Genomic DNA, 57,671 nt, shown 5'->3' with positions numbered 1-57,671 from the left:
CGGCCCGGCACGTGCAGCCGCTGTCCGAGGTGGACCCCGACGCCCGCGGCCCGCTGCCGATCGGCACCGCGTTCCCCGGCTACCGGCTCGACCTCGCCCCGGACACCGGCGAGATCGTCGTCCACAGCCGGCACCTCGCCCCCGGCTACCTCAACCAGGACAGCGACCGCTTCGGCGTCGACGCCGACGGGCTGCTGTCGTACCGCAGCGGTGACCTGGGCCGACTGCTGCCCAGCGGGGAACTGGTCTGCCTCGGCCGGCTCGACCGCCAGGTCAAGGTACGCGGGCACCGCGTCGAGCTGACCGAGATCGAAGCGGTGCTGTCCGCCCAGCCCGGGGTGGCAGGCGTCCGCGCCGTCGTCCGCGACGGCGAACTGCTCGCGTACGCCCGCCCGGCCGGCGCCCGCCCCGACCCGGCGGCGCTGCGCGCCGCACTGACCGCGGCGCTGCCCGACTACGCGGTGCCCCGCGCGGTGGTGGTCGTCGACGAGTTCCCGCTCACCGTCACCGGCAAGGTCGACGAGCGGGCGCTGCCCGACCCGGTGACCGACGTGCCCGCCGGGGAGGCGCCGGCCACCGGGACCGAGCGCGCCGTGCACGACATCTGGTGCGCGGTGCTCGGCCGCGACGCGGTCGGCCGCACCGACAGCTTCTTCGACGTGGGCGGGCAGTCGCTGCTGCTGGGCCAGGTGCAGCAGCGCCTCGCCGAACGGTTCGGCGTCCGGCTGCCGATGCTGCGCCTGTTCGACCACCCGACCGTCGCCGCCCAGGCCGCGCTGCTCGACGCCCCGTCCGAGGCGGTCCGCGCGCCGGTGCTGCCCGCGCCCGCCGCGCCGGTGAGCGCCGCCCGCGAGTACACCGGCGACGAGATCGCCGTGGTCGGCCTCGCCGGCCGGTTCCCCGGCGGGCCCGACGTGGCCACGTACTGGTGGAACCTGTGCACCGGCGTCGACTCGGTGCACGACCACACCGACGAGGAGCTGACCGCGCTCGGCGTCGGGCCCGGCCTGCTCGCCGACCCCCGGCACGTACGCGCCACCGGCCGCCTCGACGGGGTGGCCGACTTCGACGCCGAGTTCTTCGGCTTCGGCGCCGACGAGGCCGCCCGTACCGACCCGCAGCACCGGCTGTTCCTGGAGACCGCCTGGGAGGCGCTGGAGGACGCCGGGCACGACCCGGCGCGCTTCCCCGGCCTGGTCGGCGTCTACTCCGCCACCTCGGCCAACCGCTACTTCCTGTTCCACCTCATGGACAACCCGGCGGTGGTCGGCGACGTCGACCCGGACGACTGGGAGGCCCGGCTCGTCGGCCGCCAGTTCACCGACCACCTGCCCGGGCAGGTCGCCTACCGGCTCGGCCTGACCGGCCCGGCGATGGCCGTGCAGTCCGCCTGCTCCAGCTCGCTCGTCGCGGTCTGCCTGGCCGCGCAGAGCCTCGCCGACTACCAGTGCGACCTGGCCCTGGCCGGCGGGTCCACAGTGACGTGGCCCCGGCACCGGGCGGGCGGGCTCACCTCGCCCGACGGCCGGTGCCGCGCCTTCGACGAGGCCGCCGCCGGCTCCGGGTTCGGCTCCGGCGCCGGAGTGGTCGCCCTGCGCCGGCTCGCCGACGCGCAGGCCGACGGCGACCGCATCTACGCGATCCTGCCCGGCTGGGCGGTCACCAACGACGGCCCGGACCGGGCCGGATTCGCCGTGCCCGGCCCGGCCGGGCAGGCCGCCGCCGTCGCGGGCGCGCTCGCCACCGCCGAGGTCGCGCCGGGCGAGGTCCGCTTCGTCGAGGGCCACGGCAGCGGCACGCCGCTCGGCGACGCCATCGAGGTCGCGGCGCTGCACGAGGTGTACGCGGGCGCCGCGCCCGCCGAGTCCACGGCGCTCGGCTCGGTGAAGACCAACATCGGTCACCTCGACGCCGCCGCCGGCATCGCCGGGCTGATCAAGGCGGTGCTCGCCGTCCGGCACGGGGTGATCCCGCCGAACCTGCACTTCACCCGCCCGCACCCGGAGATCGACCTGGCCGCCGGACCGTTCTACGTGCCCACCAAGGCGCGGGACTGGCCGGACGGCGCGCGCCGGGTCGCCGGGGTGAGCGCGTTCGGCCTCGGCGGCACCAACGCCCACGTGGTGGTGGAACAGCCGCCACCGGCCGAGCCGGCCGACCCGCCCGGCGACGGGCCGTGGCTGCTGCCGGTCTCCGCGCGTACCCCGGCGGCGCTGCGGGCCGCGCTGGCCCGCCTGCGGACCCACCTGGCCGGCGCGGCGCCGGCGCTGCCCGACGTGGCCGCCACGCTGGCGCTCGGCCGGCGGGCGTTCGCGCACCGGGCGGCGGTGGTCGCCGCCGACCTGCCGGCCGCGCTGTCCGCCCTGGACGTGCTGCTGGACACCGACGTCCGCATCGCCGGCGACGGCGGGCCGCTGCGCGAGACGGCCGCGGACTGGGTCGCCGGGCGCGACGTCGACTGGCACGAGCTGCACCCCGACGGCACGGTGCGTCGCACCGGACTGCCCACCTACCCGTTCCAGCGCCGCCGGCACTGGATCGACCCCGTGCAGAGAGGTCCGCGGTGAACTGGTTCGTCTCCGCCGGAAGCCGCCCCGAGGCCCCGGTGCGATTGTTCTGCCTGCCCTACGCCGGGGCGGGCGCCAGCGCGTTCCGGCGCTGGGCGGCCGAGTTCGGCCCGGGCGTCGACGTGACGCCCGTGCAACTGCCCGGCCGGGAGAACCGGATCACCGAGGACCCGCGCTTCAACGTCGCCAACGTGGCCGACGCCATCGCCTCCCGGGCCGACCGCCCGTACGCGATCTACGGCCACTCGATGGGCGGGCGGCTCGGCTTCGACGTGGTCCGCGAGCTGCGCCGCACCGGCCGGCCGCTGCCGCTGCGGCTCTACGTCGGCGGCGCCCGCGCCCCGCACGTGCGTACTCCCGGCCCGTTCGACGGGCTGTCCCGGGCCGGCGACGACGAGCTGCTGCGCCGCCTCGGCGAGGGCGGCGGCCTCCCCGCCGAACTGCTCGACCACCCGGAGCTGGTGGAACTGCTGCTGCCGCTGCTGCGGGCCGACTTCGGCCGCGTCGACGACTACCGCCACGTGCCCGGCGAGCCGCTGCCGGTGCCGATCGTCGTGTTCGCCGGGCGTACCGACCGGGCGGTCACCCGGGACCAGAGCGCGGCCTGGGCCGAGCACACAGCGGCCGGGTTCACCCTGCACGAGCTGGACGGCGGGCACTTCTTCCTGCACGACCGGCTGCCCGAACTGGCCGCGCTGATCCGCGCGGACCTGACCGCCGCGTCCACCGACACCCGCGCCGGCACGCCGGACGCGGGTCCGGACCCGGTGCGCGCCGCCGGTCGCGGGACCGCCGGCGCCGCGCACCGGGTCCCCCTCGGCGACACCGGCTGGTCGGTGTGGCGCGACGCGGTGCTGCGGACCACCGGGTTCCCGGCCGACGGGCTGGAGCTGTTCACCGCGCCCCGGGCCGCCACGGCGGCCGACGAGCTGCTCGCCACCGGCGCGGGCGAGGACCGGTTCGACAAGGAGTTCGAGGAGGCGCTGCGCGCCGGCGCGCAGCGGTTCAGCGAGCTGGCCGCCGACCCGCTGCTGCGCGAGGCGGTCACCTGGCAGAACCGGGGCGCGCTCGTCGCGTTCGACGGGCTGGTGCGCGGCGGCGCCGACGCGGCCCGCAACGTCCGCCGCCGCGACCGGGAACGGGCGCTGCTGAAGTACTGGCAGCGCTACTGCGGCAAGAACGAGACGGTCGGCTTCTTCGGGCCCAGCTGCTGGGTCACTGTCGATCCGGCGCAGCCGGAAGTTGCCCGGGTCAACCCCGGCGAGCGCCTGACCCGCCGACGCTGGGTGTGGTTCGAGTCGTGGGCGCTGACCGCGTACGCCGAACGGATCGGCGCGGACCTGCCGGTCCGCCGCTGGTGGCCGCCGATGCTCCGGCCCCACCTGGCGATCCGGGACCGGACCGTGCTGCGGCCCGGACGGCCGCCGCTGACACTGACCCCGGTCGAGGCCGGGCTGCTGCGCGCGGCCGACGGGCGGCGCTCCGCCGCCGACCTGGTCACCGACCCGGCGATCGGGCTGCGCCGCCCCGAGGACGGCTACGCGCTGCTCGACCGCCTGGTGGAGCGGGAGCTGATCACCTGGGACGCGGGCCTGCCGGTGAGCCCGGACGCCGAGCGGGTGCTGGCCGACCGGATCGAGGCGATCGGCGACGAGCCGGCCCGCGCCGTCGCCCGCGCCGGTTTCGACCGGCTGCGCGCCGCCCGCGACGACGTCGCCGCGGCGGCCGGGGACGCGGACCGGCTGCGCGCCGCGCTGGACGCGCTGGACGCCACGTTCACCGAGCTGACCGGCGTCCCGGCGGCACGCCGGGCCGGGCAGATGTACGCCGGGCGCACGGTCTGCTACGAGGACAGCGCCCGGGACCTGGACGTGGTGTTCGGCGCGCCGCTGCTGGCCGAGCTGGCCGCCCCGCTCGACGTGCTGCTGCGCGCCGCCCGCTGGCTGGCCAACGCGCTCGCCCGCGCCTACCTCGACGTGCTGCGCGGCCTCTACGAGGAACTGCGCGCCGAGTCCGGCGCGCCGGTGGCCCTGGCCGACCTGTGGTTCCTCGCCCAGGGCATGTTCTGGGGCGGCGGCGAGCGGCCCGTCGACGCGGTGGCGGCGGAGTTCGCCGCCCGCTGGTCCGGGCTGTTCGGCCTGGACACGCTGCCCGCCGGCGCCACCGACGTACGGCTGCGCGCGGCCGATCTCGCCGACCGGATCGACGAGGTGTTCCCCGGCGCCGGCCCGGAGTGGTCGAACGCCGCCATCCACAGCCCCGACCTGCAGATCTGTGCCACCGACGCGGACGCGCTGCGGCGCGGCGAGTACACGGTGGTGCTCGGCGAGCTGCACGCCGCCTGGTCGTCGTTCGACTGCGCGGTCTTCACCCCGTCGCACCCGGACGTGGAACGGCTGCGCGAGGCGCTGGCCGCGGACCTCGGGCAGCGGCGGGTCCGGCTGCTGTTCCCGGCCGACTGGCCGCGGCGGACCAGCCGTACCGCCGAGTCGCTGACCGGCCCCACCGACCGGCACCTGGCGTTCCTCGACGCGCCGGGCACCGACCCGGCCCGGGTGCTGCCCACCGTGGACCTGGTCGTCGACGACGTCGACGGGGAGCTGGTGGCGACCGCCTCGGACGGGCAGTGCTGGCCGCTCACCGAAATCTTCGCCGAGCCGTTCAGCGCGCACGCCGTGGACGGCTTCAAGCTGGTCGCCGCCGCGCCGTACACGCCGCGGATCACCGTGGACCGGCTGGTGGTGGCCCGGCAGACGTGGCGGACCACCGTCGGCGAGAGCGGCCTGGCCGTCCCGAACGGCGAGCGTGAGCGCTTCCTCGCCGTCCGGGACTGGCGCCGCCGCCTCGGCCTGCCCGAGCAGGTGTACGTCAAGTTCGGCACCGAGACCAAGCCCTGCTTCGTGGACCTGGCCGCGCCGGCGTTCGCCACCACGCTCTGCGCGATGGCGCGCGCCGCCCGGGTCGACGGCGGCGACGACGTCTCGTTCACGGTGAGCGAGATGCTGCCCGCCCCGGATCAGGCGTGGGTGCCCGACGGAGCGGGCCGCCGCTACTTCAGCGAGCTGCGCCTGCACATCACCGACGCCCGGCGGGAGGACCACCGGTGAGCCATCTGGTGCCCCTGGGCGACACCGGCTGGTCGGTGTGGCGCGACGTGGTCCTGCGGACCGCCGGTTTCCCGGCCGCCGGGCTGGACCGGTTCGGCGCGCCGGACTGCGCCGCGACCGCGGACGCGCTGCTGGCCGGCGACATCGGACCCGAGGTGTTCGACAAGACGCTGCACGAGGCGTTCGCCGAGTCCTCCGCGGTGGCCGGCGAGCTGGCCGCCGACCCGCTGCTGCGCGAGGCGGTGACCTGGCAGAACCCGGACATGCTGATCGCGCTGGACGGGCTGCTGCGCACCGACCCGCAGGTCCGCAACGTGCGCCGCCGCAAGCGCGAGCTGAGCCTGCTGCGCTACTGGCAGCGGTACTGCGGCAAGGCCGAGACCATCGGCTTCTTCGGCCCGGTCTGCTGGGGCGTGTTCGACACCGCCCGGCCGGGCGTGCGCGCCGTGCCCGGTGAGGCGCTGGTGCACCGGCGGCGGGTGTACTTCGAGGCGTGGGCGCTCATCGCGTACGCCGACCGGCTCGCCGACGACCTGGCGGTGCGCCGCTGGTGGGCGCCGGCCCTGCAACCGCACCTGACCGTCGCCGGGCGGGAGCTGCGCTGGCCGCTGCACCCGCCGATCGCGCTGACCCCGGTCGAGGCGCTGGTGCTCGGCGCCTGCGACGGGCGGACGCCGGCGGTGGAGCTGGCGCAGCGGCTGCGCGACGCCGGTGAGGTGCACAGCGCCGCCGACGTCTACCTGCTGCTGGACCGGTGGGTCGAGCGCGGCCAGCTCAGCTGGGGCGCGAACCTGCCGATCGCGCCGGACGCCGAGCGGGTGCTCGCCGCGCGGATCGCCGCGATCGGCGACGAGCCGGTCCGCGCCGCGACGGCGGCCGAGTTCGGCCGGCTGTGCACCGCCCGCGATGAGGTGGCCGCCGCGGCCGGCGACCCGGACCGGCTCGGCGCGGCGCTCGCCGCGCTCAACGCCGGATTCACCGCCGTGACCGGACGCCCGGCCACCCGGCACAGCGGACAGATGTACGCCGCCCGCACCGTCTGCTACGAGGAGACCGCCCGCGACCTGGAGTTCCAGATCGGGTCGGCGGTGCTCGACGCGCTCGCCGAGCCGATGGCGGTGGTGCTGCGTACCGCCCGCTGGTTCACCGGCGAGGTGGCCGACCGCTGCGGTGACCTCTTCGTCGAGCTGCACGAGGAGTTGGCCGCCGACGGGAAACCGGTGCGGCTGGCCGACCTGTGGCTGCTGGCCCAGGGCACGCTCGTCTCCCCGGACGGCCCGATCGGCCGGGCCGGCGCGACGCTCACCGCCCGCTGGGCCGAGCTGTTCGGCCTGGCCGAACTGCCCGAGGGCCAGGCGGAGCTGCGGCTGCGCGCGGCGGACCTCACCGACCGGGTCCGGGAGCTGTTCCCGGCGACGCGGCCCGGCTGGCCGTCGGCCCGGCTGCACAACCCGGACGTGCAGCTGTGCGCCGCCTCGCCGGAGGCCGTCGAGCGCGGCGACTTCCTGCTGGTGCTCGGCGAGCTGCACCCGGCGTCGGTCGCCTTCGACAGCGCGGTGCTCAGCCCGTTCCATCCGGACCCGGCGGCGCTGCGCGCCGACCTCGACGCCGACCTGGGCCCGGTCCGGCTGCGGGTGCTGTGGCCGGACAGCTTCCCCCGCCGCACCACCCGCACCACGTACGCGCTGACCGGCCCGGCGGACCTGCAGCTCGGCATCGACACCGCGCACGGCGCGGACGTGGACCGTCTGGTCCCGGCCACCGCCGTGGTGGTCGAGCGGACCGGCGACACGCTCACCGCGGTCTTTCCCGACGGCGCCCGCTGGCCGCTGATGGAGGTCTTCGCCACGCTGCTCGGCGCGCTGCTGCTGGACGCGTTCAAGCTGCTCGGCGCGGCGGCGTACACGCCCCGGATCACCATCGACCGGCTGGTGGTGGCGCGGCGCACCTGGCGTACCACGGCCGGGGCGTGCGGGCTGGGCGGCCACTCCGACGAGTCCGCCCGCTACCTGGCGGTACGCCGCTGGCGGGCCGCCGCCGGCCTGCCCGAGCAGGTCTTCGTCAAGGTCGGCACCGAGATCAAACCCTGCTACGTGGACCTGACCGGGCCGCTGTACGCCCAGTCGCTGTGCGCCATGGTCGACGCCGCGCTGCGGACCGGCCCGGACGTGCCCGTCGTGGTCTCCGAACTGCTGCCCGCGCCCGCCGAGGCGTGGGTGCCCGACGCCCGGGGCCGCGGCTACGTCAGCGAACTGCGCCTCCAGATCACCGACCCGGCCGAGCACCTTGGAGCACTCCGGTGACCGACACCCTGACCGTCAGCGCCGTCCACGGCTCGTACCTGCCGTGGCCGGACGCCACCCTCGCCGACCTGATCACCGCGCAGGCCGCCCGGACCCCGGACGCGGTGGCGGTACGCCAGTGGGACACCCGGCTCACCTACCGGCAGCTGGTCGACCGGGCCGCCGGGGTGGCCGCCGCGCTGCGCGGCAACGGCGTCGGCCGGGGTGACCGGGTCGGCGTGTGCGGGGCGCGTACCCCCGACCTGGTGGTGACTGTGGTCGGCGTGCTGCTCGCAGGCGCCGCGTACGTGCCGCTGGAGCCGGGCGGCCCCCGGGCCCGGCTGCGCGGGATCGCCCGCGACGCGGGCGTGCGCGTGGTGGTCGGTGACGCGGCGGCGGCCGAGTTCGGCGACGAGCCCGGCGTGACGGCGCTCGGCCTGCCCGGCCCGGCGCCGCTCGTGCCCTGCCCGGCCCGGCCCGGCGACCCGGCGTACGTGCTGTTCACCTCCGGCTCCACCGGCCGCCCGAAGGGCGTGCTGACCACCCACCGCAACGCGGTCGAGTTCGTCACCGGGGTGAGCGCGCTGACCGGCGCCGACGCCTCGGTGCGCAGCCTCGGCATCGCCTCGCTCGGCTTCGACGCGGCCACCATGGACCTGTTCGTGCCGCTGACGCTCGGCGGCGCGGTGCAGCTGCTCGGCGCCGACGACCGGGCCGACCCGGTCCGGCTGGCCCGGTTCGTCGCCGAGCACGAGGTCACCTGGGGCTTCATCACGCCGACCGTGCTGTCGCTGCTGGACCCGCCCGTGTTCCCGTCGTGGCGGGTGCTGCTCTGCGGCGGCGAGGCGGTCCCGGCCGAGCTGGTCGCCCGCTGGGCGCCGGGCCGGCGGTTCCTCAACGGCTACGGCCCGACCGAGACCACGGTGCTGGCGGTCACCTGCGACCTCACCCCGGCCGACACCGACCCGATGCCGATCGGCCGGCCGCTGCCCAACCACCGGGCGTACGTGGTCGACGCCGACCTGCGGCCGGTGCCGGCGGGCGAGACCGGCGAGCTGCTGATCGGCGGGCCGGGCCTGGCCGACGGCTACCTGAACCGGCCCGGCCTGACCGCCGAGCGGTTCGTGCCCGACCCGTTCGGCGACGCCCCCGGCGAGCGGCTCTACCGCACCGGCGACCTGGTCCGGCAGGGCCCGGACGGCCGGATCGTCTACCTCGGCCGCGCCGACCGGCAGGTCAAGGTGCGCGGCCAGCGCATCGAGCTGGGCGAGATCGAGACGGTGCTCGCCGCCCACCCCGGCGTCGAGCGCGTCGCGGTGGAGGCGGTGCCCGGCCCGGCCGGCGCCGAGCTGGTCGCGTTCCTCACCCCGGCCGGCGCGCCCGGCGACGACGAGCTGCGCGCGTACGCGGCGACGCGGCTGACCACCGCGATGCTGCCGGCCCGGACGGTGCGGCTGGACGCGCTGCCGGTCAGCCCGGTCACCGGCAAGCTGGACCGGCCGGCGCTGCGCGACCTGGCCGCCACCGCCCCGGCCACCGTGGACGACGCGCCCGCCGGCGACGACCCGGTGACCGCGGCGGTCCGGCGGATCTGGACCCGGCTGCTCGGCGCCGTGCCGGCCCCGGACAGCGACTTCCTCGCCGCCGGCGGCAACTCCATCGCCGCGATGCGGCTGGTCGCGGCGCTGCGCGCGGAGCTGGGCCGGCAGGTGGACACGCGGGTGCTGTTCGCCGACCGCACGTTCGCCGCGCTCGTGGAGCGGGTCCGCGCCGCCGACCCCGCCGACGCCGACGGGCTGAGCACCGGCAACCCGCCCACGCTGTCCCCGCCGCAGCGGCGGCTGTGGTTCATGGACCAGCTCGCCCCGTCCAGCGCGCCCTACAACATCGCCGTCGCGCACCGGCTGCGCGGGCCGCTGGACGTCGCCGCGCTCGGCGCCGCGCTGCGCGCCGTGGCCGAACGGCACGACGTGCTGCGCTGGCGGATCCCGCAGAACGGCGGCGTGCCGTACGCGGTCCGCGAGGAACCGACCGACGTGGCGGTGCCGGTTGTCGACCTGACCGGCGCCGCCGACCCGGACACCGAACTGGCCGGCATGCTCGCGGCCGGCGCCGGGCACGCGTTCGACCTGGCCACCGGCCCGCCCTGGCAGGTGACCGTGTACCGGCTCGCCGCGCAGGAGCACGTGCTCGCGGTCACCGTGCACCACGCGGTCTTCGACGGGTGGTCCGAGGCGCTGCTCTACGACGAGCTGGCGCTCGCGTACGCCCGCGCGCTCGGCCGGTCCGTGCCGGGCCGCCCGCCGCTGCCCGCCACGTACGCCGACTACGCGGTGTGGCGCGCCGACCGGGACCGGCGCCGGGGCGAGACGGATCTGGCCTGGTGGACCGCGCACCTGGCCGGCGCGCCCACGGTGCTGGACCTGCCCCGCGACCGGCCCCGCCCGGCAGTGCAGACGTACGCCGGCGCGGAGGCCGCGGTGCGCCTGGACGCCACCGCCGACTCTGACGTGCGCGACCTGGCCGCCCGGCGCGGCACCACTGTCGCGGCGGTGCTGCTGGCCGCGTTCGGCGAGCTGCTGCGCCGGGTCACCGGCGGCGACGAGCACGTGCTCGGCGCGATCGTCGCCGACCGTCGGCTGGCCGCGTTCGACGAGGTGATCGGCTTCTTCATCGACACCGTGCCGGTGCGGGTCCGCTCCGGCGGCGCGAGCTTCGCCGAGCAGGTCGACCGGGCCGCCGCCGAGCTGCACGAGGTCACCGCGCACCCGGGCGCGCCGCTGGAACGCATCGTGGAGTCGCTCGGCGTGGGCCGGGACACCTCCCGCGCCCCGCTGGTGCAGGTGCTGTTCAACGTGCTCAACTTCGCCCCGCCCCGGCTCACGCTGACCGGCCTGGTGGCCGAGCCGCTGCCGGTGCCCAAGCCCGGCTCACCGTTCGACCTGACCGTCTACGTGGTGGAGCGCGACGGGCGGGCCGGCGTCGAGGTGGTGCACAACCCGGACCTGTTCGAGGCCGAGCGGATCGAAGCGCTCCTGGCCGACCTGGCCGCCCTGGTCGGCGCGCTCGCCGCCGACCCGGACGTGCCGGCCGCCGAGGTGGCGCCCGAGCTGCCCCGCCCGGCGGTGCGCGTCGCCGCGCTCGGCGCGATGACCGTCGCCACCGCCGACGCGGCCCGCGCGCCGCTGCCCACCGGCTCGGACGCGCTCACCGGCACCGAGGAGCTGATCGCCGGGATCTGGCGCGACGTGCTCGGCCGGGACACCGTCGGCGTCACCGACAACTTCTTCGACATCGGCGGCCACTCGATGGCCCTGGCCGCCGTGTACGCCCGCCTCACCGAGGCCACCGGCCGCTCGATCACCATGCTCGACCTGTTCCGCCACCCGACCGTGCGGGCGCTCGCCGCCAGCCTCGACGGAGCCGCCGACCGGCCGGAACTGGCCCGCGCCGCGCTGCGCGCCGCCGCCCGGCGGGGGCGCGCCCGCCGTACCCCGCCACCACGCCGACCTCACCCGTGACGCGATCCCTTGTGAAATGAAGGAACCCCCCATGCAGAACGACATTCCCGCCGACGACGGCGTCGAGCCCATCGCCATCGTCGGGCTCGCCGCCCGCCTGCCCGGCGCGGCCGACGTCGACGAGTTCTGGCGCAACCTGGTCGACGGTGTGGAGTCGACGACCGAGCTGACCCGCGAGGAGCAGCTCGCCCGCGGAGCCCAGCCGCAGGAGGTCGACGACCCGGGCTGGGTCAACCGCGCGCCGCTGGTGGACGGCTACGACGAGTTCGACGCCGGCCTGTTCGGGATGACCGCCCGCGAGGCCGAGATCACCGACCCGCAGCACCGGCTGTTCCTGGAGACCTGCTACACCGCGTTGCAGGACGCCGGCTACGACCCGGGCCGCTACGACGGCGCGGTCGGCGTGTACGCCGGCAGCGGCGGCAACACGTACCTGCACCGCAACGTGTACCGCAACAAGCGGGTCGGCGGGAACCCGCACGGCGCGGTCTCGCTGGCCACCGGCAACTCGCCGAACTACGTGGCCACCAACGTGTCGTACCGGCTGGACCTGCGCGGCCCGAGCATGACCGTGCACACCGCCTGCTCCACCTCGTTGGTCGCGTTCCACCTCGCCTGCGAGGCGCTGCGCAACGGCGAGTGCGACATGGCCCTGGCCGGCGGCGTCAACATCGAACTGCCGCACGTCGGCTACCTCGGCATGGACGGCTTCACCTCGCCCGACGGGCGCTGCCGGCCGTTCGACGCCGGCGCGAACGGCACGGTGTGGGGCAGCGGTGTCGGCGTGACGCTGCTCAAGCGGCTCTCCGACGCGATCGCCGACGGCGACCATATCCGCGCGGTCGTGCTCGGCAACGCCATCAACAACGACGGCGCCGGGAAGGTCGGCTTCACCGCCCCCAGCATCGACGGGCAGACGGAGGCCATCGCCCAGGCCGTCGCGCTCGCCGGCGTCGACCCGCGCACCATCAGCTACGTCGAGGCGCACGGCACCGGCACCGCGCTCGGCGATCCGATCGAGATCGCCGCGCTGTCCGCCGTCTACGGCACGGACACCGACGAGCGCGGCTGGTGCGGCATCGGGTCGGTGAAGTCGAACATCGGCCACCTCAGCCAGCCCTCCGGCATCGTCAGCGTGATCAAGACGGTGCTGGCGATGGAGCACGGGCTGATCCCGCCGACCATCAACTACGAGGCGCCGAACCCGGCCATCGACTTCGCCGACACCCCGTTCTACGTGGCGAACACGCTGACCAAGTGGGACACCGACGGCGGACCGCGCCGCGCCGGGGTCAGCTCCTTCGGCATCGGCGGCACCAACGCGCACGTGGTGCTCCAGGAGGCGCCCGCCGCGGAGCGGGACGAGCCGCCGGCCCGCCCGGCGCACCTGCTCCAAGTGTCGGCGAAGACCCCGGCCGCGCTGGACGTCGCCGTGCGGCGGCTCGCCGAGCACCTGGAGGGCGGCAGCGACGTGGCGCTCGCCGACGTGGCGCACACGCTGCGCGTCGGCCGCCAGACGTACGCCCACCGCGCCGCCGTCGTGGCCGGGGACCCCCAGAGCGCCGCCGCCGCGCTGCGCGAGCGGCGCAAGGGCCACCGGGGCGTCGCCGACGGACCCGCGCCCCGGGTGGCGTTCCTGTTCAGCGGCCAGGGCTCGCAGTACGCCGGGATGGGCGCCGAACTGTACGCCCAGGACCCGGCGTTCGCCGCCGCCGTCGACGAGTGCGCCGACCTGCTCCGCCCCGAGCTGGGCCTGGACATCCGGGACCTGGTCCTCGGCCGCGACCCGGACGCGGCGGACAGGCTCACCGAGACCCGCTGGACCCAGCCCGCGCTGTTCACCGTCGAGTACGCCCTCGCCGTCGCCTGGCGAGCCGCCGGGGTCGTCCCGGCCGCGATGATCGGCCACTCCATCGGCGAGTACGTGGCCGCCACGCTCGCCGGGGTCCTCGACCTCGCGGACGCGCTGCGGGTGGTGGCCGCCCGGGGGCGGCTGATGCACTCCCTGCCCGCCGGTTCGATGCTGGCGGTCACGCTCGACGAGTCGGCGGTGGCCGACCGGCTGCCCGCGGGCCTGTCGGTGGCCACTGTGAACGGCCCCGGCACCTGCGTGGTGGCCGGTGAGACCGCCCTGGTGGAGGAGTTCGCGGCGAGCCTGGGCGGCAAGAACAAGTCGAAGCTGCTGCGCACCTCGCACGCGTTCCACTCGCCGATGATGGACCCGATCCTGGACGAGTTCACCGCGCTGATGGCCACCGTGCCGCTGCGCGCCCCGGCGGTGCCGTTCCTGTCGAACGTGACCGGCACCTGGATCACCGAGGCGCAGGCCACCGACCCGGCGTACTGGGCCGCGCACCTGCGCCGCCCGGTCCGCTTCGGCGCGTGCGTGGCCACCCTGCTCGCCGAGGGCACCTGGGCGCTCGTCGAGTGCGGCCCCGGCCGGCAACTGGCCAACCTGGCCCGGATGCAGGTCGCCAAGGCCGCCGAGGCGCAGCGCGCGCTCACCCCGCTGGGCAGCCTGCCCGGGCCGGGCGAGCAGACCGGGGACCTGGCCGCGCTGCTCGGCACGGCCGGCGCGCTCTGGTGCGCGGGCGTGCCGGTGCGCCTCCCGGCCGACCCGGCCGCGCGGCGGGTGCCGCTGCCCACGTACCCGTTCGAGCGCCGCCGCTACTGGATCGACCCGGACCCGGAGCAGGAGGTCGCCGCGGCGCCCGCCGAGACCGGCCCCCGGCCGCTGCCGGAGTGGTTCGCGGTGCCGGTGTGGCGCCAGGCCGCCCCGGCGCGCACTGTCGAGCCGCTGGGCCGCTGCCTGGTGCTGGCCGACGGCCCGCGCGGCGAGGCGCTCGTGGCCGCGTTGCGCGCCGCCGGCGACGACCCGGTCGAGGTGCGCGCCGGCGAGGCGTTCGCCGCCGGCCCCAACGGTTTCCGGCTGCGCCCGGGCGTACGCGCCGACGCGGAGGCGCTGGTCGCCGCGCTCGGCGCCGACCTGCCCCGGCGGATCGTGCACGCGTTCGCCCTCGACGGCGAGCCGGCCGGCATCGACCCGGCGGCCGCCTGGGCGGCGCAGGAGCGCGGCTTCTTCGGCGCGCTGCACCTGGTGCAGGCCCTCGCCGGCGCCGGTGTGACGGCCGACGAGGCGGGCGTACGCCTGGACCTGGTCCCCGCCGGCATCGGCGACGTACGCGGCGACGACCTGGTCCGCCCCGAGCACGCCACGCTCGCCGGCCTGGCCCGGGTGCTCCCGGCCGAGCTGCCCGGCCTGACCGTGCGGCTGCTCGACACCGATCCGGCCGCGCGCGGCGTGGCCGCCCTGGCGGTGGAGCTGCGCAGCCCGGTCGACGCCGAGCACCCGGAGGTGGCGCTGCGCGGCGACCGCCGCTGGGTGGCCGACTACGAGCAGGTGAGCGTGACTGCCGAGGACGAGCCGGGCGTGCTGCGCGAGGAGGGCCGCTACCTGATCACCGGCGGTCTCGGTGGCATCGGCGTCACCCTGGCCGAGGACTTCGCCCGCCGGGCCCGCGCCAAGCTGGTGCTGCTGGCCCGCTCCGGGCTGCCCGAGCGGGACGACTGGGACGCGCACCTGGCGGTGCACGGCGGCGCCGACCGGGCCGGGCGCGCCATCGCGGCGATCCGCCGGATGGAGGCAGCCGGCGCCGACGTGCTGGTGCTGGCCGCCGACGTCACCGACCCGGGCGACCTGCGCCGGGTCCGCGACGAGGCGGAGCGGCGGTTCGGCGGGCTCGACGGCATCGTGCACGCCGCCGGCCTGCCCGGCGGCGGCATGGCCGAGGTCAAGGAGCGCGACGAGGCGCAGCGGGTGCTGGCCCCGAAGCTGGCCGGCACGCTCGCGCTGGCCCAGGTCTTCGGTGACCTGCCGCTGGACTTCGTCGTCCTCTGCTCCTCGATCACCGCGGTGATCGGCGGTTTCGGCCAGGTCGACTACTGCGCCGCGAACAACTTCCTGGACGCCTTCGCGCGTTCCGGGGCCGGGTTCCGTGCCCCCGTGGTGTCGCAGAACTGGGGCGGCTGGGCCGAGGTCGGCATGGCTGTGGAGACCGCCGCGCCGGCCGCGTTCCGGGCCGCCGGGCGGGACACGGTGACCACCGCGGTCACGCACCCGGTGCTGACCACGATGGTCGCCGGGCCGGACGGCACGGTGCTGCACGGCCTGGTCGCGGCCGACACCCACTGGCTGCTCGACGAGCACCGCATCGGCGGGGTGCCGGTGGTGCCGGGCACCGCCCACCTGGAGTCGGTGCGCGCCGCAGTGGCCGCCGCGCTGCCCGCGCCGGGCCCTGACGCCGCTGTGGAGCTGCGTGACGTGGTGTTCCTGGAGCCGTTCTCGGTGCCGGACGGCACCGTGGCCCAGTACCGGGTCGAGCTGACCCCGGCCGAGGACGGCACCGACTTCACAGTCGCCAGCCTCGCCGCCGGCCAGGCGCGTACCCACGTGCGCGGCACCGCCGGGTGGACCACCGAGGCGGCCCCGCCGGCGGGAGTGCCCGCCGTCGCCGGGCGGCGGGTCGACGACGACGCCTCGTTCGGCCGGGGACGCACCAGCATGCTGACGTTCGGTCCGCGCTGGGCGGCGCTGGCCGAGCACCACCTCGCCGAGGGCGAGGAGCTGGCCCGGGTGCAGGCGCCCGCCGCCGCGCTGGCCGATCTGCCCTCGTGGGGGCTGCACCCGGCGCTGCTGGACGTGGCCACCGCGTTCGGCCGCGGCCAGGGCTCCGGCACCTACCTGCCGCTGTCGTACGGCCGGATCGTGGTGCGCGGCGCGCTGCCGGCCACGTTCCACAGTCACCTGCGGCACCGGCCCGCCGCCACCGACGAGGTGGTCGCCGCCGACCTGTCGCTGCGCGACCCGGACGGGCGGGAGCTGGTCGCGATCAGCGACTTCGTGCTGCGCCGGGTCGACCAGGGCGCGGTCACCGGCAACCTGGCCGAGTCCCCGGCGGCGGCCGCCGACGCCCCGGCGCCGGTGACCGAGGACATCCGCCCGGTCGACGGCGCGGAGGCGTTCCGGCGCAGCCTCGCCGCCGGACTCGGCGCCCAGGTGGTGATCGCCACCCGCACCGTCGCCGACATCCGGCGCCGCGCCGCCCGGGTCACCACCGACAGCATCGCCGAGGAGACCGGCGCGACGGCCGGAGCGCCGGCCGCCACCGGCGGCGGCTCGGCCGCACCGAGCACCGAGCTGGAGAAGACCATCGCCCAGGTGTGGCGCGACGGCCTCGGCGTAACCGACATCGGCGTGGACGACGACTTCTTCGCCCTCGGCGGCAACTCGCTGGTCGCCGTCCAGCTGATCGCCGCCATGCGCAAGGCCACCGGGGTGCGGCTGCCGATGCGCAGCCTCTTCGAGACCCCCACGGTGGCCGGCCTGGCCGCCCGGATCGAGGAGCTGCGCGCCGAGGCGCCCGCCGACCAACCGGCCGCCCCGGCGGCGATCCCGGCCATCCCGCGGCTGCCCCGCGGCTGACACCCCCGACGCATACAAGGAGACACCGCACCATGAGCGAGACAACCGCGACGCTGCCGGTGGTCGTCGAGAGCGACGGCCGGGCGCTGACCGATCTCATCGCCGCCCGGCGCGCCGAGCTGCGGGACACCCTCGTCGCCAGCGGGGGGCTGCTGTTCCGCGGCTTCGACGTGGGCGGCGTGGACGGCTTCGACCAGGCCGTACGGGCCCTGGCCGGCGATCCGCTGACCTACACCGAGCGCTCCTCGCCCCGGCACTCCATCAAGGGCCGGGTCTACACCTCGACCGACTACCCGCCGGACGAGGAGATCTTCCTGCACAACGAGAACTCGTACCAGGCGCGGTGGCCGCTGACGCTGTTCTTCTACTGCGTCACGCCGCCGGACAGCCGGGGCGCCACGCCGCTGGCCGACGTGCGCCGCGTGTACGAGCTGATCGACCCGGCGGTACGTGAGGAGTTCGTCCGCCGCCGGTGGATGCTGGTGCGCAACTTCCACGGCGACTTCGGCACCCGCTGGCAGGAGGTGTTCAACACCGAGAACCGTGCCGAGGTCGAGGCGTACGCGGCGGCGAACGGGATCACCGTGGAGTGGGTCGGCAAGGACGGCCTGCGTACCCGCGCGGTCCGCGACGTGGTGCACCACCGGCCGGGATCGGACACCCCGCGCTGGTTCAACCACGCCACCTTCTTCCACCTCAGCACCCTGCCGAAGGATTACCAGGAAGGGCTGCTGGCCATGTTCGGCGCCGACGGACTGCCGTCGAACACCTACTACGGCGACGGCGGCGAGATCCCGGCCGACGTCATGGACCACCTGCGCGCCGCCTACCGGGCGGCCACTGTCCGCTTCGACTACCAGCGCGACGACGTGCTGGTGGTGGACAACATGACCGCCGCGCACGGCCGGGAGCCGTTCACCGGCCCCCGCAAGATCGCCGTGGCGATGGCCGAGCCGCACACCCCCGACACCGCAGGAGCGAACTGACATGGCCGAATCCCGATTCCTGGTCGTCCGCAACGACGAGGAGCAGTACTCGATCTGGTCGGCCGACCGCGAGCTGCCCGCCGGCTGGCACGACACCGGCTTCGCCGGCAGCCGCGAGGAGTGCCTGGCCCACGTGGACGAGGTCTGGACCGACATGCGGCCCCGCTCGGTGCGCGAGGCCCTCTCATGAGCACGACCCAGGAGTGGACCTTCCCGGCCTCCTACGCCCAGGAGCGGGTGTGGATGGCCAACCAGCTCGACGCCGGGTCGCCGGTGTTCAACGTCTCCGTCCCGTTGATGTTCCCGGCCGGCGTGGACGCCGAGACGGCCGGTGACGTGGTCAACCGGGTGATCGCCCGGCACGAGGCGCTGCGTACCCACCTGCGGGTCGACGACGGCGCGCTGGTGCAGGTCGTGCGCGCCCACGAACCGGCGCCGCTGCCCGTCACCGACGTCACCCATCTGCCCGCCGGTGAGCAGCGCGGCGAGTTCGAGCGGATCCGCGGCGAGATGGCGCGGAGCCCGATCCCGCTGGACGCGGCGCCGCTGTGGCGGGCCCGGCTGATCCGCATGACCGAAGGGCTGGCGCTGGCGTTCGTGGCGCACCACGCCGTCTTCGACAGCCACTCGGCGGTGCTGTTCCACGCCGAGCTGGTCGCCTTCTGCGAGGCCGCGCGCACCGGCGCGGAGCCCGCCGTGCCTGAGCTGCCCATCCAGTACGCCGACTTCGCGGTCTGGCAGCGCCAGCAGCTCACCGGCGACGAACTGGACCGACAGGTCGCCTTCTGGACCGGTCACCTGGCCGGGGCGCCGCCGGTCACCGGCCTGCCGCTGGACCGGCCCCGCCCGGCCCAGCTCGGATTCGCCGGTGACGAGGTGCGCTTCACGCTGCCCGACGGGCTGCTGGACCGCGTCGGCGCGCTGGCCGGCGGCGCGCAGGCCACCCCGTACATGGTGCTGCTGGCCGGTTTCGCGGCGCTGCTGTCGCGGATCTCCGGCGACGCGGACGTGGTCGTCGGCATCTCCACGGCGGGCCGCGACAACCCGGAGCTGACGCCGCTGATCGGCATGTTCGTCAACCCGGTGGCGCTGCGCTGCGACGTCTCCGGCGACCCGACGTTCGCGGCGCTGCTCGGCCGGGTCCGCAACGGCCTGATCGACGCCATGGAACACGGGCAGGCGCCGTTCCAGAAGATCGTCGAGGCGGTCGACCCGCAGCGGGACCCGTCGGTGCAGCCGATCTTCCAGACCGCCCTGAACTGGATCCCGGACTCCGGCCTCGACCCGGTGGAGCTGGGCACCACGAAGGACGACCTGGCCTTCGACATCACCACCGGGGAGTGCCGCCTGGTCTACCGGACCGAGCTGTTCGACCGGGGGACCGCCGAGGCGGTGGTACGCCGCTACGTGCGGCTGCTCGACGCCGCCGTGGCCGAGCCGCAGCGGACCGTGGCCGCGCTGCCGCTGCTCACCGACGACGAGCGTGACCTGGTGCTCGGCGCCTGGAACGACACCGCCCGCGACGTGCCGGCGACCACAGTGGTCGACGAGGTGCAGCGGCAGGCCGCCGCCACCCCGGACGCGCCGGCGCTGGTCTGCGACGGCGTGACGCTCGGCTACGCCGAGCTGAACACCGCCGCGAACCGGCTCGCCCGGCTGCTGGTGGCGCGCGGGGCCGGCCCGGAGACCCGGGTCGCGCTTGCCCTGCCCCGCTCCTGCGACCTTGTCGTGGCGATGCTCGCGGTGCTGAAGGCCGGCGCCGCGTACGTGCCGGTGGACACCACGTACCCGGCCGGGCGGATCGCGTACCTGCTCAAGGACGCCGCGCCCGCGCTGGTGGTGGCCGACCCGGACACCGCGGCCCTGGTGTCCGGCGACGCGCTGGTGCTCGACGGCGAGGTCGGCTCCGACCAGCCCGGCGACGACCTCACCGACGCCGACCGGGTCGCCCCGCTGCGCCCCGAGCACCCCGCGTACGTGCTCTACACCTCCGGCTCCACCGGCCGCCCGAAGGGTGTGGTGGTCGAGCACCGGGCGGTGACCGCGTACCTGGCCTGGGCCCGGGCCACCTACCCGGGGCTGGCCAGGGTGGCGCTGCTGCACTCGCCGGTCTCGTTCGACCTCACCGTCACCGGCCTGCTCGGCACGCTCACCGCCGGCGGCACGGTGCGGTTCGCCGCGATCGACGAGCCCGCCGCCCGCGTCGGCGGCCGGCCGGCCTTCCTCAAGGTCACGCCGAGCCACCTGCCGCTGCTCGACGCCGAGCTGTCACCGACGGCCGACCTGGTGATCGGCGGCGAGGCGCTGACCGGGGAGCAGCTCGCCGCCTGGCGGGCCGCGCACCCCGACGTGGCGGTCATCAACGAGTACGGCCCGACCGAGGCCACCGTGGGCTGCGTCGCGGCCCGCATCGCCCCCGGCGAGCCGGTCCCGGCCGGCCCGGTGCCGATCGGCACGCCCACCTGGAACACCCGGGCGCTGCTGCTCGACGCCGCCCTGCAGCCGGTGCCCCCGGGCGTGGTGGGGGAGCTGTACGTCACCGGCACGCAGCTCGCCCGCGGCTACCACGACCGGCCCGGGCTGACCGCCGAGCGGTTCCTGCCCTGCCCGTACGGTCCGCCCGGCGCCCGGATGTACGCCACCGGCGACCTGGCCCGCTGGCGCGCCGACGGCACGCTGGACTACCTGGGCCGCCGCGACGACCAGGTCAAGGTGCGCGGCATGCGCATCGAGCTGGGCGAGGTCGAGGCGGCGCTGCTGGCCCACCCGGACGTGCGCGCCGCCGCCGCGGCGGTACGCGCCGACGGCGGCGAGCCGATGCTCGTCGGCTACCTGGTGGGCCCGGCCCACGAGGACTCGGTCCGCGCCGAACTGGCCCGCGAGCTGCCCGCGCACCTGGTGCCGGCCGCCCTGGTCCGGCTGGACACGCTGCCGCTGACCCCGAACGGCAAGCTGGACCGCGCCGCGCTGCCCGCCCCGGCGGCGGCCGAGCCGGCCCAGGACAGCTACGTCGCGCCCCGCACCGAGGCCGAGGCCCTGGTCGCCGAGGTGTACGCCGAGATCCTCCAGGTGGAGAAGGTCGGCGCGCACGACGACTTCTTCGCCCTCGGCGGCAACTCGCTGCGCGGCATGCGGGCGATGGCCCGTATCCGCGCCGAGGTGGACGTCGAGCTGCCCATGCGGGCGCTGTTCAGCAGCCCCGTGGTGGCGGACCTGGCCGCCCAGATCGAACAGCGGATCGCCGCGGAGCTCGACGGGCTCTCCGACACCGAGGTCGCCGCGCTGCTCGCGGCGGAAGAGGGAACCAACTGATGACCGACCTGAAGGATCCGGCCCGCGAGGCGGCCCGGCAGGCGCTGATCGCCCGACGGCTACGCGCCCGCCAGACCGCCCCCGCGGCCCGGATCACCCCCCGCCCGGCCGGCGCCGAGGTGCCGCTGTCCTACGCCCAGGAGCGGGTCTGGTTCATGGACCAGCTCGCCCCGGGCGAGGCGGCGTACCACATCGCGGTGCCGTTGCGGGTGCGCGGGCCGCTCGACGTGGACGCGCTGCGCGCCGCCCTGACCGGGCTCGCCGAGCGGCACGAGTCGCAGCGCACCCGCTTCCCGGCCGACGCCGACGGCCGTCCCACTGTGGTGATCGCGGACACCGCGGACGTGCCGCTGACTGTGGTGGACGCTCCCGACGAGGCGGCCGCGCAGGCGCTGGTCGACGCGGCGGCGGCCGAGCCATTCGACCTCGCCGGCGGGCCGCTGCTGCGGGCGCTGCTGATCCGGCTCACCGCCGAGGAGCACGTGCTGTTCCTCGCCCAGCACCACATCGTCGGCGACGGCTGGTCGGTGGACGTGCTGCTGCGCGACCTGATCACGCTGTACCGGGGCGGCGAGCCGCCCGCCCTGCCGATCCAGTACGGCGACTTCGCCGTCTGGGAGACGCGGGAGCTGGACGGACCGCAGGCGCGGGCGCACGTCGACTACTGGAAGCAGCGGCTGGCCGGCATCACCCCGCTGGAGCTGCCGCTGGACCGGCCGCGCCCGGCCACCCAGACCTACCGGGGTGACTTCGTCGAGTTCCAGCTCGACCCGGCCGCCACCGAGGCGCTCAACGCGCTCACCCGCGACAGCGGCGGCACGCTGTTCATGACGCTGCTCGCCGCGTACCAGGTGCTGCTGGCCCGGCACTCCGGCCAGGACGACTTCGCGATCGGCGCCTCGGTGGCCGGCCGGTCCGCGCCGGAGCTGGAGAACGTCGTCGGCATGTTCATCAACATGCTGCCGCTGCGCGCCGACCTGGACGGCGACCCGACGTTCACCGAGCTGCTGGAGCGCACCCGCCGCACCGTGCTGGACGGGCTCGAGCACGCCGAGGTGCCGTTCGCCAAGGTCGTGCACGAGCTGGGCCTGCCGCGCGACGTCAGCCGCTCCCCGGTCTTCCAGGCCATGTTCGTGCTGCAGAACTACGAGATGGGCCGGTTCACCGGCGTGTCCCGCACCGACGACGTCACGTTCACCTGGACCCCGATGGAGTTGCGGGCCACCCGCTTCGACTTCGAGCTGCACGCGGTCGAAACAGTCGACGGGCTCTGGGGCAAGCTGGTCTTCAACACCGACCTGTTCGACAGGGCCACCGTCGAGCGGATGGCCCGGCGGTGGACCGCGCTGCTGGACGCGCTCGTCGCCGCGCCGGACACCCCGGTGTCCCGGCTGCCGCTGCTGCCCGCCGCCGAGCGGGAGCTGCTGGCCTCCTGGAACGACACCACTGCCGACTTCCCGCGCGAGCAGACGCTGCACGGCCCGATCGAGGAGCGCGCCGCGTCCACGCCGGACGCGGTGGCGGTCACCATCGACGGGCACAGCCGCACGTACGCGCAGTTGAACGCGCAGGCCAACCGCGTCGCGCACCGGCTGCGCGCGGCCGGTGTCGGCCCGGAGACCCTCGTCGGGGTCTGCGCGGAACGCTCGGTGGAACTGGTCGCCGGCCTGCTCGGCGTGCTCAAGGCCGGCGGCGCGTACCTGCCGCTGGACCCGGAGTACCCGGCCGACCGGCTCGCGTTCATGGTCGGCGACGCGGACGCGCCGGTGGTGCTGGTCCAGTCGCACCTGCGCGACGTGCTGCCGGACACCGGCGCCACGGTCCTCGAACTGGACGACGCCGCGGTCTGGGCCGGCCAGCCCGACAACGACCCGGCGCCCGCCGCCGGGCCGGAGCACCTGGCGTACGTCATCTACACCTCCGGCTCCACCGGCCGCCCGAAGGGCGTGCCGAACACGCACCGGGGCATCGTCAACCGGCTCGACTGGATGCAGAAGACGTACCGGCTCGGCGCCGACGACGCGGTGCTCCAGAAGACCCCGGCGAGCTTCGACGTGTCGGTGTGGGAGTTCTTCTGGCCGCTGCGCACCGGCGCCCGCCTGGTGCTGGCCAAGCCGGGCGGCCACAAGGACGCCGGCTACCTGCGCGACCTGCTGGTGTCCGAGCGGATCACCACCGCCCACTTCGTACCCTCGATGCTCACCGTCTTCCTCGCCGAGGACGGCGTCGAGGCGGCCACCGCGCTGCGCCGGGTGATCTGCTCCGGCGAGGAGCTGCCGCTTGCCTCGGCGGCCGACTTCACCGCCCGGCTGCCCTGGTGCGGCCTGCACAACCTGTACGGCCCGACCGAGGCGGCCATCGACGTGACCGCCTGGGCGTGTGAGCCGGACCGGCTCGCGGAGGTGACGAGCGTGCCGATCGGCGCGCCGATCGCCAACCTGCGGCTGCACGTGCTCGACCCGTCCGGCGCGCAGTGCCCGGTCGGGGTGGCCGGTGAGCTGCACATCGGCGGCGTCGGGCTGGCCCGCGGCTACCACCGCCGGCCGGCGCTGACCGCGGAGAAGTTCGTTCCCGACCCGTTTTCCGGCGAGCCGGGCGCCCGCCTCTACCGCACCGGCGACCTGGCCCGCTGGGTGACCGGCCCGGACGGCGCCGGGGTGATCGAGTTCCTGGGCCGCATCGACCACCAGGTCAAGCTGCGCGGCCTGCGCATCGAGTTGGGCGAGATCGAGAGCGCGCTGCGCGAGCAGCCGGGCGTCACCGAGGCCACGGTGATCGTCCGCGAGGACAGCCCGGGCGACAAGCGGCTCACCGCGTACCTGGTCGGGGCGGCCGAGCACACCGCGCTGAAGGCGGCGCTGAAGGACACGCTGCCGGAGTACATGGTGCCGGCCGCGTTCGTCACGCTCGACGCACTGCCGCTGACCCCGAACGGCAAGCTGGACCGCAAGGCGCTGCCGGCGCCGGTGGTCACCCGCGAGGCGTCGGTGGAGCTGGTCGAGCCGCGCGACGACACCGAGCGGGCGCTCGCCGCGATCTGGTCCGAGGTGCTGGGCGTGGACACGCTCGGCATCGACGACGACTTCTTCGACCTGGGCGGGCACTCGATGCTCGCCACCCAGGTGGTCGCGAAGATCCGCAAGGCTGAGCTGGGCGGCCGGGCGGTCGGCGTGATGGACCTGTTCCAGCAGCGCACCATCCGCGACCTGGCCGCGTTCATCTCCGACGCCGCCCAGGAGGGGCCGCGCCGGCTGCTCTACGAGCTGACCAAGCCGATCCCGGCCGCCAAGCGGGTGCTGACGTACGTCTGCGTCCCGTACGGCGGCGGCAGCGCCATCGTCTACCAGCCGCTGGCCGACGCGCTGCCGGCCGGGTACGGCCTGTGGTCGCTGGCGATCCCCGGCCACGACGTGGGTCTCACCGAGGACGCGCTGCCGTTCGACGAGCTGACCAGCCGGGTCGCCGACGAGATTCTGGAACGGGTCGAGGGGCCGATCGCGCTGTACGGCCACTGCGGCGTGGGCAGCGCCATCCTCGCCGACGTGGCCCGCAAGGTCGAGGCGGCCGGCCGGGACCTGGAGGCCGTCTACATCGGCGCGATGTTCCCGTTCGCCCGGCCGAAGGGCGTGATCGCGGCGCTGCGCGACCGCCTGGAGCGGCTCAGCAGCAACCGGCATTCGGCGAGCTGGCTCAAGTCGATGGGTGTGGACACCGACGAGCTGGAGCCGGAGCAGGCCGACCGGATCATCAGCAACATGCGGGCCGACTCCCGCGCCTCGGAGGAGTACTTCACCCGGCTGCTGGACCAGCAGGCGACGAAGCTGCGTACGCCGATCATCTCGGTGGTCGGCTCCGAGGACCCGGTCACCGACTACTACCGCGAGCGGTACGCCGAGTGGCAGTTCCTCAGTGACACACTCGGCCTCGTCGTGCTCGACCAGGCCGGGCACTTCTTCCTCAAGTACCGGGCCGAGGAACTGGCCGAGATCGTCACACAGACGCACCCGGCGGTGGTCGCCGGTGACGTCGGCGAACTGACCGCGGAGGCCCGCGGTGAGGACGCCGGCTGGGTGGTGGCCGACACGCTGCGGGTGGGGGAGACCCGCAAGCCCACCGATACGGTCAAGCCGAGCATGGGCCGGTTCATGGCCATCACGACCGGTCAGCTCATCTCCAGCACCGGTTCCGCGCTGACCGCGTTCGCGCTGCCGATCTGGCTGTTCAACCGCACCGGCTCGGTGGCGAACCTCGGCCTGCTCTGGGCGCTCGCGCTGATCTGCGGCGTGCTCATGCTGCCGGTGGCCGGCGCCTTGGTCGACCGGGTCAGCCGACGCCGGATCATGATGACGGCCAGTTGCTTCGCCGGCTCCGTTCAGCTCGTGCTGGCCAGCCTGCTGTGGACCGACAACCTGGTGCTCTGGCACATCTACATGCTGGTGGCGCTGAGTTCGGTGGCCGGTTCGTTCCAGCGGATCGCGTTCCAGTCGGCCGTGCCGCAACTGGTGCCCAAGCGCTACCTCGGGCACGCCATGGGCATCACCCAGCTCTCCACCGGTGTGGCCACGCTGCTCATGCCGGCGTTCGCGGCCGGCCTGCTCGCCACCATCGACCTGAAGGGCATCCTGCTCGTCGACGTGGCCAGCTACGTGTTCGCGGTGCTCACCCTCGCGGTGGTCCGCTTCCCGGACATGCTCGGCTGGCGGCCCCGGGAGCGGCTGCTGGTGGCCATCGCCAACGGCATGCGCTACTCCTGGCGGCACCGCGGGTTCCGGCTGATGCTCGGCTACTTCGCGCTGGGCAACGTCTTCCTGGCGCCCGCGCTGGTGCTCATCACCCCGCTCGTGCTGTCGTTCGGCAGCCCGACGCAGGTCGCCCAGGTCGCGCTGGCCGAGGCGGTCGGCGCGGTTCTCGGCGGCGTGCTGATGTCGCTGTGGGGCGGCCCGCGCAAGCGCCGGATGATCGGCGTGCTGATCGGCAACCTGGGCACCGCGATCGGCTGCATACTGATCGGCCTGGACGCGTCGGTGGCGATGATCTGCGTCGGCTTCTGCTGGCTGGCCATGTCGATGACCACCGCGCAGTCGATCTACGCGACGATCGTCCAGGTCAAGGTGCCGCAGCGCTTCCACGGCCGGGTGTTCAGCCTCAACCAGACCATCTCCTGGTCGACGCTGCCGATCGGGTTCGCGCTGCTCGCACCGGGCGCCACCGCGCTGTTCGAGCCGATGCTCGCACCGGGCGGGTCGCTGGCCGGCACGGTGGGCGCGGTGATCGGCACCGGCCCGGGGCGGGGCATCGGCTTCGCGTACATCTGTTTCGGCGCGGCGCTGGTCCTGGTCACGCTCGGCGGGTTCGCGATCCGGCTGCTGCGCCGCTTCGACATCGAGGTGGAGGACTCCCTGCCGGACGACCTGATCGGCGCCCAGGAGCGCGAGAAGCGCCTGGCCGCCAAGGCCGAGGAGAAGGAACTCGTCTCGGTCTGACCGTGTGAGTCAAGGAGTTCGCGTCGGTTCCGGGCCTCCCGGCCGACGCGAACTCCTTACCAGCGTTGGCCTTCCGGGGCCGGATCCGGCTCCGCCCAACCGTCCGAACGCCGGGGCTGCACGATCAGCAGCGCCACCAACAGGTGGGGGATGGCCACCGGCACCGCCGCCCTCGCACCGGCCGCGGCGAACACGAACAGCGGGAGCGGCACGCCGAAGAGCAGGATCGCGGCCAGCCTGAACCAGTACCACCGGACGCGGGACAGCAGGCGCAGCACTCCCAGGCAGCCGGCGGCCAGAGCGCTCACCATCACCCCGCCAGGGCTGAGGAGCACTGACGGCAACTCGGTGAGGGCCTGGTTGAAGGCCTCGACGAGGCCGCCGGCCGGGGCCGGCTCCCACAGCAGGGGGACCACGACGGCGACGCCGATGTAGAGCAGCAGGTGGATGCCGACCCAGGGAAGGGCAGGTAGGGCGGCGAGAGCGTTGATCGGTCGCCGGCGCGGCGCATCGACGTTCACGGCGCGAGCGTAGCCGCAATCCGGCGGTGTGCGGCTAGCCTCGATGCCATGATCGACGAGTTCACCGACGGGTTGCTGGGGGAGGTGACCCGCCTCGATCCGTGTGTGGCGGTGGTCGAGGCCGGTGAGCAGGACGTCGACGGGCTCACCGACTACAGCCCGGAGGGTCACCAGGCCCGCGCCGACCTCGCCGCCCGCGCCCTGCGCCGGGTCGAGGCGCTGTCCGCCACGAGTCCGCTGCACGCCCACCTCGCCGAACGGCTGCGCACCCGGATCGCGTTCCACGAGGCCGGAGAGGACCTGCGCGAACTGCACGCCGCCGCCACCGGCCCGCTCCAGCTCATCCGCCAGTGCGTCGAGGCGGCGGTGCCCGGCCGCGACGCCGGGGACGCGGCCCACGAGGACGGCTGGGCCCGCGTCGGCGCGCGCCAGGCCGCCATCCCGGCAGCCCTCGACGGGTACGCCCGCAGCCTCCTGGTCGCCGCCGAGCGCGGTCACCTCCCGGCGCGACGCCAGGTGGACCTGGTGACCCAGCGCTGCCGCAACTGGACCGACGACGACACGACGCTCGTGGAGCGCTACGGCGACGGCCCGCAGCGCCGGTCGTTGCAGGCGGCGGCGCGGGACGCGCGGGAGGCGTACCGGCGGTTCGCCGCGACGCTCACCGCGGACCTCGCGCCGCGGGCGCACGACGACGAGGCGTTCGGCCCGGCGCGGTACGCCCTCTGGGTGCGGACCTTCCTCGGCGCGGAGCCGGACCTGCGCGAGCTGTACGAGTGGGGCTGGGACGAGTTCACCGCGATCGAGGCGGACCTGGTCGCGGAGGCGAAGACGCTGGGCGGAACCGTGCCCGAGGTGCGGGACCGGCTCGACCGGCCCGACGCGCCCGGCGTCCTGCACGGCCGGGCCGAGTTCGCCGCCTGGTCGCAGGACCTGCTGGAGGCCACCACCGAGCGGCTGCACGGCACCCACTTCGACATTCCCGCGCCGCTGCGGCGCATCGAGTCCCGGGTCACCACGTCCGGCGGCACCGCGTACATCGGACCGTCGCGGGACCTGACCCGCCCGGGCCGGGTCTCGTGGTTGCTGCCCGAGAGCCGGACCAGCTTCCCCACCTGGTGGGCGTACAGCACCGCGTACCACGAGGGCGTCCCCGGCCACCACCTGCAACTCGGCTCCGAGGCGTGCCGGGGCGGTCCCGGGCAGCGGCTGAACCTGCTCGGCGGGCTCTCCGGTGCCCAGGAGGGCTGGGCCCTGTACGCCGAGGGGTTCATGGACGAGATCGGGCTCTACGAGCAGCCGGGCGCCCGGCTGGGGCACCTTTTCATGCAGTTGCTGCGGGCGGCGCGGGTCGTGCTCGACATCGGCCTGCACCTGCGGCTACCGATGCCGTCCGACCCGGGTGCGCGGTGGACGCCGGAGGCCGCGCTGGACCTGCTGCGCGACCGCTGCCACCAGGGCCCGTACGCGCCCCTGGAACTGGCCCGGTACCTGGGCCGGCCCGGGCAGGCGCTCACGTACAAGGTGGGGGAGCGGGTGTGGCGCGACGGCCGCGCGGCGTTCCCCGGCGACCGGCGCGCGTTCCACAACCGGGCGCTGGAACTCGGCTCGCTGGGGCTCGACCAGCTCACGAGCGCGCTCGCCGCGTCCGCCGCCTATCCGGCGTCGTCGGCGGGCAGCTCCTCCGGGTCGGCCACCCAGGCGGAGTAGACAGGCAGCGCGTGCCATGGGCCGCCGGCCGGGTCGGTGGTCACCGCCACCACCGCGTACGGATGGCCGAAGCGCAGCTCGGCGACCCGGGCGACGCCTTCCGGCGGCAGGCCGGCCACCATGCCGAACGCGGTCACCGCGGCGGCCTCGAAGCCGTAGCGGCCGAAGCGGGCCACGGCGGACTGCGCGGCGTCGAACTCCGGCGCGGCCAGGCCCAGCAGCTCGCCGAGCGCCCGCGCCGCCGCGTCGAAGCCGAACCCAGGCGCGGTCAGGTCGTGCCGGCTCTGCGCCGACCAGCAGGGCAGCACCGCTGTGACGCGTTCCTCCCGGCCGTCCGCCGCGAACGTGCGGATCGGCTTCTCCCGCACCGTCCACAGCGGCGTCTCGCCCAGCGGCAGGTCGTACAGCGACCGGCGGCCCGGCATCGAGTCCGGCAGGAGCGCGGCGGTGCCCGCCAGCTCCTGCGCGGCGGCCAGTACGTCGGCGGCCGGCACCTCGGGCGCGGCGGCCACCGACACCACGAGCATCCCCGCGCCGTCGTCCCCGGTGCGGGCCGGCACCGCGTGCACGGCCACGCCACCGGCCCGGTCGGTGGCCGCCACCCAGCTGCGGTGCCCGAACGGCGGCGTACGCAGCACCCGGCTCAGCCGGCCCGACCAGGCGCTGCCCGTGCCCAGTTCGGTGCCCGGGGCGGTGTCGAACGGGTCGGCCCACGACACGCGGGTCGCGAGCGCGTTGGCCAGCACCAGCAGCGTGTCCGGGGCGACGTCGACGGGGAAGCGGTCGATCAGGCCGCCGGTACGCTCCCGGGCCCAGGCGTCCAGCGTCGCCTGGTCGGGCAGCGCACCGCGTTCGGTGGCCTCCGGCAGGGCGGCCCGCCAGGCGGCCAGCTCCGCAGCCGGGTTGCGCTCCCACAGCGCGGTGGCCGCGGCGACCATCGGGTGCGGCGCGGCGAGCAGCGCCCGGGCCTCGGCGGCGGCGTCGTCCGGGTCGGCGCCCAGTGCCTCGGCCAGCGCCGCGCGGGCGTCGCCGGTGGCGGCCGGGCCGGTCAGCGCCAGCAGCAGCCAGGCGCCCAGCGGCGAGGCGACGTGGTGGGTGTCACCGGCGGCGCGGTGCAGACGCTCGGCGTAACGGGCCAAGGGTGCGTGCAGGGGAGTCACGGCTCCACTCTGCCCGCTCGCGCGCCGCGCGGCACGCCCGCGCTCAGGACCACAGTTCGAACGGCTCGTCGATCTCCTCGCCGGCCAGGAACGCGGGCAGCAGCTCCGGCAGCCGTCCGGGATAGCAGCGCGGCCGCTCGGCTAGCACCTCGGTCAGTGGCCACCAGCGGAACCCGAAGTAGTCCTCCACCTCGTAGTCCAGCCGCAGCGCCTCGTCCACGTCCGGCCCGGGGCCGGGCAGCCGTACCGTCACGACCACCTCGTCCTGGAGGTGGCGGCGCTGCCGGTGCCGGAAGCTGGCCCGCCGCCGCCACGTCGGCGCGCCCACCTCGTCCGGGCCGATCGCGATGCCGGTTTCCTCGCGCAGCTCGCGGACCGCCGCCTCCCGGTACGTCTCGCCGGGGTCCAGCCCGCCGCCGGGCAGCTCCCACCACACGCCGAGGTCGGGGTGGTCCGGGTCGCGGGTGTGGAACAGCAACAGGCGGTCGGTGGCGTCGAGCACCACCAGCCGCACCGCGCTGCGCTCGAACACCGGCAGATCGTCAGGCAGCTGCACGCCCCCAGCGTAAGGAAGGGCCCCCTATTAACGCCTCCGGTAGTAGAAGGGCCCTCTATTAACAGGGGGCATTCCGCACGGACACCGCAGCGCCCGGCACGCCAGGTCGCGCCACACCGCGTTCGCCGAGCGCGACCAGGCCGGGTGGCCGGGAACGAAGACGCCTACCTCGTTGACTCCCTACCTCGGCCATGTCTTGTATCGGCAGCTTTCTGCCGCCAGGTGGTGGAGCGAAGCACGAGCGCGGCAGCGTTGATCTTGCGGCGCTCGGCTTCGCACGAGCCTCGGGGAAGCCGAGCCACCAGGGCTCTCGCTTCCCGAAGCAGCTCCCACGCGGTCGACTCTCTACCGGCACGCATCGCGGCGACGAGGTTCGCGAGGTCGACGTTCAAGCGGTTGCGAACCTGGTTCTCCTTGGTGGGCAGAGGTCTGCGAGAGGAGGGGCTACCGAGAGGATCTCGGACAGGGCGTAGATCCGCTGTGAGACCGCCGGATGTCAGGTGCACCCGTCGTGATTTCATGTCACCTTTTTCTGCCGCCGGTCGCATGCATCCTTCCGGCCGTCGTCACGATTTAGCGCGTGGAAGCGGCTCGGGCTCGGGTACCGCGAGTGCCTTGCGGGCATTGCGGGCGTTGCGCGAACGGCTGTGACGCATCCAGATTGCGACGTCGAGCAGACGCAAGAGGCTGATTGAGTCGCCGCTTGCTGGGCGGAGGTCCTCTATCTGCTGACGGAGAGTGGATTCGGTCAGCGCGGCCCCAAGTGTCATCCAGAACTTGTTCTTTGGCGGAGTCAGCACCCGAAACACGAGGCTGTCATGGATGGGCACGAGCCGGGGCCGCTTGCGGGCAAGAAGTTTGCTCGCAATCACTGGGCCTACCCCAGGCAGTCGGTCCAACCAATGATGCAAGGCTGTTGCTGACTGCAGGACGTCCGGACCGGCAGTCCACAGATCCAGATCAGTGGGGATCGCAGCGAGTGCTGCCGTGACGTGGTCGCCGTCAGCGAGAAGCGCACGGACGGCGAAGGGCTGCCAGGAGATGTCCAACAGCGTGGTTGCGAGCAGGTCGTCAAGGGTGAGCACACGAGGCGGGTTCTCGCCGAGCAGGTCGAACAACGTGCCGGCGAACGGTCCATCGGGGTCGAAGTAGGCAGCGACGAGGCCGTTGACGCCGGGGACGGCGAGCACATCGCGGATCCGGTTGCGGACTTGCTCCTCAGCGTGCATCGCGAGAGGGTGACACAGCGTCGGCGTCGCACACATCGATCATTCAGGTCGGACGAGACGGCCGGATCGTCGGCTGCCTTGCGCTTCGGCCGCAAGGGCGCTTCAGGAACACCTGCCGGTCGGCGGCGTCGGTCGGCACAAAGATCGCTGCACACCTGTGAACCGTCCAGAGCAACGGGCACCGTCCACCTGGCCGGGCGACCCGATTCCCGGGCGGTCGTACCCCGGCCGATAGGCTGCCCGCCGTGGCAGGTCTGTTGAAGAACGTGGCGTCGCGGCTCGGCCGGATCACCCGGGTCGTGCCCGCCCCGGCCCGCACGGGCGGGCCGATCCCGGCTCAGGTCGCGCGCCGCCGCCAGGTCAGCGCGTTGCAGCGCCGCGAGTTGTCGTATGCGCCGGAGCCGGACGGCCACGCCGACCCGGGTGAGATCGTCTGGACGTGGGTGCCCTACGAGGACGACCCCCGCCAGGGCAAGGACCGCCCGGTGCTGGTGGTGGGACGGCACAGCCGCACGCTGTTCGGGCTGATGCTGTCCAGCCAGAGCGACCGGGACGGCCAGCGGCACTGGCTGGCGCTCGGCCCGGGGGAGTGGGACCGGGACAACCGGCCCTCCTGGGTGCGCCTGGACCGGGTGCTCACCATGCGCGAGGACAGCATCCGCCGTGAGGGCGCGGTGCTGGACCGGCCCCGGTTCGACCGGGTCGGACAGGCGCTGCGCGCCGGCTACGGCTGGCGCTGACCGCGCCGGATCGGGCCGGTCAGTACTCCGCGACGAGTTGGCGTGGCGACCGGGCCGCGCCGAGCGTCTTCGCCTCGTACATGGCGGCGTCGGCGCGGCACAGCGCGTCGGTGAGCTGCGTCGGGCAGTGCACCGGCGCGAGCCCGACCGAGGCGGTGACCTGGATGCTGCGTGCGCCCAGCGGGATCGGCGCGGCGAGCGCCTCGCAGAGCCGCCGGGTGGCGTGTTCGATCCACCGGCGGTCGGCCGTGGGGCTGACCAGCAGGCCGGCGAACTCGTCGCCGCCGAGGCGGGCCACCAGGTTGTTGCCGGCGAACGCGGCGAGCCGCTGCGCGACGCTGATCAGCACCTGGTCGCCGGCGGCGTGCCCGTAGCGGTCGTTCACCTGCTTGAAGTTGTCCAGGTCGAGCACGACAGCGACCAGTGGCTGCCCGGCCGGGTCGGTGAGCAGGGTGGCGGCGAGCCGGAAGAACGCGCGGCGGTTGGGCAGCCCGGTGAGCGGGTCGTGGCTGGCGGCGTGCCGTTCGGCGGCCAGTTCGGCCTGGAGCAGCTCGATCTCGGCCTCGGCGCGTACGGCGCGGCGGCGCAACTGCCAGGCCGAGATCAGGGCCCCCGCGGCGGATATACCGGAGGCGACGGTCATCGGATCCGGCACGCGCGTCCTCCTCACCGCAGTCCCCTAGCCGCGCGCGGCGGCATCCGGAGCCCGGGTTCGGGTCACCGAATGTGAGCGACCCGGCACACCGTACGTTTCGGCTATCATGCTCTCCGTCCATTGCAGATGCAATAGCAGATGCACGTGCATCTCACTCCTCAGTCGACAGACGTCGCCACCCACCGCTCCTCCCCGCGGCCTCGGCTGGCTCATCCCGAAGGACGCCCATGCAACAACCCCCGAACGGTGTGCCCGTACCGGAGCTGCCCCCGATGCGCTGGTCGAAGAGTCGCCGCAGCAACCCCAGCGGCAACTGCGTCGAGTTGGCCGAGCTGCCCGGCGGCACCGGAATCGCGGTCCGGAACTCCCGGCACCCGGAGGGCCCGGCGTTGATCTACACAGTGGACGAGATCGCGGCTTTCGTGCTCGGCGCGCGCGACGGCGACTTCGACCACCTGATCCCGCCGTCCCGCACACGGGACTGATTCACCGCTCCGGAGGAGTTCACCTCACTGTCGGTTCATGGCATGCTTACTCGTCGGCCGGGACGGCACCCGGCCGGGGCAGTCGGGATGCGAGGGCGGTCAGGTGGCGACGGTGCCCGTCGAGGGTGGTCCGACAAGCGGGCCCACCGTGCTGCGCATGTTGCTCGGTGGGCAGCTGCGGCGGCTGCGTGAGGGGGCCGGGGTCAGCCGGGAGACGGCCGGCTGGGAGATCCGCTCCTCCGAGTCGAAGATCAGCCGGATGGAGCTGGGCCGGGTCGGCTTCAAGGAGCGCGATGTGGCCGACCTGCTCACGCTCTACGGCGTCACCGACGCCGACGAGCGCGAGGCGCTGCTCAAGCTCGCCCGGGACGCGAACAGCCCGGGCTGGTGGCACCGCTACGGCGACGTGCTCCCCGCGTGGTTCCAGGCGTACCTGGGCCTGGAGGCCGCCGCCGCGCTGATCCGCACGTACGAGGTGCAGTTCGTGCCCGGCCTGCTGCAGACCGCCGCGTACGCCCGGGAGGTGATCCTGCTCGGGCACCGCAGCGCGTCGGCGGCGGAGCTGGACCGGCGGGTGGAGCTGCGGATGCAGCGCAAGGAGCTGCTGCGCCGCAGCAACCCGCCGCAGTTGTGGGCGGTGCTCGACGAGGCGGCGCTGCGCCGCCCGATCGGCGGAACCGCTGTGATGCGCGAGCAGATGGACGCGCTGATCGAGGCGACCGCCGCGCCGCACGTACGGCTGCAGATCGTCCCGTTCTCCGCCGGCGGGCACGCCGCGGCCAGCGGCGCCTTCAGCATCCTGCGCTTCGGCGACGCCGACCTGCCGGACATCGTCTACATCGAGCAGCTGACCAGCGCCATCTACCTGGACAAGCGCGACGACCTCGACTTCTACGCCGAGGCGATGGAACGGCTGTGCGTGGAGGCCGCGCCGCCGGAGCGCACCCGTGAGCTGCTGGCCCGCCTCCGCGACGAGCTGTACCCCGCCTGACCGGCCCGGCGCCGGGCAGTAGCATGATCCGCACCGGAGACAGTGGACGGTGGCACCCGAGTCGTGGAGGCGGCCTTGACCAGCGACGCAGCAGGGACGACGCCCGGTTCCGGGCCGCTCGGCGGCCGGATCGACACGACAGTGGCGCACCCCGCCCGCCGGTACAACTACTGGCTCGGCGGCAAGGACAACTTCCAGGCCGACCGGGACTCCGGCGACGCCATGGCCGCCCGCTTCCCGACCATCCGGATCAGCGCGCTGGAGAACCGGCGCTTTCTGCGCCGCGCGGTGCGTCACCTGGCCGGTGAGGCGGGCATCCGGCAGTTCCTGGACATCGGCACCGGCATTCCCACCGCCGACAACACCCACGAGGTGGCGCAGGCGATCGACCCGCGCGCCCGGGTGGTGTACGTCGACAACGACCCGATCGTGCTGGCCCACGCCCGCGCGCTGCTCACCAGCTCGGCCGACGGCGTCACCGCCTACCTCGACGCGGACCTGCGTGACCCGGAGCGGATCCTGGCCCACCCCGACCTGCGCCGCACGCTCGACCTGTCGCAGCCGGTGGCGTTGATGCTGCTGGCGGTGCTGCACTTCGTGCCCGACGGCGAGGACCCGTACGCGATCGTCGACACGCTTCTCGACGCGCTGCCCGCCGGCAGTTACCTGGCCGCCTCGCACGCCACCCACGACTACCTTCCGGCGGAGGTGGCCGCCGAGGCGAAGGCGGCGGCCCGGGGCGGCGGCCCGCACGGCGTGATCAACCTGCGCAGCCGGGAGGAGGTCGTGCGCTTCTTCGACGGCCTCGAACTGGCCGAGCCGGGCGTCTGCTCGGTGGCCGAGTGGCGCGCCGACGGCGAGCCGGAGCCACGGCCGTCGGTGGTCGACGTCAGCATGTACGGCGGGGTCGCCCGCAAGCCCTGAGGCGGGCGGAAGAACGCCGGAACACCGACGAAACGGGGGCGGGGGTTGGTGCGGCCGGTGCCGCACGTGGCAGCCTGGTGAATTATGTCGCCGTTCACGCCCGCCCTGCGCCTGCACGACCGCTACGTCCTGCGTGAGCGCATCGGCCTCGGCGGGATGTCCGAGGTGTGGCGCGCCGACGACGAGGTGCTGCACCGGCCCGTCGCGGTCAAGGCCCTCGCCGGGCAGCTCGCCGCCGACCCGCAACTTCGGGCGGTGATCCAGCGCGAGGCCCGCGCGGCGGCACGGCTCACCCACCCGCACGTGACCCAGGTGTACGACTACGGCGAGGCGACGCTGGACAGCGGCGTCGTGGTCCCGTACCTGGTGATGGAGCTGGTGGAGGGTCAGACGCTCGCCGACCGGCTGGCCGGCGGGCCGCTGGCCTGGCCGGACGCGGTCCGCACGGCCGGGCAGGTCGCCGGGGCGCTGGCCGCGGCGCACCGCATCGGCGTGGTGCACCGCGACGTCAAGCCGGCGAACGTGATGCTCACCGAGACCGGCGCGAAGGTACTCGACTTCGGCATCGCCGCGCCCGCCGGCCCGCACCCGGTCACCGGGCACACCGGCGTGCTGCTGATGGGCACTCCCGCCTACTTCGCCCCGGAACGCCTCGACCCGGGCCCGGCGAACCCGGCCGGCGACGTGTACGCGCTCGGCGTGCTGCTGTACCGCAGCCTCACCGGCCGGGCCCCGCTGCCGGTGCGCAGCTGGGACGACGTGCTGGAGGTGCGGCGCAACCGGCCGCCGGTGCCGCCGCCGCGGGTGTCCGGCCTGCCGCCGGAGATCGCCGATCTGGTTCTGGCGTGCCTCGCGGCGGACCCGGAGCGGCGGCCCACCGCGGCCCGGCTCGCCGAGCGCCTCGGCGCGGGCCGGCCGGCGGATCCGCCGACCGCGATCCTGCCCACCGTGGCGCCGGTGGCGCACCCGCCCACCCTGGTCGAGCGGGTTCCCACGGCCCGCCCGGTCGCGCCGGAGCGTCCCGTGCCGCCGCCGCGCCCGGCCGTCTCCTCGAACCGGCTGTTCGGGCTGCTCGTCGCCGGCGCCGTGGTGCTGCTGCTCGCGGTGGTCGGCTCGCTGCTGTGGAGCGACGGCTCCGGCGCCCCGCCGGCCGCCGCGCCCACGGCCGGCCCGTCGACGCGTGCCGCCGACCCGCCCGCGCCGCGGCCCAGCAGCGCCGCGCCGCCGTCGACGGCGCCCGAGCCGGTGACGCTGCGTCAGCTCGGCGACCGGTTCGGTGAGCTGCTCGACCGGGCCGAGTCGATCGGGCTGATCGACGGCAAGACCGCCGACGACCTGCGCAAGAAGGCCGCCGAGCTGGACCGGGGCAAGCCGAAGGACCGGGACAAGCGGGTCGAGGACCTGCGCGAGAAGATCGAGGACGCCGCCGAGGACGACAAGATCGACGGCGTCACCGCCGCCGGGCTGCGCAAGCTGCTCGACGGCTACGAGCGGCTGCGCGGCGGCGACGAGGGCTGAGACGCCCGGCGCTCTCTCGCCGGCGCGACCGCCCGGATCGTCTCCGCCAGCAGCGCGGCCGCCTCGGGCAGTCGCTGCGGATCGGGCGCGTGACCGGCGGCACGGTGCCGTACCGCCTCCGCCGGCCGGTCGAGCGGCCCGGACACGGCGGCGTACGCGGACAGCAGCTCACCGGCCGCCGCCGCGAGCGGGTGGCCCGGAGCGACGGCGACCTCCGCGAGGATCAACGCGGTCGTCGTCCGGTCCAGCGCGGGCGGCCCCTCGGCGCTGTCGGTCCAGTCGATGACCACCGGACCGGTCGCGGTCAGCAGCACGTTGTCCGGATGCAGGTCGAGGTGCAGGATGCGGACCGCCGGATCGGCAGACCGGAGGGCCGGGAGCGCGTGCAGGCGGTCGTGCAGGTCGGCCAGCATGCGGGCCGCGGCGGGCGCGGCGACGGCGCCCGCGTGGAACGCCTCCACCAGCGTCGGGCCGCTGACCCGGTCGAGCACCAGGTCGGCGCCGTCGGCGTGGTGCACCCGGGGCACGGGATATCCGGCCCGGTGCAGGTGCCGCATCACCTCGGCCTCGGCCCGCACGTCGCCGCCGTCGCGGTAGCGGCGCAGCACCCGCCCGCCGGGCAGCAGCCAGACGTCGGCGGTGCGACCGGTGGCGAGCGGGGTTGCCGGTTCCGGGCCGGCGCTCTCCGACGGTGCCATGGCGCCGAGCGTAGGTGATCCGTCCTCAGTGCAGGGTGCCGGTGACCACCTCACCGGCGTCCGTGCCGGCGCGGACCACGGGCTCACCCGCCGGTGACCAGATCCCCGAACCACCGGCGGCGCGCGCGTACCCGCCTCCGGTCGAGCCGGCGAAGCTGGCCGTCACCACCCACACGCCGTGCGCGGCGGCGACCCGGCGGGCGCGTTCGTCGGGCACCGCCGCGTCGTCGGCGGACTCCAGCACCCCGGCCAGGTAGGCGTCCGCGCCCAGGGCCACCGTTGCCGCCGCGTGCTCCGGCGTGCCGGTGTCCTTGCAGACCGCCAGGCCCAGCCGCCAGCCGTCCACATCGAGCACCGCCGGCTCCCGGCCCGGCCGCATGTGCTGCGGCTCCGCGCCGCCCAGGCACATCTTCCGGTACGCCACCCGCACGCCCTCGCCGTCGACCGCGAGCACCCCGATGTGCGGCCCCGGCACCGGCGCGCCGGCCAGCGCCAGCGTCCCGGTCTCGGCGCAGGCCGCGCGCAGCGGCCCGAGCCGGGGATCGTCCGGGTGCAGCGGCGCGGCGGTCAGCTCGTACCCGGTCAGTGACATCTCCGGGAAGACCACCACCCGGGCCGACGCGGCGCGTACGGCCTCGGCGTGCCGTACCGCGTTGCCCTCGACGTCGTCGGAGAGGGCGAGCGGCTGGGCGGCCGCGATCCGCAACGGCGTACGCATGCCGCACACGATAATGGTTTCCATCACGCGTGGCCGTCCCGGGCTTCGCCCCGTAACGTTGGTCGGATGATCGGAAACGCACAGCTGCTCGCCGGCCCCCGGGTGAGCGCCGCGCGGGCGGCAGAGCCGTCCGGTGACGGAGTGACCGGCTGGGTCACCGGCCTGATGGAACGGCTCGGCGGCCCCGGCGCCGGGCTCGCGGTGGCGCTGGAGAACCTGTTCCCGCCCATCCCCAGCGAGGTGATCCTGCCGCTGGCCGGATTCACCGCGAGCCAGGGCCGGATGAGCCTGGTCGGCGCGATCGTCTGGACCACACTCGGGTCGATCGTGGGCGCGCTGGCGCTCTACTACATCGGCGCGGCGCTCGGCCGGGACCGGATGCGCGCCTTGGCCGCGCGGCTGCCGCTGATCAAGCTGGAGGACGTGGACCGCACCGAGGCGTGGTTCCTGCGCCACGGCGTCAAGGCGGTGTTCTTCGGCCGGATGATTCCGATCTTCCGCAGTCTCATCTCCATCCCGGCCGGGGTGGAACGGATGCCGGTGCCGGTGTTCCTGCTCTACACCGCGCTGGGCAGCCTGATCTGGAACACCACGTTCGTGTTGGCCGGGTACCTGCTCGGTGAGCAGTGGCACGTGGTCGAGGCGTACGCGGGCACGTTCCAGAAGATCGTGATCGTGGCGGTGATCGCCGGGTTCTGCTGGTTCGTGGTCAGCCGGGTCCGGCGCTCACGCCGGACCGCCCTCGCGGCGGACCCGACTCCGGCGCCGGCACCGGAGTCGGCGCCGGGGCCGGAGTCGGCCCGGCAGGGCACTGTCTACCGGGGCGGCTGGTACGGCCGCGAGGAGGGCTGAGCCGGGCAGGCCGGGTAGAGCGGGCGGGTGCCGGCGCCGGCGGCCCGGGCGGCGTGGTCGCTGAACCGGCAGCCGAAGTCCGGCGCCGCCACCGCCCGCGCGTCGGTGACCGGGTCGCCGGCCGGGCGCTTGCCGGTGCGTACCCAGCGGGTCAGGTCGTCCCAGGCGGCGCCGGCCTCGGCCGGGCTGAACTCGCAGTGCTGCGCGGTACGGACGGCCCGCTGCACCAGCAGCCGGGAGCGGCCGTGCCGGGCCACGTCCCGGGCGTACGCCTGTTCCATGCGCAACGGCACGAACAGGTCGCCGAGGCCGTGCAGGCTGAGCACCGGCGCGGTGGGCCGTCCGGCGATCCGGGGCACCTCGGTCAGCGTCGGCGAGAGCCGCTGGCGCAGGTTCTCCGGCGAGACCCGCTGCACTGTGGCGTTGAGGTTCACCGGCTGGTTCGGGGCGTACCTGGTGAACAGGTTCGTGGCGAGCTGACCGGGACGCCGGGCGGGGGAGCCGTCCGCCTCGCTGACCGCGATGCCGAACAGGAAGTCCTTCCACACCGCGAACGCGGCGTCGGCGCCCGGCCGCGGACCGCCGGAGCGTTCCACGGTGACCGCGCGTAGTTGCTTGCCGAGCGCGTTCGTGGTGTCCGGGCCGACGGGCGTGAGCCCGGCCAGGCCGAGCGTGACCTGGATGCGGGGCACCGCCGAGGTCAGGTAGTCGGGCGGCGTCGGGTACGCGCGCACCCCGGCCAGCGCCTGTGCCACCAGGTTGTAGTCCAGGAAGAAGTCGAACAGCTCCTGGTCGCCGAGCACCCCGCACATCGGCAGCGCCCCGGCGTAGAAGCCCGGGTACTGCTCCAGCGAGCGGCCGATGACGTGACCGCCCATCGACACCCCGGCGATCAGCACCCGGTGCGGGCGCCGGACGGTACGGCTGAACAGGTCGGCGAGGGCGCGGGTGCTGCGCACGCCGGAGCGCACGTCGTAGCCGTTGCGGTCGTACGACGACGACGCCCACGCGTATCCCTGCGCCACCAGGCGCTGCCGCAGGTCGAAGCCGGGCGGCTCGGGCGACAGCTCGGTGCCCTGGCCGCGGTAGCCGTGCGCCCACATCACCAGCTCGCCGTTCCAGCGCGCGGGGACCTCGATGACGTACCCGGCGTTGGCGTGCACGCCCTGCCGTACGGTGGTGGCGGCCCCGCCGACGACGAGCGGCGGCAGCGGCGGGTTGACGATGGTGTAGCCGGGCAGCGGGCCGCTGCCGTCGTCGCGGCCGGTGGCGGCGGCGGCGGGGGCCGCGCCGGTGAGGCCGAGCGTCAAGGCCAGGGCCGCGCCGACGGCGAGCAGCCGGCGGCGGACGGGTGAGGGCTGCATCGCTGCTCCCCGGGGGGACGGGTGCCACCCCGGGACGGGGGTGACGACGCGGGACGGATGCCTACCGGCCGGTAGCGCCCTGAACCTAGGCCGGGCGTCGAGAGCTGTCAATCACTGACTGACCGCCCGATCAGCGCCCGTCCCGCCGCCCGCTCACACCAGGCCGTGCGCCAGCATCGCCTCGGCCACCCGCCGGAACCCCTGGATGTTCGCGCCGGCCACGTAGTCGCCGGGCAGGCCGAACTCCTCCGCCGTCGCCCAGCACCGGTCGTGCACGTCCCGCATGATCTCGCGCAGCCGCTGCTCCGACTCGCCGAACGTCCACGTGTCGCGGCTGGCGTTCTGCTGCATCTCCAGCCCGCTGACCGCCACGCCGCCGGCGTTGGCCGCCTTGCCCGGCGCGAACCGCACCCCGGCCCGGCCGAGGATCCGCACCGCCTCCGGCGTGGTGGGCATGTTCGCCCCCTCCACCACGGCGACGCAGCCGCCCGCGACCAGCGCGGCGGCCTCCGCGCCACCGATCTCGTTCTGCGTGGCGCAGGGCAGCGCCAGGTCGCAGGGCACTTCCCAGACGTTGCGGTCCGGGACCGCCACTGCGTTGCGCGCGTGCTCGGCGTACTCGGCCAGCCGTCCCCGGCGCTGCTCCTTCAGCTCCCGCAGCAGCGCCAGGTCGATGCCCTTCTCGTCGACCACGTAGCCGCCGGAGTCGGAGCACGCCACGACCGTGCCGCCGAGCTGGTGCACCTTCTCGATGGCGTAGATGGCGACGTTGCCGGAGCCGGACACCACCACCCGCTTGCCCTCCAGGCTGTCGCCGGCCTGCCGGAGCATCTCGTCGGCGAAGAACACCGCGCCGTACCCGGTCGCCTCCCGGCGCGCCTGCGCGCCCCCGTACGCCAGGCCCTTGCCGGTGAGCACGCCCGCGTCGTACCGGTTGGTGATCCGCTTGTACTGCCCGAACAGGTAGCCGATCTCCCGGCCGCCGACCCCGATGTCACCGGCCGGCACGTCGGTCTGCGGGCCGATGTGCCGGTACAGCTCGGTCATGAAGCTCTGGCAGAACCGCATCACCTCGCGGTCGGAGCGACCCTTCGGGTCGAAGTCCGCGCCGCCCTTGCCGCCGCCGATCGCCAGGCCGGTCAGCGCGTTCTTGAAGATCTGCTCGAAGCCGAGGAACTTCACGATGCCCAGGTAGACCGACGGGTGGAAGCGCAGGCCGCCCTTGAACGGGCCGAGCGCGCTGTTGAACTCCACCCGGAAGCCGCGGTTCACCCGTACCCGGCCCTGGTCGTCCTCCCACGGCACCCGGAAGATGACCTGCCGCTCGGGCTCGCAGACCCGCTCGACCACCTCGGCGTACTCGGGATGCCGGGCCAGGGCCGGACCGATGCTCTCCAGCACCTCACGGACCGCCTGGTGGAACTCGGGCTCTCCCGGGTTCCGGGCGACCACGCCGGCGAACACCGACTCGACGGTCTCCGGCATCACGGGCACCTCCTCTCGCCTCGCACACCGGCCCTGCGGCCGGCGTCGCCCCAGGATACGAACGGTTTGAGCGGTCAGGTTCACTGGTCGCCGTGGACGCCACCATCTGGACAACGGCGCGGGACGCGCGCGCCTGGCTGGACGCCGCGAACGGCCGCGGCGACACCGAACTGACCTGTCGCATCCTCAAGATCGGCGAGGAGGCCGGTGAGGTCGCCGCCGCCTGGATCGGCCTGCTCGGCCAGAACCCGCGCAAGGGCGTGACGCACACCCACGAGGAGGTCGCCGCCGAGTTGGCCGACGTGGCGTTCACCGCGCTCGTCGCCATCGAGAGCCTCGGCCTGGACGCCCACGCCGTGCTGACCGCGTGCGCCGCCAAGGTGCGTTCCCGTACCGGAACCGCCGAAGGGGAATGAACCGAGTGGGAAACGGACACGTATGACCCGGTGGGGACCGGCGAGAGGGGATGACCATGACCGCATCAGAGGATGACCCCGGCCGTGCCCGACCCCGCTGGTCCGGCGCGGCCCGCCTGCTGGCCGCCGCCGCCGCGCTGGTGGTGGTGCTCGGCGGGGTGGCCGTCGCGGTGACCCTGTCCAACCCGGGCCGGCTCGGCGTGGTCTTCTCCGGCGGCGCGCCCGCGTCGCCGGCCACCGACGCCGGAGGTGTGGGCGCGGCCGAGGCCGCCGGGGCGCAGACGCTCGCCGCGCCCCGGGCCGGCCGACAGCGCGCCGAGTTCGAGCTGACCGACGGTCTGACCCGGTTCGCCCTGCGGACCGCCGACCTCGGCGACGACCTGTACCGCATCGACGTGCCCGAGGACGCCGGCGTCACGCCGCGCCCGCTGATGGTCGGGGACCGGGTCCGCCTGCGGATCGAGGAGAACGGCCGCCGCGGGCCGGCCGCCGTCGACGTGGTGCTCAACTCCCGGGTCACCTGGCGGTTGCGGCTGGTCGGCGGCGTCAGCGAGCAGCGGCTCGACCTGGGCGAGGCCCGCCTCGCCGGGATCGACATGGTCGGCGGCGCGTCGCGTACCCGGCTGCTGTTGCCCCGGCTGAACGGCTCGCTCACCGTCCGGATGACCGGCGGGGTCAGCGAGCTGACCGTCACCGTGCCCGGTGGGCCGCCGGTGCGGGTGCGGGTCGCCGCCGGGGCCGGCTCCCTGACCGTCTACGAGAAGCGGCACGGCGGGATCGCCGCCGGGGACCTGGTCAGCTCACCGGGCTGGGACCGGGCCGCTGACCGGCTCTACCTTGACCTGGCGGCGGGCGCGAACGCGGTGAGCGTCACCGAAGACTGAGCGTACAGTCGGGCGGTGGACCGCACCGAATCCCTGCCCGCCCAGACGCTCCCGCCCGGCGTCGGCCCGACCGACCCGGGCAGCGTGCTGCTGCCCGGGCACGACGTCCCCCTCGGCCGCTACACCACGGTGCGCCGGCTGCTGCCCCAGCGGCCGCGCCGGATGGTCGGCGCCTGGTGCTTCGTCGACCACTTCGGGCCCGACGACGTCGCCGACCGGCCCGGCATGGAGGTGCCGCCGCACCCGCACACCGGGCTGCAGACCGTCACCTGGCTGCTCGACGGGGAGATCCTGCACCGCGACAGCCTCGGCAACGTCCAGCCCATCCGCCCCGGTCAGCTCAACGTGATGACCTCCGGGCGGGGCATCGCGCACTCCGAGCGCTCCCCGCTGGTGCACCCCCCGCTGATGCACGGCGTACAGCTCTGGGTGGCGCTGCCCGACCCGGCGCGCGCCGGCGACCCGGACTTCGCCCACCACGCCGACCTGCCCCGCTTCCGCGACGGCGACCTGGACGTCACGGTGCTCGTCGGCGAGTTCGGCGGGCAACGCTCGCCCGCCGTCGTGCACACCCCGCTCGTCGGCGCGCAGCTCGAGGCTCGCGGCGCGGCGCCGGCCACGCTGCCGCTGCGGCCGGACTTCGAGTACGCGCTGCTGGCCATGTCCGGCGCAGCCGACTGCGACGGCACGGCGCTGGCCCCCGGCGCGCTGCTCTACCTGGGCCTCGGGCGGAGCGCGCTGACGTTGAGCGCCGAGCCGGGCACCCGGCTGCTGCTGCTCGGCGGCACCCCGTTCGACGAGCCGCTGGTGATGTGGTGGAACTTCGTGGGCCGCTCGCACGAGGAGGTGGTGGCCGCCCGGGAGGACTGGATGGCCGGCCGCCGCTTCGGCGTGGTCGCCGACGACGCGGCGCCACCACTGCCCGCGCCCGCGCTGCCCACCACCCGGCTCAAGGCCCGCGACCGCAGTGGCGGCGTACGCGGCTGACCCCGCGCGCTGCCGAATGCCGGGCCGTCGCCCGGGTAGTCGGCGGCATGCCGACACACACCGCCACGCGCAGCGTCGAGGAGAAGAAGCGGCTGGCCCGCCGGCTCGCCCGAGACGGCCGTGGGTTCGCCGAGTGTTTCGGGTTCCGGGTGACGAACAACCCGGGCCAGTTGTTCCAGGTCCTCTACCTGTCCGTCCTGCTGGCCCGCCGGGGCGACTTCCACCGCGCGGTCGACGCGGCCACGGCGCTGCGGGACGCCGGCTGGGACACCGCGGCGCGGATGGCCCGCTCCCGCCACGAGGACCGGGTACGCGTGCTGCGCGCCGCCGGGCTGCGCGGCGACCTGGCCGGGCTCGCCGACACGCTCGGGGACCTGGCCCGCACGCTCGTCGACACGTACCGGGGCGATCTGCGCCGGCTGCGTACCGCCGCGCGCCAGGACCCGGCGGGGGAGCGGCGGTTGCTTGTCGCTCTGCCCGGAGTGGACGACGAGGTGTGCGACCTGTTCCTGCGCGAGGCGCAGGCGCTGTGGCGCGAGGCGGCGCCGGTGGCCGACCGGCGAGCGCTCGCGGCGGCCCGCCGGCTCGGCCTGGGCCGTACCGCCGGAGACCTCGCGGGGCTGGCCGGCAGTGGTGAGTCGGAACGACTGTCGTGGCTGGTCGGAGCACTGGCGCGAGTGGACCTGGAACGGCGCTACGCCGAGGTGACCGCCTGAGCGCGGGCGTGCGCCCGGCCACAGTTTCGCGATTCTCACCCGTTCGGCTGATGTTGCGTCGTATGATGATCGTGGCAGCGATGCCCGCCCGGTTCGGGCGAACATCTCACCGCTCTGCGGTCGCGACCCGGTTCGGGCGTGAACCGCTTGGGAAAGGTGCTGCGTGGCGCCCCAGGTCGCGGTTCGTGACCCGGGGCGCTCGCCTGTCCCGGGGCGAACCGGACGCGCGACCGCCCACCTGCGACGTCACGCGCCACCGTCCGCGCGCGACGGTCGCGATGGGCACGCCGAGGCCGGCGGCCGTGTCGCCCGCCGGCTCTCCCCGCGGTGATCAGATGCCGCGCAAATGCTGCGAGACGCGCGGGTGGTTGTCCCGGGCCTGCGCCGCGCGCTGCGAGCGGCTCACCTCGGGCGCCGCGTCGATGCCGGCCGAGCGGGCCACCTCGGTGCCGTTGGCGTAGTCCACCGGAGGCAGCGCGCGCAACGCCCGCAACACGTCCGGCGGCGCGCCCTCCCGTTCCGCCTCGCGGATGACGTCGTCCTTCCCGGCCGGGTAGTCCAGCGCGGACAGGTACTCCAGGACATCCGAGTAACTCGCCATGGGTCCGGGCTCCTCGCGGCAGTAGTTGGGTCACGACCGGGCGGCGGTTACCCGTCGCGCCGCCGCTCACGCCCGCCGCCGCGGAAAACGTGCCGCCCTCGGCGGAGCCGTTTCCGCAGAGCCGGGACGGGTAGCCGCGGTGGGCGCACCGAAGGGGGTACCACCGATGCACTACCTGACCTTCGTGGGCCGGGTCGCCCGGCTCACCGGCACCAGCGAGGACCGGGCCGCCACGCTCACCGCGGCCACGCTGGAGACGTTCGCGCAGCGGCTGACCGGCGGCGAGGTGCTGGACCTGGCCGCGCAACTGCCGAAACCGCTGCAGGGGCTGCTCAGCCCGTACCCGCGTGACGAGGCGGCCGACCGGTTCGGCGCGGCCGAGTTCGTCGCCCGGGTCGCCCGCCGCGCCGACTGCGACGAGAACACCGCCCGGGACGCGGTCCGCGCGGTGTTCACCACGCTGCGCGAGGCGATCGGCGGCGGGGAGTTCCAGGACGTCGTGGTCCAGTTCCCCCGCGACTACCGCGACATGGTGGAACCGGCCCTCGCCCCGGCGGCCACGCACCGGCGCTGACCCGGCCGGCAGCGATCAGGCGATCACACCGGCGGCGCGCAGCTCGGCGATCCGGGTGGCTTCCGCCCCGGCGGCCTCGGCGAGCACCTCGTCGGTGTGCTCGCCCGGCGTCGGCGGCGGCCGCCGCACACTGGTCGGGGTGGCCGAGAAGCGCGGCGCGGGCGCGGGCTGGGTGACGCCGTCCGGCGCGACGAACGCGTCCCGGGCGCGCAGGTGCGGGTGCTCCGGCGCCTCGGCCCAGTCGAGCACCGGCGCCACGCAGGCGTCCGTGCCGGTCAGCAGCTCCGTCCACTCGTCCCGGGTGCGGGTGCGGAACAGCCGCGCCCAGGCGGCCCGCAACGCCGGCCAGTTCGCCGGGTCGTCCCGGTCCAGGGCGTCACCGTCCGGCGCGTCGTCGCCGTCCAGCGGGAAACCGGTGAGCCGGACCAGTTCGGCGTAGAACTGCGGCTCCAGCGCGCCCACCGCCACGTACCGCCCGTCGGCGCACTCGTACGTGTCGTAGAAGGGCGCGCCGCCGTCGAGCAGGTTCACCCCGCGCGGGTCCTGCCACAGCCCGATGCCACGCAGCGCGTGGATCTGGGTCGCCAGCACCGACACGCCGTCCACGATGGCGGCGTCGACCACCTGGCCGGGCGCGCCGCAGCGCACCGCGTGCAGCGCCGCGACCACGCCGAGGGCCAGCATCATGCCGCCGCCGCCGAAGTCGCCGAGCAGGTTCATCGGCGGCACCGGACGCTCACCGGCCCGGCCCACCCCGTGCAGCGCGCCGGTCAGCGCCAGGTAGTCGATGTCGTGCCCGGCGCTGTGGGCGAGCGGGCCGTCCTGCCCCCAGCCGGTCATCCGCCCGTACACCAGCTTGGGGCTGACGGCGAAACAGTCGTCCGGGCCGAGGCCGAGCCGCTCGGTCACCCCCGGCCGGAAGCCCTCCACCAGGGCGTCCGCCCCGGCGACGAGCGCCAGCACCAGGTCGCGGCCCGCGGGCTGCTTCAGGTCCACCGCGACCGAGCGGCGGTTGCGGTTCAGCAGGTCGCCGGGAAAGGCGCCGAAGCCGCCGCCGCCGAGCCGGTCGACCCGCACCACGTCCGCGCCGAGATCGGCCAGCATCATCGCCGCGAACGGCGCGGGGCCGATCCCGGCCAGCTCGATCACCCGTACGCCGGTCAGCGGTCCCTGATTGGTCACCCGCGTCACCCTAGGGGCCGCGGGTGACCTGGCGCCATGCCCGTCCTCCCCGGCACAGCTGTTGACCAGGGCAAGCATCTGTGTCCCGACTTGGCGTCCGGTCCGGCGGTGACCTAGCCTTGTGCAGGCGAGGGGAGTACTTCCCACGAATCATTCCGGTCAGTACGGCAAGCCGCCGAGGCGAGCCCCGGGTGGTTGCCCACGAAAACGTGGGTGAAGGAGACCTCGAACATGACACGGTGTTCGAGGAGGTTCCATGCCCGAATTGTCCCCCCTGGCTGCGTCCGAGCTGTCGTCGGTCGGCACGCCCACGCTCTGGGCGGTGACGATCGCCGGCGTGCTCGTGCTGCTGGTGCTGGATTTCCTGGTCACCCGTAAGCCGCACGAGGTCTCCATGCGCGAGGCCCTCGGCTGGTCGGCCTTCTACATCGCGCTGCCGCTGGCCTTCGGCGCCTGGATCTGGTCCCGCTGGGGCAGCCAGCAGGGCATCGAGTACCTCACCGGTTACCTGGTCGAGAAGTCGCTGTCGGTCGACAACCTGTTCGTCTTCATGCTGCTGCTCGCCGCGTTCGCGGTCCCGGCCGTGCTGGCCCAGCGGGTGCTGCTCTACGGCATCGCGGGCGCCCTGGTGCTGCGCGGCATATTCATCGCGCTCGGCGCCGCCGCGCTCAAGACGCTCGACTTCGCCTTCCTGCTCTTCGCGCTCATCCTCATCGCCACCGCGGTGAAGCTGCTGCGCGACGCCCTCAGCGGGCACGAGCAGGAAGTCGACATCAACAAGATGCGGTCGGTACGGCTGCTGCGCAAGGTCATGCCGGTGGTCGACGACTACCACGGCACCCGGATGACGATCATGCAGAACGGCCGCCGGGCGCTCACCCCGTTCGCGCTCGTCGTCGTCGCGGTGCTGGCCACCGACATCGTCTTCGCCGTCGACTCGGTGCCCGCCGTCTACGGCATCACCGAGGACCCGTACCTGGTCTTCGCCACGAACGCCTTCGCGCTGCTGGGCCTGCGGGCGCTCTACTTCGTGCTGCACGCCGCGCTGAGCCGGCTCGTGCACCTCAGCTACGGACTGGCCGTCATCCTGGCGTTCATCGGCCTCAAGCTCGGCCTGCACTGGGCGCACGGCATCTGGGACGGCGTGCCGGAGATCCCGACGCTCGCCTCGCTCGGCGTGATCATCGGCGTCCTGGTGATCGTCACCATCACCAGCCTCCGGGCCACCCGCGACAGCGGTGACGGCAAGCGCACAGTCGTGCACGAGGTTCAGGGCGGAGGCGGCGCCTGACTCGGTGGGAACCGCTGCCCCGGCACGGCCGGCGGTGGTACGACTGACGGGTGGGAATCGTCTCGCCAGGCTTCCAGGGCCGGCCCCGTTCGTCCGCGACCGACCTGCCGCCGGGGCAGTACCTCACCGAGGACTTCCCCGTGCTCTCCGCCGGCCCGACGCCGCGGGTGCCGCTGGACACCTGGGAGTTCGTGCTCACCAGTGAGACGGGCGCCGAGTACCGCTGGTCCTGGGACGAGATGACCGGCCTGCCGCAGGACACGCCCACGGTGGACCTGCACTGCGTCACCCGCTGGTCCAAGCTCGGCACCACCTGGCAGGGCGTCTCCCTGGACACGCTGCTCGACGGCGTCGACACCGACGCCCGGTACGCCCTCGCGCACTCCTACGGCGGCTACACCACGAACCTGCCGCTGGACGACCTGCGCGGCGGGCGCGCCTGGGTGGTGCACACGTACGACGGCGGGCCGCTGCCGGCCGAGCACGGCGGCCCGGCGCGGCTGCTCGTGCCGCACCTGTACCTGTGGAAGTCGGCGAAGTGGGTGCACGGCATCCGGCTGCTCGCCGACGACCGGCCCGGCTTCTGGGAGACCGCCGGCTACCACGACTACGGCGACCCGTGGCGCGAGCAGCGCTACCAGGGCGACTGAGGTGACGGCGCAGGCGCAGGGCCGCCGCGTCGCGCCGCTGATGTGGCGGGTGGCCCGGCTCGCCGAGCGGCGGATCGAGACACCCACCGCGCAGACGCTGGTGCTGGACGTGCCCGGCTGGCCCGGTCACCTGCCCGGGCAGCACGTCGACCTGCGCCTGACCGCCGAGGACGGCTACCAGGCCGCGCGGTCGTACTCGCTGGCCGGCCCCGCCGACGGCGAGCGCATCGAGGTGACAGTGCAGCGGGTGCCCGACGGCGAGGTGTCGCCGTACCTGGTCGACACCTACGCCGAGGGCGACCCGCTGGAGGTGCGCGGGCCGGTCGGCGGCTGGTTCGTCTGGCGCACCGACGAGACCGCGCCGGTGCTGCTGGTGGCTGGCGGCTCCGGGGTGGTGCCGCTGATGGCGATGATCCGCGCGCGCCGCGCCGCCGGCAGCCGGACGCCGTTCCGGCTCATCTACTCGGTGCGCACCCCGGACGACGTGATCTACGCCGACGAGCTGCGCCGCCGCGCCCGCGACGACCAGGGCCTGGACGTCGCGTACGTCTACACCCGCGCGGCGCCCGACGGCTGGCGCGGCGAGCCGCACCGGATCGGCCTGGCCGACGTGAACAGCCACGGCTGGCCGCCGGACCTGGAGCCGCTCTGCTACGTCTGCGGCCCCACCGGATTCGTGGAGACCGTGGCCGACCTGCTGGTGGGGCTGGGTCACCCGACCCGGCGTGTGCGGACCGAACGGTTCGGCCCGACCGGCTGACGACCCGAGGAGAGCGGATGACCGACCTGTCCTACCTGGATGGCAACATGCTCGACGGGCCGCTGCGCGAGTTGTTCGCCGTCGACCTGAGCGCCACCACCGGCCGCTGCGACAACTGCGGCATGACCGGCCCGATGGCCGGGCTACACGTCTACTCGCACGCCCCGGGCCTGGTCGGGCGCTGCCCCACCTGCTCCGGAGTGATGGTGCGGCTGGTCCGCGCGCCGCAGCGGGCCTGGCTGGACCTGCGCGGCACCACGTACCTCCAGGTGCCCATGCCGGTCGAGCCGGGACTCCGGTCCACGCGTTGAGCCGGTAGCTCCGGCCGGACGGGTCCGCCGCCGGTGCCGCAGCCGCCCGACCAGCTGACCCACGGTCACCGGCACCACGGACAGCACGAGCTGACCGTTGCGCGCGTCGACGGTGGCCGCCACCGCGTACAGCCGGGCGCCGTGCCGCAGCAGCCGCGGCCGGCCCGCGGCCAGCCGCGGCGCGCGCACCGCGGCCCCGCCGCGCCCGTGGTCGCCGTCCACCTCGGCGCGTACCGGATGACGCCGGCCCCCGGCGCAGCTCGCGGCCAGGAGGCGATCGAGAGGGAACTCCGTGCGGACCGTGCGGCCGGTCGGGTCGCCGGCGTCGACCCGGGTGGCGCCCACGACCGGACCGGCCAGCAGCCGCACCGGCCCGGCCTCCGTGGCGAACCGGGGGTACGGGCTGCGCGTGGTCACCGCGAGGGTGTGCCCGTCGGCCCAGCTCACGTCGACGGCGTCCAGCCGCGCCAGCCAGTCGGCGCGCACGTCGGTGACGTCGGTCCAGCCGGCCGGCGCGCCCGGGTAGCCCGCGTGCCACCGGTCCCCGGCGAGCACCGTCGCCGGCACCCCCCGGCCGGTGTCCTGCGCGATGACGGCGAGCAGCTCGTCGACGCCGCCCGCGGTCACCGCGCCCAGGCGCAGCCGGGCCTCGATGCCGAGCCGGTCCCGCAGGCCGTCCGTGACGTACCGGCGCACCAGCCGGGCGACAGTGGCGTGCACCCGCTCCTGCGCGGCCCGGTCCAGGTGCCGGAAGTCGTCGCCGACCAGGTTCGCCAGCTCCAGCCCGACGTGGCGGCACAGCACCGCGTCCCGGCGAGCGCCGGCGGGGATCAGGTCGGCGACGAACGCGAACAGCCGCTCCACGCTGACCAGGCGCTGCTCCACCCGGCTGTAATAGGTGATGTTGCGGGCGTCCAGGCGGCGTACCGCGTGGTAGTAGTCGTAGTCGCCCAGCACCGAGATCCGCCGGGCGTGGTAGCAGGCGGCCAGCGTGAACGGCTGGTCGCTGAGCACCGGCATGTCCTCCGGGAAACGCAGCCCGAGCCGGTCCACCAGCTCTCGCCGGAACAGCTTCGTGTTCGCCAGCGACCAGGGCAGTGCCGAGTCGAACAGGCTCACGTCGACCGCGTTGCCGTCGGCGAACACGTCCGAGAAGACATGCCGGCCGTTGACGCCCACCACCTTGCCGAGCACCACGTCCGAGCCGTACCGGTCGGCGGCGGCGACCAGACGTTCCAGAGCCTCCGGGCCGAGCCGGTCGTCGGAGCCGAGGAAGAAGACGTACCGGCCGGTGGCCAGGTCCAGTCCCCGGTTGCACGGCGCGGCCGGACCACCGGAGTTGGGCTGGTGCGCCACCCGTACGGTGCCCGGGTACCGCGCGGCGTACCGGTCCAGCAGGCGGCCGCTGCCGTCGGTGGAGCCGTCGTCCACCGCCACGATCTCCATCCGGTCCGGCCCGATCGTCTGCCGCAGCAGCGAGTCGAGGCACTGCCGCAGGTAGCGCAGCGTGTTGTAGACCGGCACGACGACGCTCACGTCGGGGCGGCTCGTCGCGGGTGGGCGGTGCGTGGTCGGTGGGCGGTGCGTCGCCTCCTCGGCTGCCACTGCTGCTCCTTCGCGCTCGCCCGGACGATCCGGCGCGACCCAGCGTGGTGGAGCGACCCGTCCGGGTGACGACCCCCGCGTGACGGCGAGGTGACCGGAAGGCAGCCGTTGGATACGCGCGAAAGGGCCCGACCCCCGTGGTGGGGGTCGGGCCCTTCCGCTGTCTGACCTCGCTGGTGGCTGCGGTGCTCTTGCTCTGCAGCCGTGGGCGCGGCGGTGTTGCTCAGCTGGTGCTGTAGCCGCGGGTGGCGATCCAGTCGGCGAGGTTGTCGATGCTCATCCGGTAGGTGGCGGTGTTCGGGTTGGCGCTGTCGGCGATGGTGACGGTCTTGCCGTCGTCGCGGTAGCCGATGACGCTGATGTAGTGGCCGCCCTCGAAGGAGTGGGCGTTGCCGTCGGTGTCGGTGGCGGTGCCCGCGATGTTGGCGACCACGGCCCGGCCGGCGTCGACGGTCTTCACCACGTCGGCACGGAGCTTGTCGGTCTGCTTGTCGTCGGCCTTGGGGGTGCTGATCTCGACCGACTTGTAGGCGTCCTTCGCGCCGGTCTCCTTGTTCAGCACGGGGGTGATGTCGTTGATGGAGTTGGTGCCGGCCTCGGTGGTGCCCATCTCCTGGGCCATGGCGTGCACGTCGATGTTCTTGCCCTGCACGCTCAGGGCGTTACGGGCGGCGGCGGGGCCGCAGAAGTAGAAGTTGGGCTGGGCTTCGTAGCGCACGTCCAGTTCCCGCTCGCCGTGGCCCTTGCGGTCGGTGGTGACCTGGGCGGCGGCGCGCTCGGCCGGGGTGGCCTGGGCGGCGATGGCGGGGCCGGCGATGCCACCGGCGGTGGCGGCGATGCCGGCAGCGGTCAGAACGGTCTTGCGCAGCAGAGTGGTAGCCATGATCAGTTGCCTCTCTGTCGGGGGTACGCGGCGATGGGGGATGCCGCGAAAGGGGGGAAAGTCTTGAGGGGTGCCCGTGAAAGGGCTGGCACGCGGGCGGCCGTGGGGCCTGCTCCTGCGCGGCTCGGGGGATGTAACGACCTGCGGGCCGGGGTCATTCCCGCCGACCGTGGCTTCCGGCCGGGGTGACGACCGTGGTGGCCTGCCGGGGATGTAACGACGTCCGGGGCGGGGTCATTCCCGGGGGACGGCGGGGGTGCCCGTCGCTCGGGGGGTGTAACGACGTCCGGGCCGGGCCGATTCCCTGACCTGCCGCGGGGTGCCGGGCGGGCCGGGTGTTCCGCGGCTTCGTGCCGGTGTTCGGGCGGTCAGCTATGTACAACGCCCCGCGCCCGCCGCCGATTCCACCCTCGCGGTGGCACCGATCACAGCCCTGCGAGACCCCGCCGCAGCGAACCGGACACCGCTCACCAAACCACCCGCCCTCCGGTGCGATGACCTGCCCGGAGCGGGGATGAATCCGCGAGATGCCGGCCTCGAACGCCAGCCGTCACAGCTCTACCTGACCCACACGCGCGATCTTGCACTTTGGTGCCTGGCAAACCTCGCAAAGCCGACATCCCTGGGGCGCTAAGTGCAAGATCGCGTGGGCCTTGGACTCGCGTCCAGGACTGGGCTGCGGTTCCGCGCCCGTCGGGGCCGGATCGCGCGGCCGGGCGAGATCTTGGTAGGAAATGGCCCCTGTGGGGGCGCTTTTCCTTCCAAGATCTCTTGTGGTCCTGGCCAGTGGAACGGTGCTCTCGTCCGGTGGGACGGTCCGAGAGGGCGTGACCCCGGGTGGGGCGGGATGGGGGCGGTGGCCGAGAGTGGGGCGGTGCGATATCTGCGCAGCGACGGCCGCGTCGCCATCCGCCGTCCCCGCCCCGCCGACGAGGCGGAGTTCGTCGCCGCCGCCCGGCGCAGCCGCGACCTGCACCATCCGTGGCTGTCCGCGCCGGACGACGCGCAGACGTACGCGGCGTACCTGCGCAAGATCCGGCGGCGGGACAGCTCCGGGTTCCTGTTCTGCGACCAAGCGAGCGGCGAGATCGCCGGGTACGCGAACATCAGCGGCATCGTGCTGGGCGCGCTGCGCGGCGGCTACCTCGGGTACGCGGCATTCCGCCCGTACGCCGGGACCGGGCACGCCTCGGCCGGGGTGCGGCTGGTGATCGGGTACGCGTTCGGGCCGCTGGGGCTGCACCGGCTGGAGGCGAACATCCAGCCCGGCAACGAGCCGTCGAAGCGGCTGGCGCGCCGGCTCGGCTTCCGCCTGGAGGGCTTCTCCCCGGACTACCTGTTCATCGACGGCGCCTGGCGCGACCACGAGCGCTGGGCGATCACCGCCTGAGGATCGGGCCGGCCGGCTCCGAACAGAACAGAGCCGTGCCCGCCGGACGCCGGACCCGCGCAGGCCCGGCGCCCGGAAGGAATCACCGAGCAGCCTCAGCTACCGGGCTTCGGGAAGGCGACCGGGCTGCGGTGCCCGGCCCGGTCCACCGCCCGTACGCCGAAGAACACGTTGTCCTTGGACAGGTCGATGGTCACCTCGGTGACGTCGCCGACCGCCAGCACCTTCTGCCACTGGTCGGCGGTGGTCTCGCGCCACACCACCTCGTACCCGGCCAGGTCCGGCTCGGGGCCGCGCTGCCACCGCAGCGTGGTGTCGTTCGTCAGGTTGGTGGTCACCACAGTCACGTTCTTCGGCGTGCCGGGCGCCTGGGCCAGTGACCACAGCGTCGCGGCGTTCACCCGCGCCACCCGGGTGATGTAGTCGAAGTCGCAGAACTCCGGCAGGTCGCCGTACTGCACGCCGTCGACCACGCGTACGTCCTGGTGCTGGTGGGCGAAGTCCTCGTTGGGCTCGGTGAAGCGGCCGGCCGGCCATCCCTCGCGCAGGAACGAGATGTGGTCGCTGCCGCGCAGGTAGCGGTCCCGCCGGTAGATGACGCGTACGTCCATGCCGGTGGCGGAGTTCTCGGCGACGTCGGTGACGAACCGGGCGAGCTGCCGGGACGGGGAGTCGTTCTCGCCGCCGACGGACTGCCGCACGCTCGCCTCGGCCGGGGTCTCGGCGGTCGGCACGCCCTCGGCGAACAACCGCACGGTACGCGGGTCGCGGGTGCCGTCGTCGGCGGTGCTGCTGCCGACGATGTCGTTGCTGAACATGGCCTGCACGTCGGCGCCGGCCGCCTTCAACTGCGCGGCCAGGTACGCCGAGCCGTACAGGCCCTGCTCCTCGGCGGCCACGGCGGCGAGCACGATGGTGGCCTCGGTGCGCCGGGTGGACAGCACCCGGGCCAGTTCCATCACCACCGCCACGCCGGAGGCGTCATCGTCGGCGCCGGGCGCGTCGCTGACCGCGTCCATCACGTCGGTGGCCCGGGAGTCGTAGTGGCCGGTGATCACGTACACCCGCTCGGGCGTGACGTCGCCGCGCAGGGTGGCCACCACGTTGGTGATGGTGGTCGCGGTGGGGATGCGGGAGGCGGGCTGCTGCACGTACGACTGCAGTTCGACGCTCATCCGGCCGCCGGACGCGGCCGCGTACCCGGAGAGCTGGGCGTGGATCCAGTCGCGGGCGGCGCCGATGCCGCGTACCGGATCGGTCTGGCTGGACAGGGTGTGGCGGGTGCCGAACGCGGCGAGCCGGCGCACGGTGGCCTCGATCCGGCGTCTGTCGATCTCGCGCAGCAGCGCGGTCAGCTCGCGGCCGGGCCGCTGCGGCCGGGCCGGGCGGCCCGGGCCCGGGGGAGCGCCGGTCGCGGCGGCGGCCGGGGCGGCGGTGAGCGGGGTGGCGACGGCGGCGGCGGTGAGCGGGGTGGCGACGGCGGCGGCGGTGGCCGCGGCGGAGGCGGTGAGGAAGGTACGCCGGCTGGACCTCGTGGGCCTGTCCTCGGCGTTCTCGTGGTTACCCATCCCGGCATCCTCGCGCCGATCACGAGGAATGTCCATATAGCCGCCGATGGATGGATCATGGGTACGTTTGTCGCAGGTCTGCCCGGGAACGGCAGCAGGCATGACGAAACCACGTGTGGTGATCGTGGGGGCCGGGTTCGCCGGGTACCACGCGGCCAAGACGTTGCGCCGACTGGCCCGCGACCGGGCCGAGATCGTCCTGCTGAACACGACCGACTACTTCCTCTACCTGCCGCTGCTGCCCGAGGTGGCGGCCGGCGTGGTGGAGCCGACCCGGATCGCCGTGCCGCTGACCGGCACGCTCGACGGCGTGCGCGTGGTGATCGGCGAGGCGGACCGGGTCGACCTGCAGAACCGGTGGGTCGGTTACCGCTCCGTCGAGGGCGACCACGGGCAGATCGCCTACGACCGGCTGGTGCTCAGCGTCGGCAGCGTCAACAAGCTGCTGCCGATCCCCGGCGTGACCGAGTACGCCCACGGGTTCCGCGGCCTGCCGGAGGCGCTGTTCCTGCACGACCACGTGGTCCGGCAGATCGAGCTGGCCGAGCTGACCGACGACCCGGCCGAGCAGCGGGCCCGCTCCACGTTCGTCGTGGTCGGCGCCGGCTACACCGGTACGGAGGTGGCCGCGCACGGGCAGCTGTTCACCGACCGGCTGATGGCGCAGCGCCCGCACCTGAAGGTCCGGCCGCGCTGGATGCTGCTCGACGTCGCGCCCCGGGTGCTGCCCGAACTGGACCGGCGGATGTCGGTCACCGCCGATCGGGTGCTGCGCAAGCGCGGCGTGGACGTGCGGATGGGCACCTCGGTCGCCGAGGCCACCCCGGACGGGGTGATGCTCACCGACGGCGAGTACGTCCCGACGTGCAGCCTCGTCTGGTGCGTCGGCGTACGCCCCGACCCGTTCGTGGCCGACCTGGGGCTGCGCACCGAGAAGGGCCGGCTGGTGGTCGACGAGTACCTCAACGTCCCCGGCTTCCCGGAGGTGTTCGCCTGCGGCGACGCCGCCGCCGTGCCCGACCCGACCCGCCCGGGGCAGGTGTGCGCGATGACCGCGCAGCACGCCCAGCGGCAGGGCAAGCTGGCCGCGCACAACATCGCCGCCTCCTACGGGCAGGGCGTGCGCAAGTCGTACAAGCACCACGACCTGGGCTGGGTCGTCGACCTGGGCGGCAAGGACGCGGCGGCGAACCCGCTGAAGGTGCCGCTGGCCGGGCTGCCCGCCAAGGCCGTCACCCGCGGCTACCACCTGCTGGCGATGCCGGGTAACCGTCCCCGGGTCGCCGCCGACTGGGCGCTCGACGCGGCGCTGCCCCGCCCCGCCGTGCAACTGGGCCTGGTCCCGGCGAACGCGGTGCCGCTGGAGAGCGAGTCGCCGGAGCTGGCCCGCCGCCGCTGAGCGGCGCCCGGGTCACCCGCCGGCCGGCGGCGGCGTCACCGGACCGCCCACCTCGGGCGGATCGGCGCCGGCCGGCTCGCCGTCGGCCGGCTCCGGCAGGGCCTGCCG

The 57,671-nt window shown here is 74.6% G+C and carries 41 protein-coding genes and 1 pseudogene (2 of these 42 only partly in view); 27 read left to right on the top strand and 15 right to left on the bottom strand.

Annotated features, from left to right (window positions below; genetic code table 11):
- The 9 genes in view from ACSDG8_RS03455 to ACSDG8_RS03415 are tightly spaced (at most 32 nt apart) and all read left to right on the top strand, a layout consistent with a single transcriptional unit that may run on beyond the window.
- Positions 1-2,567: the 3' portion of an AMP-binding protein gene (locus tag ACSDG8_RS03455; protein WP_247688122.1), read on the top strand. The gene continues 883 nt to the left of window position 1, outside the view; the window shows 2,567 of its 3,450 coding nt (coding positions 884-3,450); its start codon lies off the left edge, out of view; the stop codon is at positions 2,565-2,567.
- Positions 2,564-5,674, top strand: coding sequence for a thioesterase domain-containing protein (locus tag ACSDG8_RS03450; protein ID WP_210942656.1), 3,111 nt, complete (start codon positions 2,564-2,566; stop codon positions 5,672-5,674). Before ACSDG8_RS03455 ends, ACSDG8_RS03450 begins: the two co-directional genes overlap by 4 nt.
- The gene (locus ACSDG8_RS03445; protein ID WP_210942655.1) at positions 5,671-7,977 is read left to right on the top strand and encodes a lantibiotic dehydratase; all 2,307 of its coding nucleotides are present in this window, start codon (positions 5,671-5,673) and stop codon (positions 7,975-7,977) included. Before ACSDG8_RS03450 ends, ACSDG8_RS03445 begins: the two co-directional genes overlap by 4 nt.
- On the top strand, positions 7,974-11,477 hold the full coding sequence (locus tag ACSDG8_RS03440) for a non-ribosomal peptide synthetase (RefSeq protein ID WP_210942654.1): 3,504 nt from the start codon (positions 7,974-7,976) through the stop codon (positions 11,475-11,477). Before ACSDG8_RS03445 ends, ACSDG8_RS03440 begins: the two co-directional genes overlap by 4 nt.
- 31 nt (positions 11,478-11,508) lie before the next feature.
- Entirely contained in the window at positions 11,509-16,959 is a 5,451-nt protein-coding gene (locus tag ACSDG8_RS03435; RefSeq protein ID WP_210942653.1) for a type I polyketide synthase, read from the top strand.
- A 32-nt stretch (positions 16,960-16,991) separates the two neighbouring features.
- On the top strand, positions 16,992-17,945 hold the full coding sequence (locus tag ACSDG8_RS03430) for a TauD/TfdA family dioxygenase (RefSeq protein ID WP_210891276.1): 954 nt from the start codon (positions 16,992-16,994) through the stop codon (positions 17,943-17,945).
- A gap of 1 nt (position 17,946) precedes the next feature.
- Positions 17,947-18,135, top strand: coding sequence for an MbtH family protein (locus tag ACSDG8_RS03425; RefSeq protein WP_043324625.1), 189 nt, complete (start codon positions 17,947-17,949; stop codon positions 18,133-18,135).
- A complete protein-coding gene (locus ACSDG8_RS03420; RefSeq protein WP_210891278.1) occupies positions 18,132-21,257 on the top strand; it encodes a non-ribosomal peptide synthetase in 3,126 nt (1,041 codons plus the stop codon). The genes ACSDG8_RS03425 and ACSDG8_RS03420 overlap by 4 nt, the downstream gene beginning before the upstream one ends.
- A complete protein-coding gene (locus ACSDG8_RS03415; RefSeq protein ID WP_210891280.1) occupies positions 21,257-26,740 on the top strand; it encodes a non-ribosomal peptide synthetase/MFS transporter in 5,484 nt (1,827 codons plus the stop codon). Before ACSDG8_RS03420 ends, ACSDG8_RS03415 begins: the two co-directional genes overlap by 1 nt.
- Before the next feature lie 56 nt (positions 26,741-26,796).
- On the opposite strand, the gene ACSDG8_RS03410 is transcribed toward ACSDG8_RS03415, so the two are convergent.
- The gene (locus ACSDG8_RS03410; RefSeq protein ID WP_210891282.1) at positions 26,797-27,261 is read right to left on the bottom strand and encodes a hypothetical protein; all 465 of its coding nucleotides are present in this window, start codon (positions 27,259-27,261) and stop codon (positions 26,797-26,799) included.
- A gap of 48 nt (positions 27,262-27,309) precedes the next feature.
- Here ACSDG8_RS03410 and ACSDG8_RS03405 point away from each other — a divergent pair, with 48 nt between their 5' ends.
- Positions 27,310-28,971, top strand: coding sequence for a DUF885 domain-containing protein (locus tag ACSDG8_RS03405; RefSeq protein ID WP_210891284.1), 1,662 nt, complete (start codon positions 27,310-27,312; stop codon positions 28,969-28,971).
- Here the strand turns inward: ACSDG8_RS03405 and ACSDG8_RS03400 are convergent.
- The 3 genes from ACSDG8_RS03400 to ACSDG8_RS03390 form a co-directional block, all read right to left on the bottom strand.
- A complete protein-coding gene (locus ACSDG8_RS03400; protein ID WP_210891286.1) occupies positions 28,917-30,131 on the bottom strand; it encodes a hypothetical protein in 1,215 nt (404 codons plus the stop codon). The genes ACSDG8_RS03405 and ACSDG8_RS03400 overlap by 55 nt on opposite strands.
- 43 nt (positions 30,132-30,174) lie before the next feature.
- The gene (locus tag ACSDG8_RS03395) at positions 30,175-30,687 is read right to left on the bottom strand and encodes an NUDIX hydrolase (RefSeq protein ID WP_210891288.1); all 513 of its coding nucleotides are present in this window, start codon (positions 30,685-30,687) and stop codon (positions 30,175-30,177) included.
- A 566-nt stretch (positions 30,688-31,253) separates the two neighbouring features.
- Positions 31,254-31,916 (bottom strand): DUF6308 family protein, encoded by a 663-nt coding sequence (locus tag ACSDG8_RS03390; RefSeq protein WP_210891290.1) that lies wholly within the window; start codon positions 31,914-31,916, stop codon positions 31,254-31,256.
- Positions 31,917-32,161: 245 nt separating this feature from the next.
- On the opposite strand from ACSDG8_RS03390, the gene ACSDG8_RS03385 reads away from it, so the two are divergent.
- On the top strand, positions 32,162-32,656 hold the full coding sequence (locus ACSDG8_RS03385; RefSeq protein WP_210891291.1) for a type II toxin-antitoxin system PemK/MazF family toxin: 495 nt from the start codon (positions 32,162-32,164) through the stop codon (positions 32,654-32,656).
- A gap of 19 nt (positions 32,657-32,675) precedes the next feature.
- Here ACSDG8_RS03385 and ACSDG8_RS03380 read toward each other — a convergent pair whose 3' ends face one another.
- Positions 32,676-33,311: a GGDEF domain-containing protein gene (locus ACSDG8_RS03380; RefSeq protein ID WP_210891293.1), complete on the bottom strand. Its 636-nt coding sequence runs from the start codon at positions 33,309-33,311 to the stop codon at positions 32,676-32,678.
- 227 nt (positions 33,312-33,538) lie between these two features.
- Here ACSDG8_RS03380 and ACSDG8_RS03375 point away from each other — a divergent pair, with 227 nt between their 5' ends.
- The 4 genes from ACSDG8_RS03375 to ACSDG8_RS03360 all read left to right on the top strand — a co-directional run bounded on the left by ACSDG8_RS03375 (position 33,539) and on the right by ACSDG8_RS03360 (position 37,229).
- On the top strand, positions 33,539-33,796 hold the full coding sequence (locus ACSDG8_RS03375; RefSeq protein ID WP_030502645.1) for a DUF397 domain-containing protein: 258 nt from the start codon (positions 33,539-33,541) through the stop codon (positions 33,794-33,796).
- Positions 33,797-33,899: 103 nt separating this feature from the next.
- Positions 33,900-34,787: a helix-turn-helix domain-containing protein gene (locus ACSDG8_RS03370; protein ID WP_210891295.1), complete on the top strand. Its 888-nt coding sequence runs from the start codon at positions 33,900-33,902 to the stop codon at positions 34,785-34,787.
- Between the two features lie 75 nt (positions 34,788-34,862).
- Positions 34,863-35,711 (top strand): SAM-dependent methyltransferase, encoded by an 849-nt coding sequence (locus ACSDG8_RS03365; protein WP_210891297.1) that lies wholly within the window; start codon positions 34,863-34,865, stop codon positions 35,709-35,711.
- Between the two features lie 84 nt (positions 35,712-35,795).
- On the top strand, positions 35,796-37,229 hold the full coding sequence (locus tag ACSDG8_RS03360; RefSeq protein ID WP_210891299.1) for a serine/threonine-protein kinase: 1,434 nt from the start codon (positions 35,796-35,798) through the stop codon (positions 37,227-37,229).
- Here the strand turns inward: ACSDG8_RS03360 and ACSDG8_RS03355 are convergent.
- Entirely contained in the window at positions 37,196-37,927 is a 732-nt protein-coding gene (locus ACSDG8_RS03355; RefSeq protein ID WP_210891301.1) for a phosphotransferase, read from the bottom strand. The two genes, ACSDG8_RS03360 and ACSDG8_RS03355, sit on opposite strands and share 34 nt — an antisense overlap.
- 25 nt (positions 37,928-37,952) lie before the next feature.
- On the bottom strand, positions 37,953-38,645 hold the full coding sequence (locus ACSDG8_RS03350; protein WP_210891303.1) for a carbon-nitrogen hydrolase family protein: 693 nt from the start codon (positions 38,643-38,645) through the stop codon (positions 37,953-37,955).
- 66 nt (positions 38,646-38,711) lie between these two features.
- Between ACSDG8_RS03350 and ACSDG8_RS03345 the strand changes: the two genes are divergently transcribed.
- On the top strand, positions 38,712-39,497 hold the full coding sequence (locus tag ACSDG8_RS03345; protein WP_210891305.1) for a DedA family protein: 786 nt from the start codon (positions 38,712-38,714) through the stop codon (positions 39,495-39,497).
- Here the strand turns inward: ACSDG8_RS03345 and ACSDG8_RS03340 are convergent.
- The gene (locus ACSDG8_RS03340; RefSeq protein ID WP_210891307.1) at positions 39,461-40,861 is read right to left on the bottom strand and encodes an alpha/beta hydrolase family protein; all 1,401 of its coding nucleotides are present in this window, start codon (positions 40,859-40,861) and stop codon (positions 39,461-39,463) included. The two genes, ACSDG8_RS03345 and ACSDG8_RS03340, sit on opposite strands and share 37 nt — an antisense overlap.
- 153 nt (positions 40,862-41,014) lie before the next feature.
- Complete coding sequence (gene gdhA / locus ACSDG8_RS03335; protein WP_210891309.1) at positions 41,015-42,346, bottom strand: NADP-specific glutamate dehydrogenase; 1,332 nt, start codon at positions 42,344-42,346, stop codon at positions 41,015-41,017.
- 92 nt (positions 42,347-42,438) lie between these two features.
- On the opposite strand from gdhA, the gene ACSDG8_RS03330 reads away from it, so the two are divergent.
- Genes ACSDG8_RS03330 through ACSDG8_RS03315 form a run of 4 tightly spaced genes read left to right on the top strand, consistent with a single transcriptional unit; the run spans position 42,439 to position 45,349 of the window.
- Entirely contained in the window at positions 42,439-42,762 is a 324-nt protein-coding gene (locus ACSDG8_RS03330; RefSeq protein ID WP_210891311.1) for a MazG-like family protein, read from the top strand.
- 56 nt (positions 42,763-42,818) lie between these two features.
- Complete coding sequence (locus tag ACSDG8_RS03325) at positions 42,819-43,646, top strand: hypothetical protein (RefSeq protein WP_210891313.1); 828 nt, start codon at positions 42,819-42,821, stop codon at positions 43,644-43,646.
- 15 nt (positions 43,647-43,661) lie between these two features.
- A complete protein-coding gene (locus ACSDG8_RS03320) occupies positions 43,662-44,633 on the top strand; it encodes a pirin family protein (protein ID WP_210891315.1) in 972 nt (323 codons plus the stop codon).
- A gap of 47 nt (positions 44,634-44,680) precedes the next feature.
- Entirely contained in the window at positions 44,681-45,349 is a 669-nt protein-coding gene (locus ACSDG8_RS03315) for a hypothetical protein (protein WP_210891317.1), read from the top strand.
- A 331-nt stretch (positions 45,350-45,680) separates the two neighbouring features.
- Here the strand turns inward: ACSDG8_RS03315 and ACSDG8_RS03310 are convergent, their stop codons facing one another.
- Complete coding sequence (locus ACSDG8_RS03310; protein WP_030502657.1) at positions 45,681-45,950, bottom strand: DUF2795 domain-containing protein; 270 nt, start codon at positions 45,948-45,950, stop codon at positions 45,681-45,683.
- A gap of 166 nt (positions 45,951-46,116) precedes the next feature.
- On the opposite strand from ACSDG8_RS03310, the gene ACSDG8_RS03305 reads away from it, so the two are divergent.
- Entirely contained in the window at positions 46,117-46,524 is a 408-nt protein-coding gene (locus ACSDG8_RS03305) for a DUF2267 domain-containing protein (RefSeq protein ID WP_184685600.1), read from the top strand.
- Between the two features lie 15 nt (positions 46,525-46,539).
- On the opposite strand, the gene ACSDG8_RS03300 is transcribed toward ACSDG8_RS03305, so the two are convergent.
- Positions 46,540-47,715, bottom strand: coding sequence for a CaiB/BaiF CoA transferase family protein (locus ACSDG8_RS03300; protein WP_307856154.1), 1,176 nt, complete (start codon positions 47,713-47,715; stop codon positions 46,540-46,542).
- A gap of 247 nt (positions 47,716-47,962) precedes the next feature.
- On the opposite strand from ACSDG8_RS03300, the gene ACSDG8_RS03295 reads away from it, so the two are divergent.
- The 4 genes and pseudogenes from ACSDG8_RS03295 to ACSDG8_RS03280 form a co-directional block, all read left to right on the top strand.
- Complete coding sequence (locus tag ACSDG8_RS03295) at positions 47,963-48,997, top strand: TerC/Alx family metal homeostasis membrane protein (protein WP_210891328.1); 1,035 nt, start codon at positions 47,963-47,965, stop codon at positions 48,995-48,997.
- A gap of 50 nt (positions 48,998-49,047) precedes the next feature.
- Positions 49,048-49,647, top strand: a complete 600-nt coding sequence (locus tag ACSDG8_RS03290) for a sulfite oxidase-like oxidoreductase (RefSeq protein WP_210891330.1) — start codon at positions 49,048-49,050, stop codon at positions 49,645-49,647.
- Between the two features lie 40 nt (positions 49,648-49,687).
- Positions 49,688-50,407, top strand: a complete 720-nt coding sequence (locus ACSDG8_RS03285) for a ferredoxin reductase (RefSeq protein WP_210891623.1) — start codon at positions 49,688-49,690, stop codon at positions 50,405-50,407.
- A gap of 17 nt (positions 50,408-50,424) precedes the next feature.
- A pseudogene (locus tag ACSDG8_RS03280) lies at positions 50,425-50,625 on the top strand (DUF6510 family protein); the annotation flags it as partial.
- Here ACSDG8_RS03280 and ACSDG8_RS03275 read toward each other — a convergent pair.
- Positions 50,551-52,323, bottom strand: a complete 1,773-nt coding sequence (locus tag ACSDG8_RS03275) for a glycosyltransferase family 2 protein (protein WP_210891332.1) — start codon at positions 52,321-52,323, stop codon at positions 50,551-50,553. The pseudogene ACSDG8_RS03280 and the gene ACSDG8_RS03275 sit on opposite strands and share 75 nt — an antisense overlap.
- Positions 52,324-52,546: 223 nt before the next feature.
- Positions 52,547-53,206, bottom strand: a complete 660-nt coding sequence (locus ACSDG8_RS03270) for a C39 family peptidase (RefSeq protein WP_210891334.1) — start codon at positions 53,204-53,206, stop codon at positions 52,547-52,549.
- Between the two features lie 874 nt (positions 53,207-54,080).
- On the opposite strand from ACSDG8_RS03270, the gene ACSDG8_RS03265 reads away from it, so the two are divergent.
- A complete protein-coding gene (locus ACSDG8_RS03265; RefSeq protein WP_439427631.1) occupies positions 54,081-54,596 on the top strand; it encodes a GNAT family N-acetyltransferase in 516 nt (171 codons plus the stop codon).
- Positions 54,597-54,691: 95 nt separating this feature from the next.
- On the opposite strand, the gene ACSDG8_RS03260 is transcribed toward ACSDG8_RS03265, so the two are convergent.
- Entirely contained in the window at positions 54,692-56,164 is a 1,473-nt protein-coding gene (locus ACSDG8_RS03260) for a M20/M25/M40 family metallo-hydrolase (RefSeq protein WP_210891338.1), read from the bottom strand.
- 100 nt (positions 56,165-56,264) lie between these two features.
- On the opposite strand from ACSDG8_RS03260, the gene ACSDG8_RS03255 reads away from it, so the two are divergent.
- Positions 56,265-57,563 (top strand): NAD(P)/FAD-dependent oxidoreductase, encoded by a 1,299-nt coding sequence (locus ACSDG8_RS03255; RefSeq protein ID WP_210891341.1) that lies wholly within the window; start codon positions 56,265-56,267, stop codon positions 57,561-57,563.
- Between the two features lie 12 nt (positions 57,564-57,575).
- On the opposite strand, the gene ACSDG8_RS03250 is transcribed toward ACSDG8_RS03255, so the two are convergent.
- Positions 57,576-57,671 carry the 3' portion of an AI-2E family transporter gene (locus ACSDG8_RS03250; protein WP_210891343.1) on the bottom strand. Its footprint extends 1,020 nt past the window's final position, so 96 of the gene's 1,116 nt are visible here — the last part of the coding sequence; its start codon lies off the right edge, out of view; the stop codon is at positions 57,576-57,578.

It is taken from the genome of Micromonospora sp. LA-10 (genome assembly GCF_051853095.1).
Taxonomy (GTDB): domain Bacteria; phylum Actinomycetota; class Actinomycetes; order Mycobacteriales; family Micromonosporaceae; genus Micromonospora; species Micromonospora echinospora_A.
The sequence above is the reverse complement of the archived record's forward strand: the minus strand, read 5'-3'. Positions and strand labels throughout refer to the sequence as shown.

Bases quoted from the DNA above. Each gene is read 5' to 3' on its own strand.
- ACSDG8_RS03435 (WP_210942653.1), top strand. From the start codon at position 11,509: ATGCAGAACGACATTCCCGCCGACGACGGCGTCGAGCCCATCGCCATC.
- ACSDG8_RS03430 (WP_210891276.1), top strand. From the start codon at position 16,992: ATGAGCGAGACAACCGCGACGCTGCCGGTGGTCGTCGAGAGCGACGGC.
- ACSDG8_RS03425 (WP_043324625.1), top strand. From the start codon at position 17,947: ATGGCCGAATCCCGATTCCTGGTCGTCCGCAACGACGAGGAGCAGTAC.
- ACSDG8_RS03420 (WP_210891278.1), top strand. From the start codon at position 18,132: ATGAGCACGACCCAGGAGTGGACCTTCCCGGCCTCCTACGCCCAGGAG.
- ACSDG8_RS03415 (WP_210891280.1), top strand. From the start codon at position 21,257: ATGACCGACCTGAAGGATCCGGCCCGCGAGGCGGCCCGGCAGGCGCTG.
- ACSDG8_RS03405 (WP_210891284.1), top strand. From the start codon at position 27,310: ATGATCGACGAGTTCACCGACGGGTTGCTGGGGGAGGTGACCCGCCTC.
- ACSDG8_RS03390 (WP_210891290.1), bottom strand. From the start codon at position 31,916: ATGCACGCTGAGGAGCAAGTCCGCAACCGGATCCGCGATGTGCTCGCC.
- ACSDG8_RS03375 (WP_030502645.1), top strand. From the start codon at position 33,539: ATGCAACAACCCCCGAACGGTGTGCCCGTACCGGAGCTGCCCCCGATG.
- ACSDG8_RS03360 (WP_210891299.1), top strand. From the start codon at position 35,796: ATGTCGCCGTTCACGCCCGCCCTGCGCCTGCACGACCGCTACGTCCTG.
- ACSDG8_RS03355 (WP_210891301.1), bottom strand. From the start codon at position 37,927: ATGGCACCGTCGGAGAGCGCCGGCCCGGAACCGGCAACCCCGCTCGCC.
- ACSDG8_RS03350 (WP_210891303.1), bottom strand. From the start codon at position 38,645: ATGCGTACGCCGTTGCGGATCGCGGCCGCCCAGCCGCTCGCCCTCTCC.
- ACSDG8_RS03345 (WP_210891305.1), top strand. From the start codon at position 38,712: ATGATCGGAAACGCACAGCTGCTCGCCGGCCCCCGGGTGAGCGCCGCG.
- ACSDG8_RS03340 (WP_210891307.1), bottom strand. From the start codon at position 40,861: ATGCAGCCCTCACCCGTCCGCCGCCGGCTGCTCGCCGTCGGCGCGGCC.
- gdhA (WP_210891309.1), bottom strand. From the start codon at position 42,346: ATGCCGGAGACCGTCGAGTCGGTGTTCGCCGGCGTGGTCGCCCGGAAC.
- ACSDG8_RS03325 (WP_210891313.1), top strand. From the start codon at position 42,819: ATGACCGCATCAGAGGATGACCCCGGCCGTGCCCGACCCCGCTGGTCC.
- ACSDG8_RS03315 (WP_210891317.1), top strand. From the start codon at position 44,681: ATGCCGACACACACCGCCACGCGCAGCGTCGAGGAGAAGAAGCGGCTG.
- ACSDG8_RS03310 (WP_030502657.1), bottom strand. From the start codon at position 45,950: ATGGCGAGTTACTCGGATGTCCTGGAGTACCTGTCCGCGCTGGACTAC.
- ACSDG8_RS03305 (WP_184685600.1), top strand. From the start codon at position 46,117: ATGCACTACCTGACCTTCGTGGGCCGGGTCGCCCGGCTCACCGGCACC.
- ACSDG8_RS03295 (WP_210891328.1), top strand. From the start codon at position 47,963: ATGCCCGAATTGTCCCCCCTGGCTGCGTCCGAGCTGTCGTCGGTCGGC.
- ACSDG8_RS03285 (WP_210891623.1), top strand. From the start codon at position 49,688: ATGTGGCGGGTGGCCCGGCTCGCCGAGCGGCGGATCGAGACACCCACC.
- ACSDG8_RS03270 (WP_210891334.1), bottom strand. From the start codon at position 53,206: ATGGCTACCACTCTGCTGCGCAAGACCGTTCTGACCGCTGCCGGCATC.
- ACSDG8_RS03260 (WP_210891338.1), bottom strand. From the start codon at position 56,164: ATGGGTAACCACGAGAACGCCGAGGACAGGCCCACGAGGTCCAGCCGG.
- ACSDG8_RS03255 (WP_210891341.1), top strand. From the start codon at position 56,265: ATGACGAAACCACGTGTGGTGATCGTGGGGGCCGGGTTCGCCGGGTAC.